This window comes from Streptomyces sp. NPDC001222 (genome assembly GCF_042896945.1).
In the GTDB taxonomy this organism is placed as follows: Bacteria; Actinomycetota; Actinomycetes; order Streptomycetales; family Streptomycetaceae; genus Streptomyces; species Streptomyces gibsoniae.
The window spans coordinates 114,312-159,611 of sequence record NZ_JBIAXT010000021.1 but is presented as its reverse complement, the minus strand read 5'-3'; the positions used below and the strand labels follow the sequence as shown (position 1 = coordinate 159,611).

General features: G+C 71.5%; 38 protein-coding genes (1 of these 38 cut by a window edge). 17 read left to right on the top strand and 21 right to left on the bottom strand.

All coding sequences use genetic code 11. From position 1 onward, the window contains the following. Nucleotides 1–385: 385 nt before the first annotated feature. Entirely contained in the window at nucleotides 386–1,393 is a 1,008-nt protein-coding gene (locus ACFY2Z_RS26250) for a stage II sporulation protein M (protein ID WP_390746546.1), read from the bottom strand. 119 nt (nucleotides 1,394–1,512) lie between these two features. On the opposite strand from ACFY2Z_RS26250, the gene ACFY2Z_RS26245 reads away from it, so the two are divergent. Beyond that, complete coding sequence (locus tag ACFY2Z_RS26245) at nucleotides 1,513–2,574, top strand: RDD family protein (RefSeq protein ID WP_390746545.1); 1,062 nt, start codon at nucleotides 1,513–1,515, stop codon at nucleotides 2,572–2,574. Between the two features lie 21 nt (nucleotides 2,575–2,595). Here the strand turns inward: ACFY2Z_RS26245 and ACFY2Z_RS26240 are convergent, their stop codons facing one another. Both ACFY2Z_RS26240 and ahcY read right to left on the bottom strand, forming a co-directional pair. Next, complete coding sequence (locus ACFY2Z_RS26240) at nucleotides 2,596–3,210, bottom strand: hypothetical protein (RefSeq protein ID WP_390746544.1); 615 nt, start codon at nucleotides 3,208–3,210, stop codon at nucleotides 2,596–2,598. A gap of 137 nt (nucleotides 3,211–3,347) precedes the next feature. Further along, nucleotides 3,348–4,805 (bottom strand): adenosylhomocysteinase, encoded by a 1,458-nt coding sequence (gene ahcY / locus ACFY2Z_RS26235; protein WP_390746543.1) that lies wholly within the window; start codon nucleotides 4,803–4,805, stop codon nucleotides 3,348–3,350. 966 nt (nucleotides 4,806–5,771) lie between these two features. On the opposite strand from ahcY, the gene lepB reads away from it, so the two are divergent. After that, entirely contained in the window at nucleotides 5,772–6,440 is a 669-nt protein-coding gene (gene lepB, locus ACFY2Z_RS26230) for a signal peptidase I (protein ID WP_390746542.1), read from the top strand. A 3-nt stretch (nucleotides 6,441–6,443) separates the two neighbouring features. Here the strand turns inward: lepB and ACFY2Z_RS26225 are convergent, their stop codons facing one another. From ACFY2Z_RS26225 to ACFY2Z_RS26200, 6 genes are all read right to left on the bottom strand, one after another. After that, nucleotides 6,444–7,421: a cation diffusion facilitator family transporter gene (locus ACFY2Z_RS26225; RefSeq protein WP_390746541.1), complete on the bottom strand. Its 978-nt coding sequence runs from the start codon at nucleotides 7,419–7,421 to the stop codon at nucleotides 6,444–6,446. A gap of 156 nt (nucleotides 7,422–7,577) precedes the next feature. Next, nucleotides 7,578–8,729 carry a mannose-6-phosphate isomerase, class I gene (gene manA, locus ACFY2Z_RS26220; RefSeq protein WP_390746540.1) on the bottom strand — a complete coding sequence of 384 codons (1,152 nt, stop codon included), beginning with the start codon at nucleotides 8,727–8,729 and terminating at the stop codon, nucleotides 7,578–7,580. A 61-nt stretch (nucleotides 8,730–8,790) separates the two neighbouring features. Continuing rightward, entirely contained in the window at nucleotides 8,791–9,918 is a 1,128-nt protein-coding gene (locus ACFY2Z_RS26215; protein ID WP_390746539.1) for an SIS domain-containing protein, read from the bottom strand. 28 nt (nucleotides 9,919–9,946) lie between these two features. Next, a complete protein-coding gene (locus ACFY2Z_RS26210; protein ID WP_390746538.1) occupies nucleotides 9,947–10,117 on the bottom strand; it encodes a Trm112 family protein in 171 nt (56 codons plus the stop codon). 181 nt (nucleotides 10,118–10,298) lie between these two features. After that, nucleotides 10,299–11,663: a phosphomannomutase/phosphoglucomutase gene (locus ACFY2Z_RS26205; protein ID WP_390746537.1), complete on the bottom strand. Its 1,365-nt coding sequence runs from the start codon at nucleotides 11,661–11,663 to the stop codon at nucleotides 10,299–10,301. A gap of 145 nt (nucleotides 11,664–11,808) precedes the next feature. After that, a complete protein-coding gene (locus ACFY2Z_RS26200; RefSeq protein ID WP_311699710.1) occupies nucleotides 11,809–12,183 on the bottom strand; it encodes a DUF3499 domain-containing protein in 375 nt (124 codons plus the stop codon). A gap of 386 nt (nucleotides 12,184–12,569) precedes the next feature. On the opposite strand from ACFY2Z_RS26200, the gene ACFY2Z_RS26195 reads away from it, so the two are divergent. Further along, entirely contained in the window at nucleotides 12,570–13,019 is a 450-nt protein-coding gene (locus ACFY2Z_RS26195) for a metallopeptidase family protein (RefSeq protein WP_390746555.1), read from the top strand. Between the two features lie 135 nt (nucleotides 13,020–13,154). Here ACFY2Z_RS26195 and ACFY2Z_RS26190 read toward each other — a convergent pair whose 3' ends face one another. From ACFY2Z_RS26190 to ACFY2Z_RS26180, 3 genes are all read right to left on the bottom strand, one after another. Then, nucleotides 13,155–14,708: a DUF5719 family protein gene (locus ACFY2Z_RS26190; RefSeq protein WP_390746536.1), complete on the bottom strand. Its 1,554-nt coding sequence runs from the start codon at nucleotides 14,706–14,708 to the stop codon at nucleotides 13,155–13,157. Continuing rightward, nucleotides 14,705–18,331, bottom strand: coding sequence for a glycosyltransferase family 2 protein (locus ACFY2Z_RS26185; protein WP_390746535.1), 3,627 nt, complete (start codon nucleotides 18,329–18,331; stop codon nucleotides 14,705–14,707). Before ACFY2Z_RS26185 ends, ACFY2Z_RS26190 begins: the two co-directional genes overlap by 4 nt. Nucleotides 18,332–18,547: 216 nt before the next feature. Then, complete coding sequence (locus ACFY2Z_RS26180) at nucleotides 18,548–18,811, bottom strand: WhiB family transcriptional regulator (RefSeq protein ID WP_003975777.1); 264 nt, start codon at nucleotides 18,809–18,811, stop codon at nucleotides 18,548–18,550. A gap of 700 nt (nucleotides 18,812–19,511) precedes the next feature. Here ACFY2Z_RS26180 and ACFY2Z_RS26175 point away from each other — a divergent pair. From ACFY2Z_RS26175 to ACFY2Z_RS26160, 4 genes are all read left to right on the top strand, one after another. Continuing rightward, nucleotides 19,512–20,129: a cysteine dioxygenase gene (locus tag ACFY2Z_RS26175; protein ID WP_390746534.1), complete on the top strand. Its 618-nt coding sequence runs from the start codon at nucleotides 19,512–19,514 to the stop codon at nucleotides 20,127–20,129. Between the two features lie 153 nt (nucleotides 20,130–20,282). Beyond that, entirely contained in the window at nucleotides 20,283–21,242 is a 960-nt protein-coding gene (gene cofD, locus ACFY2Z_RS26170; protein WP_390746533.1) for a 2-phospho-L-lactate transferase, read from the top strand. A gap of 35 nt (nucleotides 21,243–21,277) precedes the next feature. Then, the gene (locus tag ACFY2Z_RS26165; RefSeq protein WP_390746554.1) at nucleotides 21,278–22,597 is read left to right on the top strand and encodes a coenzyme F420-0:L-glutamate ligase; all 1,320 of its coding nucleotides are present in this window, start codon (nucleotides 21,278–21,280) and stop codon (nucleotides 22,595–22,597) included. Nucleotides 22,598–22,789: 192 nt separating this feature from the next. Then, nucleotides 22,790–23,791 carry a DNA-3-methyladenine glycosylase family protein gene (locus tag ACFY2Z_RS26160; RefSeq protein ID WP_390746532.1) on the top strand — a complete coding sequence of 334 codons (1,002 nt, stop codon included), beginning with the start codon at nucleotides 22,790–22,792 and terminating at the stop codon, nucleotides 23,789–23,791. Nucleotides 23,792–23,931: 140 nt separating this feature from the next. Here the strand turns inward: ACFY2Z_RS26160 and ACFY2Z_RS26155 are convergent, their stop codons facing one another. After that, the gene (locus tag ACFY2Z_RS26155) at nucleotides 23,932–25,014 is read right to left on the bottom strand and encodes an NDP-sugar synthase (RefSeq protein ID WP_311699716.1); all 1,083 of its coding nucleotides are present in this window, start codon (nucleotides 25,012–25,014) and stop codon (nucleotides 23,932–23,934) included. Nucleotides 25,015–25,293: 279 nt separating this feature from the next. Continuing rightward, the gene (locus ACFY2Z_RS26150) at nucleotides 25,294–26,703 is read right to left on the bottom strand and encodes an N-acetylmuramoyl-L-alanine amidase (RefSeq protein WP_390746531.1); all 1,410 of its coding nucleotides are present in this window, start codon (nucleotides 26,701–26,703) and stop codon (nucleotides 25,294–25,296) included. Nucleotides 26,704–26,824: 121 nt separating this feature from the next. Between ACFY2Z_RS26150 and ACFY2Z_RS26145 the strand changes: the two genes are divergently transcribed. The 4 genes from ACFY2Z_RS26145 to ACFY2Z_RS26130 all read left to right on the top strand — a co-directional run bounded on the left by ACFY2Z_RS26145 (nucleotide 26,825) and on the right by ACFY2Z_RS26130 (nucleotide 32,840). Beyond that, nucleotides 26,825–27,586 (top strand): TIGR03089 family protein, encoded by a 762-nt coding sequence (locus tag ACFY2Z_RS26145; RefSeq protein WP_390746530.1) that lies wholly within the window; start codon nucleotides 26,825–26,827, stop codon nucleotides 27,584–27,586. A 127-nt stretch (nucleotides 27,587–27,713) separates the two neighbouring features. Beyond that, nucleotides 27,714–28,982, top strand: a complete 1,269-nt coding sequence (locus tag ACFY2Z_RS26140) for an LCP family protein (RefSeq protein WP_390746529.1) — start codon at nucleotides 27,714–27,716, stop codon at nucleotides 28,980–28,982. Nucleotides 28,983–29,220: 238 nt separating this feature from the next. Next, nucleotides 29,221–30,960: an LCP family protein gene (locus ACFY2Z_RS26135; RefSeq protein ID WP_390746528.1), complete on the top strand. Its 1,740-nt coding sequence runs from the start codon at nucleotides 29,221–29,223 to the stop codon at nucleotides 30,958–30,960. Between the two features lie 206 nt (nucleotides 30,961–31,166). After that, nucleotides 31,167–32,840: an LCP family protein gene (locus ACFY2Z_RS26130; protein ID WP_390746527.1), complete on the top strand. Its 1,674-nt coding sequence runs from the start codon at nucleotides 31,167–31,169 to the stop codon at nucleotides 32,838–32,840. An 80-nt stretch (nucleotides 32,841–32,920) separates the two neighbouring features. Here the strand turns inward: ACFY2Z_RS26130 and ACFY2Z_RS26125 are convergent, their stop codons facing one another. Then, complete coding sequence (locus ACFY2Z_RS26125; protein WP_390746526.1) at nucleotides 32,921–33,949, bottom strand: glycosyltransferase family 2 protein; 1,029 nt, start codon at nucleotides 33,947–33,949, stop codon at nucleotides 32,921–32,923. A 222-nt stretch (nucleotides 33,950–34,171) separates the two neighbouring features. Here ACFY2Z_RS26125 and ACFY2Z_RS26120 point away from each other — a divergent pair, with 222 nt between their 5' ends. Continuing rightward, the gene (locus tag ACFY2Z_RS26120) at nucleotides 34,172–35,551 is read left to right on the top strand and encodes an LCP family protein (RefSeq protein WP_390746553.1); all 1,380 of its coding nucleotides are present in this window, start codon (nucleotides 34,172–34,174) and stop codon (nucleotides 35,549–35,551) included. 71 nt (nucleotides 35,552–35,622) lie between these two features. On the opposite strand, the gene ACFY2Z_RS26115 is transcribed toward ACFY2Z_RS26120, so the two are convergent. After that, complete coding sequence (locus ACFY2Z_RS26115; RefSeq protein ID WP_390746525.1) at nucleotides 35,623–36,195, bottom strand: acyl-CoA thioesterase; 573 nt, start codon at nucleotides 36,193–36,195, stop codon at nucleotides 35,623–35,625. A 120-nt stretch (nucleotides 36,196–36,315) separates the two neighbouring features. Here ACFY2Z_RS26115 and ACFY2Z_RS26110 point away from each other — a divergent pair, with 120 nt between their 5' ends. After that, on the top strand, nucleotides 36,316–37,587 hold the full coding sequence (locus ACFY2Z_RS26110) for an LCP family protein (protein ID WP_390746524.1): 1,272 nt from the start codon (nucleotides 36,316–36,318) through the stop codon (nucleotides 37,585–37,587). A gap of 88 nt (nucleotides 37,588–37,675) precedes the next feature. On the opposite strand, the gene ACFY2Z_RS26105 is transcribed toward ACFY2Z_RS26110, so the two are convergent. Further along, entirely contained in the window at nucleotides 37,676–38,035 is a 360-nt protein-coding gene (locus ACFY2Z_RS26105; protein WP_390746523.1) for a VOC family protein, read from the bottom strand. Nucleotides 38,036–38,189: 154 nt separating this feature from the next. Here ACFY2Z_RS26105 and ACFY2Z_RS26100 point away from each other — a divergent pair, with 154 nt between their 5' ends. After that, nucleotides 38,190–38,690, top strand: coding sequence for a CGNR zinc finger domain-containing protein (locus ACFY2Z_RS26100; protein ID WP_390746522.1), 501 nt, complete (start codon nucleotides 38,190–38,192; stop codon nucleotides 38,688–38,690). A 135-nt stretch (nucleotides 38,691–38,825) separates the two neighbouring features. Here ACFY2Z_RS26100 and ACFY2Z_RS26095 read toward each other — a convergent pair whose 3' ends face one another. Continuing rightward, nucleotides 38,826–40,169 (bottom strand): UDP-glucose dehydrogenase family protein, encoded by a 1,344-nt coding sequence (locus ACFY2Z_RS26095; RefSeq protein WP_390746521.1) that lies wholly within the window; start codon nucleotides 40,167–40,169, stop codon nucleotides 38,826–38,828. 175 nt (nucleotides 40,170–40,344) lie between these two features. Here ACFY2Z_RS26095 and ACFY2Z_RS26090 point away from each other — a divergent pair, with 175 nt between their 5' ends. Then, nucleotides 40,345–41,502, top strand: a complete 1,158-nt coding sequence (locus tag ACFY2Z_RS26090) for an acyl-CoA dehydrogenase (protein WP_390746520.1) — start codon at nucleotides 40,345–40,347, stop codon at nucleotides 41,500–41,502. Nucleotides 41,503–41,585: 83 nt separating this feature from the next. Then, on the top strand, nucleotides 41,586–42,101 hold the full coding sequence (locus tag ACFY2Z_RS26085; protein ID WP_390746519.1) for a CbrC family protein: 516 nt from the start codon (nucleotides 41,586–41,588) through the stop codon (nucleotides 42,099–42,101). 41 nt (nucleotides 42,102–42,142) lie between these two features. Here the strand turns inward: ACFY2Z_RS26085 and ACFY2Z_RS26080 are convergent, their stop codons facing one another. Genes ACFY2Z_RS26080 through ACFY2Z_RS26070 form a run of 3 tightly spaced genes read right to left on the bottom strand, consistent with a single transcriptional unit; the run spans nucleotide 42,143 to nucleotide 44,996 of the window. Beyond that, nucleotides 42,143–43,324: a dipeptidase gene (locus tag ACFY2Z_RS26080; RefSeq protein ID WP_390746518.1), complete on the bottom strand. Its 1,182-nt coding sequence runs from the start codon at nucleotides 43,322–43,324 to the stop codon at nucleotides 42,143–42,145. A gap of 5 nt (nucleotides 43,325–43,329) precedes the next feature. Next, entirely contained in the window at nucleotides 43,330–43,860 is a 531-nt protein-coding gene (gene purE / locus ACFY2Z_RS26075) for a 5-(carboxyamino)imidazole ribonucleotide mutase (RefSeq protein ID WP_390746517.1), read from the bottom strand. Next, nucleotides 43,857–44,996 carry a 5-(carboxyamino)imidazole ribonucleotide synthase gene (locus tag ACFY2Z_RS26070; RefSeq protein ID WP_390746516.1) on the bottom strand — a complete coding sequence of 380 codons (1,140 nt, stop codon included), beginning with the start codon at nucleotides 44,994–44,996 and terminating at the stop codon, nucleotides 43,857–43,859. The genes purE and ACFY2Z_RS26070 overlap by 4 nt, the downstream gene beginning before the upstream one ends. A 252-nt stretch (nucleotides 44,997–45,248) precedes the next feature. Here ACFY2Z_RS26070 and ACFY2Z_RS26065 point away from each other — a divergent pair, with 252 nt between their 5' ends. Continuing rightward, nucleotides 45,249–45,300, top strand: the beginning of a protein-coding gene (locus ACFY2Z_RS26065; protein ID WP_390746515.1) for a GtrA family protein. 479 nt of this gene lie beyond the right edge of the window; the window shows 52 of its 531 coding nt (coding positions 1–52); its start codon is at nucleotides 45,249–45,251; its stop codon lies off the right edge, out of view.

The window sequence follows — 45,300 nt, the reverse complement described above, 5'->3', positions numbered from 1 at the left end:
GTACTCACCCGAGAGACTCTCTCAGGCTTTCCTCCGGGCGCTTCCCTTCGGTGTTTCCGACTCTATCAGATCTTTTCTCGACCCGATTTCCTCGGTGCTTTCCAGGTTCCCGCTCCCGCGTTTCCCTTTCCGGCTTTCCCGACTTTATCAGAAGTTCCGGGGCCGATTGACCGGCGTCCATTTCTGAATCATCGGGGGTGGCTCCGCGGAATCGATGTTCCAGGAGCAAGTAGATGTTCTCGGTTGGCCCCGGGGTGGAGGTCCACCTCCAGGCAACTGTTCGAATCTACCTCCTCGCTCGACCCGTGTCAACAGGTCTTGCGCGGCGAAGAGGAGACTAGCAGGTCAACGGAGTGAGACGCACATCCGACGGGCCACCCCCGCGTCACGCCGCGCTGGGGAGGGTCGCACTGCGCTCGTGCGCTTCCAGGTCGCCCATGTCACCGGCCCGTGCCGCGCGCCCGCCCAGGACGAACACATACGTGAGAAAGGCCAGCTCAGCGAGGACGCCGATCGCTATCCGCATCCATGTGGGGAGGCCGGACGGAGTCACGAAGCCCTCGATGGCGCCCGACACGAAGAGGACGAGGGCGAGGCCGATCGCCATACCCAGGGCCGCCCGGCCCTCCTCCGCAAGAGCGCTGCGGCGGGTGCGGGGGCCCGGATCGACAAGGGTCCAGCCGAGCCGTAGCCCCGTGCCGGCGGCCACGAAGACGGCCGTCAGCTCCAGGAGACCGTGCGGAAGGACCAGCCCGAGGAAGGTGTCGAGACGGCCCGCCGAGGACATGAGGCCGAGGCCCACTCCCAGGTTCAGCATGTTCTCGAAGAGGATCCAGAGGACCGGCAGTCCCAGGAAGATGCCGAGGACCAGGCACATCGCGGTGGCTTTGGCGTTGTTCGTCCACACCTGGGCGGCGAAGGCGGCGGCCGGATGGCTCGAGTAGTACGTCTCGTACTCGCCGCCGGGGCGGGTCAGGTTGCGCAGTTCGCCGGGGGCCGCGATCGAGGACTGGACCTCCGGATGGGAGCCGATCCACCACCCCAGAAGCGCGGCGATCACCGTGGAGAGCAACGCGGTCGGTACCCACCAGTGGCGCGAGCGATAGACCGCAGCGGGAAAGCCATGAGTGAGGAAGCGGGTGACATCGCGCCACGAGGCACGGCGCGTGCCCGTCACGGCGCTGCGCGCCCGTGCCACCAGCTGATTGAGCCGGCCCGTGAGCTGGAGATCCGGTGCACTGGACCGGACCAGCGAGAGATGGGTCGCGGTGCGCTGGTAGAGAGCGACGAGTTCGTCCGTCTCGGCTCCCGTGAGGCGTCGCTGGCGGCGCAGCAGCGCCTCGAGGCGGTCCCACTCGGCGCTGTGGGCGGACACGAACACGTCGAGGTCCATGGGTCCGGCTGCTCCTCGTCCTCTCGTACTGCGTGACAGCTTGTCGCACTGGAGCGCGATGCGCCCACAGCTTGGCAGACTGTCGTATCCCGGGGTGGGTCAGGGGAAGGACGCGAGGCATGAGTGAACTGGTCACGGGCGAGGCGGTGGCGCTTGAGCTGCGCCCCGCGAAACTGCCGAGCCGGGTGCTCGCGGTGGTGCTCGACATGGTGGTGGCGGTCACCGCCTATGTCGTCGTGATGATCGCTCTGGTGGCGTCTACGTCCGGTCTGGACGACGCCGCGCAGATCGCACTGTCGATCGCGGCCTTCGTTCTGGTCCCGGTGGGCGGGCCGATCGCGGTGGAGACCCTGACCCACGGCCGTTCGCTGGGCAAGCTGGCCTGCGGGCTGCGCGTGGTGCGGGACGACGGAGGACCGATCCGGTTCCGTCACGCGCTGGTCCGGGGCGCGGTCGGGGTGGTCGAGATCCAGATGACGTTCGGGGTCGTCGCGTGCATCGCCTCGCTCGTGTCGGCCCGGGGCAGGCGCCTCGGAGACGTCTTCGCGGGCACGCTGGTCGTGCGGGAGCGGGTGCCGGTGGGGCGTACGGCCCTTGTGCCCCCGCCGCCGCCCTGGCTCGCCGGACGGTTCGCCGAGCTGGATCTCTCGGCGGTGCCGGACGGGTTGTGGCTGGCGATCCGGCAGTACCTGACGCGGATGCAGTCCCTGGATCCGCAGGTGGGCTGGGCGATGGCGGAACGTCTCGCCTCGGATCTCGCGGCACGTACGGGGACGCCAGCGCCGCATGGTGTCCCGCCGGCCGCGTATCTGGCGGCGGTGGTGCAGGAACGCCAGGCCAGGGAGGCGCGGCGGACGCTCGGGGGCCGGGGTGCCGAGGCGGCCGTGGAGGCGCAGGGGATGCCGGAGGGTCACGTCGGGCAGGCTCCTGCGCCCGTGCAGGCTCCTGCGCCGGGGCAGGCTGCCGCCCCGCGGAGCGAAGGAAGCCCGTGGGCGGCTCCAGGGTCCTCCGCGGCAGAGCAGGCGACAGGACCCGTCGGTGTGGACGTTTGGTCCGGAAGGCCCGGCCAACCGCAGACATATGGCCGTCCCCAGGCCTCGGCTGCCGAACCGCGGCCCGCGCCGCCGCAGGCGGCAGCGCCGTCGGACCGTCCAGCCACCGGGTTCGTGCCCCCGGCGTGACCGTCTGGCGCGGGCCCCGCGTCAACTGAGCGTCGACGGCGGTGATTCGAGGTCCTCCAGTTCGACGCCGGGCGCCGCGAGCACGACGTCACCGGCGATGTGGACGGTGTGCCGCTCCCCCGTGTCCAAGGCTGTGACCTGGTATTCGTCAACGATCAGCGGGTCGTTGTCAGTGGGGTGTGCTTCTCTTTCGATCAGGGCCCAGGACTGGTCCACGGTGCGGGGGGCGAGGACCGGATCGGTGAAGGCGACGAGGCGTACGCGCGTCGCCGCGGAGGAGGGGGTGAGACGCAGCAGCCGGGCAGTGGCGACGAGAAACGCGGGGGAGGTGCCGGTGAAGGCGTGGGCGCGGACATTGCCTTCGGTGGCGTGGGTGCCGGTGGGGTCGGTGCGGACCCAGGTGACGCCGTCCAGAGCGGCGCCCCGCACCTGCCAGCTCGCGGCGTGCAGTTCGAGGCGGATGGGACGGCCGAGCTCGTCGAGGGCGAGGTCGACGGAGCCGGCGTGGTCGCCGGAGGGGGTGGTCACTTGGGAGACGTAGCGCCAGCCCGAGGGGCCGGGTGCGCACTGGAAGTGTTCTTCGGCGAGGAGGGAGCCGTCGTGCGGGTCGTGAAGCGAATATCGGCCGCGGGGCATGGGGGTCCTGGGGTGTGACGGGCTGGTCCGGTCGGCCGGGCCAAAAGGGGCAGGCCCCCGACACGGGGGTGCGGGGGCCTGCCTGAGGGCCTGGTCGGTACCGGCGGTATCGGTGGCCGGTACCGGGGGTGGTCCTGTCAGTACCGGTAGTGGTCCGACTTGTACGGGCCTTCGACGTCGACGCCGATGTACGCGGCCTGCTCGGGGCGGAGCGTGGTCAGCTTCACGCCGAGCGCGTCCAGGTGGAGACGGGCGACCTTCTCGTCGAGGTGCTTGGGCAGCGTGTACACACCGGTCGGGTACGCGTCGGGCTTGGTGAACAGCTCGATCTGGGCCAGCGTCTGGTCCGCGAAGGAGTTGGACATCACGAACGACGGGTGACCGGTGGCGTTGCCCAGGTTCAGCAGACGACCCTCGGACAGGACGATGATCGTCTTGCCGTCGGGGAAGGTCCAGGTGTGGACCTGCGGCTTGACCTCGTCCTTGACGATGCCGGGGACCTTGGCGAGGCCGGCCATGTCGATCTCGTTGTCGAAGTGACCGATGTTGCCGACGATCGCCTGGTGCTTCATCTTGGCCATGTCCGCGGCCATGATGATGTCCTTGTTGCCCGTCGTGGTGACGAAGATGTCGGCCTTGTCGATGACCTCGTCGAGGGTCGTGACCTGGTAGCCGTCCATCGCCGCCTGCAGCGCGCAGATCGGGTCGATCTCGGTGACGATCACGCGGGCGCCCTGTCCGCGCAGGGACTCCGCGCAGCCCTTGCCCACGTCGCCGTAACCGCACACGACCGCGGTCTTGCCGCCGATGAGGACGTCGGTGGCGCGGTTGATGCCGTCGATCAGCGAGTGGCGGCAGCCGTACTTGTTGTCGAACTTCGACTTGGTGACGGCGTCGTTGACGTTGATCGCCGGGAACAGCAGGACGCCGTCGCGCTGCATCTCGTACAGGCGGTGGACACCGGTCGTGGTCTCCTCGGTGACACCACGGATCTCCGAGGCCAGCTGGGTCCACTTCTGGGGGTTCTCGCCCAGGGTGCGGTGCAGCAGCTGAAGGATCACGCGGTGCTCGTCGGACTCGGCGGTCTCGACGGCCGGGACCTTGCCGTCCTTCTCGTACTCGACGCCCTTGTGGACGAGGAGGGTGGCGTCACCGCCGTCGTCGAGGATCATGTTCGGGCCGCCGGTGGGGACGCCCGGCCAGGTCAGCGCCTGCTCCGTGCACCACCAGTACTCCTCCAGCGTCTCGCCCTTCCAGGCGAAGACCGGGATGCCCTGGGGGTTGTCCGGCGTGCCGTTCGGGCCGACGGCGATGGCGGCGGCCGCGTGGTCCTGGGTGGAGAAGATGTTGCAGGAGGCCCAGCGGACCTGCGCACCCAGGGCCACCAGCGTCTCGATGAGCACGGCGGTCTGGACGGTCATGTGCAGGGAACCGGTGACACGGGCGCCGGCCAGGGGCTGCGCCTCGGCGTACTCCTTGCGGATCGCCATCAGACCGGGCATCTCGTGCTCGGCGAGAGTGATCTCCTTGCGGCCGAACTCGGCCAGGGAGAGGTCGGCGACCTTGAAGTCCTGTCGGTTGTCGACAGTCGTCATTGCGAGGTGCTCCTCGGAGTCGGGGCGAGGTGGGTAGGGCTGGTCTGCGCGGCGGCGGACACAGGGGTGCCCGAAGAGGACACAGGCATGCCCGCGTGCGCGCAGCGCAGTCCGTCGGAGGCCCTCTCTCCCTCGGCCGGCCCGCCTGGGCCGCCCGACCGCCATCAGCAGCGACGTCTGGCTCCGTCCCAAGCTACACCGAGGGACCCGGCCGCCCCCAGTCCGCCTCCGGACACATCGTGGGCGCGGTGAAGCGGACCGCGCGCTTCCCCAGGTGGTGCGCCGGGACCGGGCAAAGCCGGATGAGCAGGGCGTTTCCATGGCTTTGTGCTCGGACGATCAGGGGGACGCCGGGGCGTCGGGGGTGCCGGATCGGTCGTTCGCGGCGGCGTGCCGTGTGAGGAAGGTGTCGGGCTTCGAGGCCCGGCGCTCAGCCGACGCACAGGCGGTCGCCAGTGCCCCGGCAGGCAACGTTCGCCCGTCGAGGAGCGGCGACATGGCCCCTGCTCGAGCGAAGCCGAGAGCTCGGGGGGCGCGCTCTGGGGGTACCCCTGCTCGAAGAGCTTGGGGGGGTGCCGGCCGGAAGGCCTCGTACTGGATGTACTTGGGCTTTCGGCCGGTGCGGAGAGAGGGCGTGCCGGGCGTCGCGACGGGGCGAACCGTGCCTGTTGGGGCACTAGCTGGTGCTGTGGCCGCGAAGATTCGCCGGAAGGGCTCGCGGGGTCCGGGGCTGGGGGTGCCCCGCGCCTTCCAGGCAGTGGGGGAGCCTCGCAATGCGGAGCATCGCCCGCGTACCGGATGGACTCGGGGGATGCGACAACGCGGCGAGGTGCCGTGCCGGGGGCGCACCTCCCAGCCTCCCAGCCGCCGGGCTGGGGGAGTCGCGAGCCGGCGGACCTTCTCGGTCGCAGCGCCGGCTGGCTAGCCTCTGCGCGTGCGGAGGGGCCGTGCGGGGAGGGGATGGCGATGGGTAAGGGACGGGGACTGGCGATCGCGGCGTGGTTGACGCTGCCACTGGGGCTGATCTTGTTGGTGGGCTCCCTGCTCTATGTGCGGGCGGCCTACACGGCCGTCACGGTGAGCGGCGGAAGCATGGAGCCCACCTATGGCGTCGGCAAGCAGCTCGTCGTACGGCGGCTGGACGGCGACGAGATACACAGAGGGGATGTCATCCTCTTCGCCACGCCGGACCGCTACAACGGCGCGGCCGTGCTGAAGCGGGTGATCGGTGTGGGCGGCGACCACGTGGTGTGCTGCGGCAAGAGCACGGACGAACGCATCACCGTCAACGGGCGGCCGTTGGTGGAGCCGTATGTGAAGGACGGCATCGCCGACGGTGCGCATCGGCCGTACGACGTGAAGGTGCCCGAGGGCCGGCTGTTCGTGCTGGGTGACCACCGGGTCAACTCCGTGGACTCCCGGTTCTTCGCGACCGACGGCCACCAGGGGACGGTGGCCGTCGGCGATGTGCAGGGGCGCGTCGTCGGGGGTCCGGGCCGGCTTGTGGGCTGGCTTCTGTCCGCGCTGCTCGGACTGATCCTGACCGCCACGGGCATCGGCCTGGGGATCGCCGCCGTGGCGGTGCGCCGGAGGCGGGTCGTGCCGCCCGCGCCGCCGTGGCCCGTCCAGATGTGACAGTCAGTGGCCGGCGGTCCGGTCCGGTCCCCCGGGCGTCGCCTCGGGGTCCGGACCCTTGGCCGCCTCCGCCTCGCTGTAGATGTCGGGTTCCAGGTAGATGACCCGCGCTATCGGGACGGTGGCGCGGATCCGGGCCTCGGCCGCGTCGATCGCGGCGGCGACCTGGGCGGCGGTGTCGTCGTGCCGAACGGCGATCTTGGCGGCGACCAGCAGTTCCTCGGGACCGAGGTGCAGGGTGCGCATGTGGATGATGCCGGTGACGGTCTCGCCGTCGACGGTCGCCGTCTCGATCTGCCTGATCACGTCCGGACCGGCGGCCTCGCCGAGGAGCAGGGACGAGGTCTCGGCGGCGAGGACGAGGGCGATCGAGACGAGGAGGACACCGATGCAGGCGGTGCCGATACCGTCCCAGATGCCGTCGCCGGTGAGCACTGCGAGGCCGACGCCCCCGAGTGCGAGCACCAGGCCGATCAGCGCGCCGAAGTCCTCCAGGAGGACGACGGGCAGCTCGGGCGCCTTGGCGCGGCGGATGAACTGCGCCCAGGACATCGTTCCGCGCAGCTCGTCGGACTCCTTTATGGCGGTGCGGAACGAGAAGCCCTCGGCGATCACCGCGAAGACGAGGACGCCCACCGGCCAGTACCAGTTCTCGAGTCCGTGCGGGTGCTGGATCTTCTCGTAGCCCTCGTAGATGGCGAACATGCCGCCGATCGAGAAGAGGACGATCGAGACCAGGAAGGCGTAGATGAAGCGCTCGCGGCCGTAGCCGAACGGATGCTGCGGGGTCGCCTCGCGCTGGGCCCGCTTGCCGCCGATCAGCAGCAGGAACTGGTTCCCGGAGTCGGCGAGCGAGTGGACGCCCTCGGCGAGCATCGAGGAGGAGCCGCTGAAGGCGAACGCCACGAATTTCGATGCCGCGATCGCGAGGTTGGCGCCGAGTGCCGCCACGATCGCCTTGCTGCCGCCTGACGCGCTCATGAGTTCGCGTTGTCCCTTCGTCACCGTCCGCCCTGGCTCGCCGCACTCTCGTGGCGCGTCCAGGGTTTTGCCCCGCCTTTGCCGGTGGGCCATTGTTGCAGCCGGGTCCGGCGCCGTGATGCGCCGGACCGCCGTCGGACGGAATGCGGCTGTGCGTCAGGCGACGACCGTGGCCCGGAAGAGGGTGCCGGTCCCGGAGGCCTCGGCGGTCTCGTCCGCCGCCACGAAGACGGACTGGCCCGGGGCGAGGAGATGTTCGCCGACGCGTACGGAACCCGCCGTGCACAGCAGGATCTGCGGGGTCGGGCGGGTCAGGTCGTGTGCGGCGGTGCCCTCGGGGAGGACGTAGCGGGACAGGCGGAACTCGTCGATGGGGGTCTCGTAGACCTCCTCGCCGTCGGGGGACGCCTCCGGGCGCAGCACGCCGGGGTCGGCCGCCTCGAAGCGGACGATGCGCAGCAGTTCGGGGACGTCGACGTGCTTGGGGGTCAGACCGCAGCGCAGGACGTTGTCGGAGTTGGCCATGATCTCGACGCCGAGGCCGCTCAGATAGGCGTGCGGGACGCCGGCACCGAGGAAGAGGGCCTCGCCGGGCTGCAGCTGTACGTGGTTGAGCAGCATGGCCGCGATCACGCCGGGGTCGCCGGGGTAGTGGTGGGCGAGGTCCGCGTACGGGGCGTAGGCGCCGCCGAGGCGGGCGCAGGCGGTAGCGGTCTCGGTGACCGTGTGGGCCATCTCCGCGGGGTCGGCGGTCAGGACCGCGGTGAGGACCTCGCGCAGGGCGGCGTCCTCGGGGTGCGCGTGCAGCAGGTCGACGTACGGCTTGAGGGAGTCGACGTCGAGGCCGGCGAGCAGTTCGGCGGCCTCGTCGGGGGCGCGGAAGCCGCACAGACCGTCGAACTCGGTGAGGGCGCAGATCAGTTCGGGCTTGTGGTTGGCGTCCTTGTAGTTGCGGTGGGGGGCGTCGAGGGGGATGCCGCGGCGCTCCTCGTCCTCGTAGCCCTCCTTCGCCTGCGCCAGGTCGGGGTGCACCTGGAGGGAGAGCGGGGCCCCGGCGGCGAGGATCTTCAGCAGAAAGGGCAGCCGGGGTCCGAACTTGGCGACCGTGCGGGCGCCGAGCTCCTGCTCGGGGGACTTGTCGATCACCTCGTTGAGCGGCCCGCGCGCGGTGCGCGAGGGTGCGCCCGGGTGGGCGCCCATCCACATCTCCGCCTGGGGCTCACCGGTCGGCTCCACGCCGAGGAGGCGGGGGATGGCGGTGGTCGAACCCCAGGCGTAGGGGCGGACGGTGTTGTCGAGGCGATCCATGGGTGTCTTCTTCTCCGTAGGTACGCGGGGCGCAGACGCCGTCAGACGGCGTGAGCCAAGGTCAGGCCCCCGAAGCGAGCGCCACGTAAACAGCGGCGAAATCTGTGATGGCGATCAGTTCCGCGAGGGTCTCCAGCTCACTGCCGTCCTCCGGTTCCAGTTCGCTGATCGCCGTGTCGTGGCTGAGTGCCAGCTCCCGTGCGGCGGGGGCCGCGCTCAGGCCCCCGATGGGCCGGTCGCGCAGCAGCACCACCCGTGCGTGGAGGGCCTGGGCCTCCTCGACGCGGTCGCGGAAGAAGTCCTCGGGGTCGGCGCCGGCGGCGAGCGCTCCGGAGAGCAGCACGTGGTGCGAGGCCAGCGCCTCGGGCAGCCGTGCGGTGAGCGCGGGGCGGCCGGCCAGTTCGGCGAGCGCGGCGGCGAAGCGGCGGCCGGCCGGCGCGGCGGAGACGCCCTCCGTCCAGATCACCGGCAGGGATTCGGCGAGTTCGGCGGCGAGGGTCTTGGCGGGGTTGCTGTAGGTGGCGATGACCGGGCCGCAACGCTCTGCGACCTGGTCGAGGCGGTCGGCGACCTTCTCCAGGACGTCGGCCGGGGCGGAGAGCAGCCCGGTGCGGTCCAGCAGGGCGAGCAGCGGGGTGAGCAGGGCCCACAGAACGCCGGGCGCGGAGGCCGCGAGCGGTTCCTCCTGCTCGTAGGGAGCGATCGCCATCGGGACGAACAGGCCGTGCGCGCCGTCCACCGCCTCCGTGACCGGGGCTCCGGCGGGGGCCACGGCGACGACCGTGCAGCCTCGGCGGTAGGCCTGCTCGACGAGGATCCCGAGGCCCGGTTCGGTGCCGTCGGGCGTGGCGATCAGCAGAAGGTCCACGGGGCCCGCCCAGCCGGGCAGGTCCCAGCGCAGGGCGCCGGCGGCCGGGGCGACACCGGTCGGGTGGATGCGGGTGACCGGGCAGGAGGCGCCGGCGAGAGTGCCGAGCAGTTCGGCGACCCCCACGGAGGCGGTTCCGGGGCCCGCGATGAGGACGGCGCGGGGGCGGCCGTCGGGCTTCAGATCGTTGATCCCCGCCTCGGCGGCGTGCCGTACGGCGGTGCGGACGCGGGCGCCGGCCTCGGCGGCGCCGCGCAGCAGGGCGCGGCGGTCGGCGACGGCCAGCGCATCGGGGTCGTCCAGCAGCGATTCGTCGAGCATGAGCGGCAGTCTCCGATCGCCGGTTGCGTCAGGCGGGGCGGCGGGCCTCGTCCACGAGCAGGACCGGGATGCCGTCCCGGACGGGGTAGGCGAGGCCGCAGTCCTGACCGGTGCAGACCAGCTCGCTGTCCTCCTCCGTGAGGGGGGCGTGGCACGCCGGGCAGGCGAGGATCTCCAGGAGGCCGGCTTCGAGCGGCATGAGGGGTCCCTTCGGAGCGAGTGCGCTTGACCTGGTCAGATTACCGCCGCGGGGGCGGCGCGGTGAGGGTTGGGCGTGGTGGCGCGGTCTCGGGCGGTGTGATGGGGGCCGGGCGCGGTGGCGCGGCGTCGGGCCCCCGCTCGGAGGGGGGCCCGACGCGGCCGTGCCGTGCGCGGCGGGGTCAGCCGCGGATGACGGCCAGGGCCTCGTCCCGGACCTTGGCCATGGTGGCCTCGTCCTTCGCCTCCGCGTTCAGGCGGAGCAGCGGTTCGGTGTTGGAGGGGCGGACGTTGAACCACCAGTCGGCGGTCGAGACGGTCAGGCCGTCCAGTTCGTCGAGGGTGACGCCCTCACGGCCCTCGTACGCCGCCCTGATCGCGGCCAGGCGGCCCTGCTGGTCGTCGACCGTGGAGTTGATCTCTCCGGAGCCCGCGTAGCGGTCGTACTCGGCGACCAGTTGCGACAGCGGGCCGTCCTGCTCGCCGAGGGCCGCCAGGACATGGAGTGCGGCCAGCATGCCCGTGTCCGCGTTCCAGAAGTCCTTGAAGTAGTAGTGCGCGGAGTGCTCGCCGCCGAAGATCGCGCCGGTGCGTGCCATCTCGGCCTTGATGAAAGAGTGGCCCACACGGGTGCGCACGGGCGAGCCGCCGTGCTCGCGGACGACCTCGGGCACGGACCACGAGGTGATCAGGTTGTGGATGACCGTGCCCTTCCCGCCGTGCTTGGCCAGTTCGCGTCCGGCGACCAGGGCCGTGACGGCGGACGGCGAGACGGGGTCGCCGTGCTCGTCGACGACGAAGCAACGGTCGGCGTCGCCGTCGAAGGCGATGCCGATGTCGGCGTGCTCCTCGCGGACGCGCTTCTGCAGATCGACGATGTTCTTGGGGTCGAGCGGGTTGGCCTCGTGGTTGGGGAAGGTGCCGTCCAGCTCGAAGTACATCGGGACCACGTCGATCGGCAGTCCGGCGAAGACGGTGGGCACGGTGTGGCCGCCCATGCCGTTGCCGGCGTCGACGACGACCTTCAGGGGCCGGATTGAGGTCAGGTCGACCAACGAGCGCAGGTGTGCCGCGTAGTCCTTCAGCGTGTCCTGCCGAGTGACCGTGCCGGGCGTCTGCGCGGGCTCCGGAGCGCCCTCGTCCACCCACTGCTCGACCAGGGCGCGGATCTCGGCGAGGCCGGTGTCCTGGCCGACCGGGGCGGCGCCCGCGCGGCACATCTTGATGCCGTTGTACTGGGCCGGGTTGTGCGAGGCGGTGAACATGGCGCCCGGCAGGTTCAGCGCGCCCGACGCGTAGTACAGCTGGTCCGTCGAGCACAGGCCGATCTCGGTGACGTCGGCTCCGAGAGCGGCGGCCCCGCGGGCGAACGCGCCCGAGAGTCCCGGGGAAGAGGGCCGCATGTCATGGCCGATCACGATCGCGTCCGCGCCGGTCACCTGGGCGAAGGCCGCCCCGAAGAGTTCGGCCAGAGACTCGTCCCACTGGTCGGGGACGACTCCGCGCACGTCGTACGCCTTCACGATCTGCGACAGATCAGCAGCCACGGCCAACCCTCCTGAGGTCTTGACGATGGCCCCAAACTACCTGCTGGAAGCAGCCCTCGGTGGCGGGTCCAGCGGGCCGGGAGGGCAGTTCCAACGGAGTTCATACCGGGGTTCACACCCGGACTTCACGAAGGCTGCCCCGGGCTCAGTTGTCCGGCGAGCGCAGCACCCGCAGATGACCCCGGCGCGCGACCTCCATCGGGTCCGCCGTCCGCGCGCTCCCGCCGGCCTCCGCCGCTCGCTGCTGGGGGCGGGCGGCCTCGCGGACCGCGTTGGCGAGCGCCTCCAGGTCGTCGCCGCTGGGGCGGGCGGGGGCGGAGCCGTCCAGGAGCCGGACGACCTCCCAGCCGCGCGGTGCGGTCAGGCGCTCGGAGTGCTCGGCGCACAGGTCGTAGCAGTGGGGTTCGGCGTAGGTGGCGAGCGGACCGAGGACCGCGGTCGAGTCGGCGTAGACGTACGTCAGCGTCGCTACGGCGGGTCGGCCGCAAGCGGTGCGCGAACAACGACGTACAGGGCTCACGAGGTTGGACGGTACCGCACTCTTGAGCGGGCCGCGACGACTCTCCCCCAGGTCACTCCACCGTGTCGTGTTGTGAAACACCCCACACGCCCCTCCCGGCGGACCTCGGTGACCTGCGCGGAGGCCGCGGGATCCGGCCGCGGGACTCTCTGAAATCGGTCACCACTTGGTACAAACCTTGCCAATTCCCATGAGGCCGACCGTCTGGGAGGGATATGGAATCGAGCCCAACCTTGGCTGGAATGGTCATCCTGCGACATGCCCGACAGCTTCGACCGGCCTCCGGCGGTCGGCCCGGCGAGCCGTGTGGACAAGACGGGCACAGGGGGCGCGAGACCGTGTGGGGCCGGGCGCCGGGCCCCGCCGGGGATTACGCTTCGTCAGTGATGGACAACGCCGTACCGCCCCGCTCCGCCGCACCCGGACCCCGCCGCCGTGATCGCCACGGCAGAGGCATGCGCGGCCCCGTCGCGCCGCCCCAGGTGCCCCTCGCCGCGAGCCGTGCCGAGGTGTTCGCCGACCTGGTGCAGGACTCCGTGGAGCGTCTGGAGCGGCGCTGGCCGCAGCTCGCCGACATCGACTTCGTCGTTCTCGAAGTGCCGCGCCTCGACGGCCCCGGTCAGGGGTGGAGCGACGACGCGGTGCCTCTGGGGGGCACGGTGCCGGCCGGTGACGGGCGCCGGGGGCGGGTCGTCGTCTACCGCCGCCCCGTGGAGATCCGCACCAAGGGCCGCGACGAGCGTGCCGCCCTGGTCCACGAGGTGGTCGTGGAGCAGGTGGCGGAGCTGCTGGGGCTGACTCCGGAGACCGTGGATCCGCGCTACGGCGAGGACTGACCCCCAGGGGCCCGGCAGCCCCCGGCCCCTCGGACCGTCATCTCATGAAGAACCCGGGGAGTCACCTCTTCGGTGGCCCCGGGCCGTCGCTTCACCGACGAGCCGGGGCCCGACCTCTCCCGTGGCCCCGGGCCGTCACTTCTTCAGCAGGACGGACAGGTCCTGGTCCGCCTCGGGCACCGCCACCGTGCCCCGGTCGTCGGGAAGGGTCTGCACGGTGAACGCCGGTACGCCCTCGAGGGTCGTCTGCAGCATGCGAGCGGCGTAGACGGGTCCTCCGGAGACCTGTTCGACGGTGAGCGCGTACGTGCCCTTCAGGCCGCTCGGCACGGGCGCGTCCACGTTCTGCGTCGTACCGCCCTTGATCGTGTACTCCTTGGTGGCCGTCGTGCCGCCGTCGCTGCCGGCGGAAGCGGTGACCTTGACCGTCGCCGTGCCCCCCGGCGCGGTCAGGGCGAGCGTGCTGCCCTTGGCGCTGTTGTCGGCGGCCGACGCGCGCGTGCCGACCGGCGCGGTCGCCGGGATGAACGCGGACTCCTGCTTGTCGCCCTTGCCGCGCACCACCCGCAGGGCGGCGACCACCGGGACCGGGGTGTCGCCGGGGCTCAGCACCAGGGAACCCGCCTCTCCGCGGGTGACGTCGCCGAGGTCGACGGCGGTGGTCGTACCGCCCTTCACATGGACCGTCTCGTTCCCGGCCGGGGTGATCTCCCCGGAGGGCGAGGCGAGGCGCACCTTGAGGTCGGCGTCGCTGTCGCCGGGCGCGAAGACCACCAGACGGACGTCCGTGGCGTCCTTGGGGATGCCGGGCAGCACCACGGAACCCGCGGGGTCCGTCGAGGGGGCCAGCCAGTCGCCGCCCAGCTTGTCGTCGAGGGCCTGCACGGCGGCGGCGACACGGCCGCTGCGGACGCTCACATGGACCGTGACGTCGGGCTCCTGCGCGTCGGTGAGCGTGGAGAGCAGGATCGGCTCGCCGGCGTGCGGCTGGACCGTGATGCCCTCGCCCACCGTCGACTTCAGCTTGCCGTCCTTGCCGTACAGCTCGATGTCCACGACCGCGGCGGAGTCGTCCGGGTTGGTGAGGTGCACATAGTCGGTGCGGGAGGCGGCGGTGCTGGCGCCCGCGAACCAGAACTCGGTGTCCGGGGCGCTGCAGGCGGTGCCGAGCAGCCCGCGGCCGGCGCCCGCGGCGACCTGGGTGGTCTCCTGGACCGTCCAGCCGGGGGCCAGGCGTCCCGTGGCGGTGCCGATCAGCGCGGGCGTGTCCGAGCCCGAGCTGTCCGCGGTGACCGGGGTGCCGGGGTCCTTTGGGGTCACGGTGGGCGCGCCGGACTGCGCCTTGGTCTTGCCGCCCTTGGTGCCCTTCCCGCCTTTCCCGCTCTTCGCGCCGCTGCCGCCCTTGCCGGTGTCCGTGCTGTCCGCCGACTGCGCGTCGGCGGGGGTGAGTTGGGCCTTCCCGCTGCCGCTCGTGCCCTGCGAGACGGGTGTGAACGACGTGTACGTGGTGTCGGCGATGTCGGAGATGCTCGGCTCCGGGCACAGCAGCCGGGTCTGCTCCACGGGCAGCCGCGCGGCCGTCTTCGCGGTGCTGCTGCCGGACGCGTGGGGCGCGTCGAGCGCGGCGAACCCGGTGACGGCGGCGAGCGCGGTCACGCCGGCGATCAGGGACAGGGTCGTGCGGTTCACTGCTGGCTCCCGTCGGGGCGCTCACTGTCGGTGCCGTGCGCCGGGTCGTAGGGCGCGGCGTAGCCCTGCTGGTACGTCGGGTCGTACGGCGCCGTGTTGCCGTAGGCGTACGGGTCGTACTGGGTGCCCTGGTAGGGGTCGGCCTGGTACTGCTGCTGCTGCTCGTAGGCGCCCTGCGCGTACTCCTGGGTGCCCTGGTACTGCTCGCCGCCGTAGGTGCCGTACTCGGTGCCCGCGTAGCCCGTCGTGTCCCACTCTCCGTACGCCTGCTGCTGCGGGATCGCGACGGGTTCGAACACCTCCTCCTCGGCCTGGTCCGGGGCGTCGGCGTCCTGTGCCGCCTCCTCGGCTTCGGCCTCGGCCTGGGCGCGCAGCCTGCGGGCGCGGCGGCCCTCGCCGCCGGCGTCCTGGACGGGCGCGGGCCGCTCCTCGGGGAGGTCGTCGTCGACGTCCCGGCGGCGGCCCGGCAGAGCGAGCACCACGAGGACGACCGCGAGCGCGCCCTGCGCCCACAGCCACCCGGTGTGGCCGAACGGGGTGTCGTAGGTGACGTCCAACGTGCCACCGGACGCGGGCAGTTCGAAGCCCTGGGCCCAGCCGTCGACCGTGGTGCGGGTGAGCGGCTTGCCGTCCAGGGTGGCGGTCCAGTCCGCGTCGGCGGTGTCGGCGATCCGCAGGATGCGGCCGTCGGCGCCGGACGGGATCCGGGTGTGGATCCCGACGGGTCCGGCCGCCACGGGCTGCGGTGCGGCGGAGCCGCTGACGATCGCCGCGCGGGAGACCTCGCGGTCCACCCGCCACAGGGCGCTGCCGTCCTGCTGGCTGAGCCGGCTCAGGCCGGGCGTGGCGTCCAGGACGCGGCTGACGTCGCGGGGGGCGCCCTTGCGGACGAGGACGTAGCGCACGGCGAAGCCGCCGAGTTCGTCGGCCTGGTCGGCGCCGGAGCCCGCCACGAGGTTGGCGACGACCTTGTCGAGCTGCTTGTTCTCGCCGTCCTCGGCGGCGAGTTCGGCGTCGCCGAGGCGGGCGCCGGAGCCGCGGACCAGGGTGTAGCGCACCAGCGCGGTGGACTCGCCGTCCAGGACGAGGGTGCGGGCCTGGTCGCTGGTGCCGCCCTCCTCGGCGACGAAGGCGGGCACCTGCACGGGGTCGCGCCGCTCCACGGGCCCGTCCGCGCCGCGGATCATCCACCCGCCGGCGATGAGCAGGGGACCCGCGGCGGACGCGAACGCGATGAGCGCGGCCACGGGCTGGCGCCAGCCGAAGCTCTGCTCGGCCACGCGGGCGCGGGCGCCGTCCGCGCCGACCGCGGCGGCGGCGAGCAGCGCGAGGCCGTAGACGAGGGTCGCGGGTCCGGCCCAGGTCGAGGCGTTGGACAGGACCGCGAAGACGAGCGCCACCAGGGCCGCCGTCCAGGCCGTCCAGGCGGCCTTGCGGCGCCCGGCGCGCATGAGGGCCGCGAGCGCGGCGAGGACGATGCCGATGAGCATCAGCCCGCTGACCGTGCCGGGGCCGCCGGGGCTCGCGCCCAGCAGATCGGAGGCGGAGGCCGTGCCCTTGCCGTAGGCGAGACCGGCCTCCCGGAAGAAGCCGAGGGGCAGCAGCGTGAGCGACCAGGGGGCGAGCACCAGCAGCGGGGTGCCCAACTGGGCGAGAACGCGCGGCCCGTAGCCGAGGATCTCGTTTCTGCGCACGGCGAGCAGGGCGAGGCCCAGGACCGTTGCGATGGGCCACACGATCGGGGTGAACGCGGTGGTGATCGTCAGCAGGAGGGCGTACGCCCAGGTGGCGCGCCAGCTGCCGCGCGCGCCGGAGGCATGGGCGAGACCGGACGCCGCGATGCCCGCGCGCGCGATGAGCGGCAGCAGAACGGCGAGGACAGCGGTGCCGATGCGGCCGCCGGCGAGGGCACCGGTGGCGGCGGGCAGGAAGGCGTACGCGATGGACGCCCAGGCGCGCAGCAGCCGGGACTCGACGAGCGGGCGCGAGGCGAAGTAGGCGGTGAATCCGGCCAGCGGCACCGAGAAGACGAGCAGCACCGTCACCGCGAGTCCGGTGGAGCCGAAGAGGAGGCTCGCGAGCAGGGCGACGAGCGCGAGGTAGGGCGGCGCGGAGTGCGTGCCGCCGGCGCCCACCGGATGCCAGGCGTCGAGATAGCTCGACCACAGGTCGGAGGAGGCGGCGGGCGCGGGCAGCAGCGCGCCGCCGGCGAGCGCCCCGCCGCCGAGCAGGGCGCGGCAGGCGACCAGTGAGACGAGCAGGAGGACGGCGAAGAGCAGCGGGCCCGGTTTGCGGGCGATGCGCTTGAGCCGGGCGAACTGCTCGACCTCGAGGAAGTCGGCGTCGTCGCCGCCCGGGCCGGACTCCAGGCCGCCGCCGTGCCGGCCGGCCGAGGAGACCTCGGGGTCGGAGCGGCCCACGAGGTTGCTCGCGACCTGTTCGACGGTGGCCCGGATCGTCGCTCCCGGCGGCGGGAACAGCGGGCGCAGCTCCCCCTTGTCGATCTGCGGACGGCCGCGCCGACGGCGTCCGGCGATGATCCGTTCGGGCCGCAGCAGGGTGCCCAGCAGGCCGCGGATCTCGTCGACGGCCTGTCCGGGCACCTTTCCGACGAGGTACGCGACCGTGCGCAGCAGGGTGCCGAGGACCAGGCGGAGCAGGACCCAGGGCAGCTGTGCCGTACGGGCGTTGACGAGCAGGGTGTAGACGGCGCCCGCTTTGTCCACCTTGTGCGGGGAGGCCGTGGTGCGGCCCGCGCAGTCGACGGCGCGGCGCTCGCGGGAGGCGGCCTCCGCGTGCCGTACGACCGCGTCGGGGGCGATCAGGACACGGTGGCCGGCGGCATGAGCGCGCCAGCACAGGTCGACGTCGTCGCGCATCAGCGGCAGATGCCGGTCGAAGCCGCCGAGCTCCTCGAAGACGTCGCGCCGGATCAGCATGCCCGCCGTGGACACGGACAGCACCGGGCGGATGTGGTCGTGCTGGCCCTGGTCCTGTTCGCGGCGGTCCAGACCGGTCCAGCGACGGCCGGAGTTGGCGATGGTGACGCCGACCTCCAGCAGCTGCCGGCGGTCGTACCAGCCGCGGAGCTTGGGACCGACCACGGCCACGTCGTCGCGGCCCAGCTCCAGTTCGTTCTCCACGACTCGCAGGAGCTGGGCCAGGGCGTCGGGTTCGGGGGCGCAGTCGTCGTGCAGGAGCCACAGCCACTGCACCGGCTCTCCGTACGGCAGGTCGGGCAGGTCGTACGCCTCGTCCCGCCAGGTGCGGGTGACCGGGTCCCAGCCGCTGGGGCGCTTGAGATAGGGCAGGTCGTCCGGGGTCAGCACGGCCGCGCCGCGGTTGGCCTCCTCGACGGCCTGGCCGAAGCCGGTGCGCCGGGCGAGGTGCAGGACCCGGTCGCCACCGAGGGCGTCGGTGAGCAACCGGGCGGAGTCGTCGGCGCTGCCGGTGTCGGCCGCCATGGCGTTCTGCACGGGGCGCTCCTGGCCGAGCAGCCCGGCGAGCGCGTCGGGCAGCCAGCGGGCGCCGTCGTGGGCGACGAGGACCGCGGTGACCACATGACGCGGGAACTCAGGTGTGGCAGCGGTGTCTTGGTGGGCTGCCTGGCTGTGCACGGACATCGAGGTACGGGCCCCGGTTCGATGGACTGCGGTGGACGCCTGTGCCCCGCGGGGGCAGCGGTGCGTCTCGGACGAGCGACCACACTATCGGCTGGGCAGCACAGCGGCCCGCCGCCTGTGGATAACCCACCTGCGACGGGCCGTCGTGACATCTGGGCAGAAGGCCGTGCGCCGTTGTCCCGGGCCGGGGCGCCGGAGGTCTCCGGCGGGGCCGCGTCAGACCGCGGCCTTTTTCAGGCGGCGGCGCTCGCGCTCGGACAGACCGCCCCAGATGCCGAAGCGCTCGTCGTTGGCGAGCGCGTATTCGAGGCACTCCGAGCGGACCTCACAAGCGAGGCAGACCTTCTTGGCCTCGCGGGTGGAGCCGCCCTTCTCGGGAAAAAAGGACTCGGGGTCGGTCTGGGCGCACAGCGCGCGCTCCTGCCAGCCGAGTTCCTCGTCCGCGTCGTCGACCAGCAGTTGCTGCACCAGCTCGGTCATGTGCGCCCCTCGTCAGTCCTTCGCGTCCCCGTGATGTGGCCGTTACCGATTTCGGCTGAACGACACGAGTGAAATTACAAGTGTGCCGATCCGGGCCAGTCAAGCCGAGATCTGCTATTGGGCCCCTTATTCACTCTGCGGAACCAAGGCTATGCGGAAAGTGTTCAAATCGGCATAAACCAAGACACTCGACAGGGGCCCTGATGGGCGACCACCCCGTCACAGGGGAGGACGTCCGGACGTTCGATCTCGTTCCGACCCGCACCGCGAAGCGAACCGGATCACAGTCGGATCACGAGATCGCAACGGCGTCCGTGCGCCCGGCGGTGCGCTCCATGTGTCCCGGACTCCCGGTGAACAAACCTTTCGTCTCGCAGATGAACCGGATGAGGTGAAACACCTCCCGCATCGCGGACCTCAAGTTGACAGCGGAGGTGTGAACCGGTGTCCTAGGGGGCATGCTCGCGAACCCGGCACTCACCCGGACCCGCTCCGCCGGGTCCCACGGTGCTGCCCGCGCTCGCTGTAGCTGTCGCTGTTTCGGCTGTTGAGCCTCTCCCACCGCTCCGGCCGCATCTGAGTCCACCGACTCGGCTGTTGTTCCCCGCCCGTATCAGGGCTCCCGCCACGCCCGCGACCCGGGCGGACGACTCGCGACATCCAGCCGCCCCCCACTCTCGCCGAGGAATGACCGCGCCCCATGAACAGCGACAGCGACCTGCAGATCGCCGGCGACATCCTGGAAGTACCGCATCTGCTCCAGCCGCCGCGCGAGCACCCGGCCACCGTGGCCGAGTTCGCCGGCCTCGCCCGCTCCATCGCCGCCGACCGCTCCCAGTGGGAGCACCTCGTGCGGTACGACGCGACCTCCCGCTGGTACCACCGGCTGCGCACCGTTCCCCAAGCTCTCGGCTCCGCTCGAGCAGGGGAGACCCCGATCGGCTACGAGGTGTGGCTGCTGTCCTGGGTCCCCGGACAGGGCAGTGGACTGCACGGCCACGGGGGCTCGTCCGGCGTACTGACCGTCCTGCACGGCGCACTGACCGAGCGCACGGAGCGCGGAACCCGCGCGTTGGGTGCGGGGGCGCAGAGGGTCTTCGCGCCGGGTTACGTGCACGAGGTGGTCAATGACGCGCTGGAGCCGGCGGTCAGCCTGCACATCTACTTCCCGGGCCTGACCGAGATGCCCATGCTTCCCGAGTCCCGGCTCCGTGCGGCCGGGGAGACCGGCGATATCGCCGGGGCCACTGGGGGCGCAAAGACCCGCGTCTCGGCGTGCGCGGCGGAGCGCGGCCCGGTGGACACGGTCACCGGCTGATCTCCGGCCGGGGCTCACGACACGGTCACCGGCCGAGCCCGGCGGCCGTCCACGACCGGTCGCGGGTCGTCACCACCGTTCGCAGGACCGTCCCCGTCCGTCACGCGTCGACCACCCCCGCCGAGTCGGCCCGGCGGCTGACACACTGTCTCAATGCGCATTGTGGTTCTGGCAGGCGGCATCGGCGGTGCCCGGTTTCTGCGCGGTCTGAAGCAGGCCGCTCCCGACGCCGACATCACGGTCATCGGCAACACCGGCGACGACATCCACCTCTTCGGGCTGAAGGTCTGCCCGGACCTCGACACGGTGATGTACACACTCGGCGGCGGCATCAACGAGGAACAGGGCTGGGGCCGGGCCGACGAGACCTTCCACCTCAAGGAGGAACTCGCGGCCTACGGCGTGGGCCCTGAGTGGTTCGGGCTCGGCGACCGCGACTTCGCCACGCACATCGTGCGGACGCAGATGCTGGGCGCCGGCTATCCGCTCAGCGCGGTCACCGAGGCGCTGTGCGACCGCTGGAAGCCGGGGGTCCGGCTGCTGCCCATGTCGGACGACCGCGTGGAGACCCATGTCGCCGTCGAACTGGACGGCGAGCGCAAGGCGATCCACTTCCAGGAGTACTGGGTGCGGCTGCGGGCCTCCGTCCCGGCCGAGGCGATCGTGCCGGTGGGCGCCGAGCGGGCGAAGCCGGCCCCCGGTGTCCTGGAGGCCATCGCGGAGGCGGACGTGGTGCTCTTCCCGCCGTCCAACCCGGTGGTGTCCGTCGGCACCATCCTCGCGGTGCCCGGCATCCGGGAGGCCATCGCGAACGCCGGGGTGCCGGTGGTGGGCCTCTCCCCCATCGTCGGTGACGCGCCCGTGCGCGGCATGGCCGACAAGGTGCTCGCGGCGGTCGGTGTGGAGTCGACGGCCGCGGCGGTCGCCGAGCACTACGGCTCCGGGCTGCTGGACGGCTGGCTCGTCGACTCGGTGGACGCGACCGCCGTGGAGCGCGTCGAGGCCGCGGGCATCCGCTGCCGCGCGGTGCCGCTGATGATGACCGACCTGGAGGCGACGGCCCGGATGGCCCGCGAGGCGCTGGCGCTGGCGGAGGAGGTGCGGGGCGCTTGAGCGGCGGGCTTTCCACGAACGAGGCCGGCGAGGCCCTGGGTGGCCTCGCGGCCGACGGTGCACAGGGCTACCGCGTATGGGCCGTGCCCGGACTGCCCGAGATCCGTGAGGGTGACGACCTGGCGAAGGTCATCGCCGCGGCGGAGCCCGGTCTCGCCGACGGGGACGTGCTCCTCGTCACCTCGAAGATCGTGTCCAAGGCCGAGGGCCGGGTCGTCCGGGCGGACGACCGGGAGGCCGCCATCGACGCCGAGACCGTGCGGGTCGTCGCCCGGCGCGGCCCCCTCAGGATCGTCGAGAACCGGCAGGGCCTGGTGATGGCCGCCGCCGGGGTCGACGCCTCCAACACCCCGGCGGGGACCGTGCTGTTGCTGCCGGAGGACCCCGACGCGTCCGCGCGCGCCGTCCGGGACGGGCTGCGGGACGCACTCGGCGTCGACATCGGTGTGATCGTCACGGACACCTTCGGGCGGCCGTGGCGCACCGGACTCACCGATGTCGCCATCGGGGCCGCGGGCGTACGGGTCCTGGACGACCTGCGCGGCGGCACGGACGCGCACGGCAATCCGCTGAGCGCGACCGTCGTCGCCACCGCCGACGAACTGGCCGCGGCCGGTGACCTGGTCAAGGGCAAGGCCGACGGTCTGCCCGTCGCCGTCGTGCGCGGGCTGCCGCACCTGATGGCCGGGGACGACGGCGAGGGCGCGCGGGCGATGGTGCGCGGCGCGCGCGACGACATGTTCCGGCTGGGCACCTCCGAGGCGATACGGGAGGCGGTGAACCAGCGGCGCACGGTGCGGGCGTTCACCGACGAGCCCGTCGACCCCGGTGCCGTACGGCGCGCGGTGGCCGCCGCCGTGACCGCGCCCGCCCCGCACCACACGACACCGTGGCGGTTCGTGCTGCTGGAGTCCGAGGAGTCGCGGACACGGCTGCTGGACGCGATGCGGGAGGCGTGGATCGCCGATCTGCGGCGGGACGGGAAGAGCGAGGAGTCCATCGCGAAACGGGTCCGGCGCGGAGACGTGCTGCGCAACGCGCCGTACCTCGTCGTGCCCTGCATGGTCATGGACGGCTCCCACACCTACGGCCATGCGCGGCGGGACGCGGCCGAGCGGGAGATGTTCGTGGTCGCCACCGGCGCGGGCGTGCAGAACCTGCTGGTGGCGCTCGCCGGGGAGCGGCTGGGCTCGGCCTGGGTGTCGTCGACGATGTTCTGCCGCGACGTCGTACGCGAGGTACTGGGGCTGCCGGAGACCTGGGAGCCGATGGGCGCCGTGGCGGTCGGGCATCCGGCCGAGGAGCCGAGGCCCCGGCCGGAGCGGGATCCTGGGGCGTTCATCGAGGTGCGGTGAGCGCGTGGAGCGCCGGGCGCGGGTCGCCGGGCCCGGACTCGGGACGCGAGGTGCGGACGGTCACCCCCGCGCGGCCGTCGCGCGCTCTACTCTCTTGAGACACGTAGGACACGACTCTCTCAAGACGCCCAGGACACGTAAGACACGTAAGACACGCCAGTTTCCCGGACCTGCCTCCCTAGGACCCCCTCCGTGGCCGGACGCTTCCCTCTCCGCCCCACCCCCACGACCCTGCGCGGTGGGGATGTCGTCGTACCCAGGGGCGTGCCACGGCAGGTCGCGACCCCGGGCCGACGGCGGACCTGGACCCCGACCGGCCCGCTCGATCTCGGGCTGGTGCTGGGGCCGCTCAGGCGCGGACCCGCCGATCCCACGTTCCGGGCGACCCCGGACGGCTCGGTGTGGCGGGCCAGTCACACCCCTCAGGGACCGGGCACCCTGCGCGTCGCGCTGCGGCACGGGAACGCCGAGGCGGAGGCCTGGGGGCCCGGGGCGGAGTGGCTGCTGGAGCAGCTGCCCGAGATGCTCGGCGCGTCGGACGATCCGGGCGCCTTCGAGCCGCGGCACCGGCTGCTCGCGCTGACCTGGAAGCGACGCCCCGGGCTGCGGCTGACGCGCACGGGCCTGGTGCTGGAGTCGCTGATCCCGTCGGTCCTGGAGCAGAAGGTCACCACGGACGAGGCGTACCGGGCGTGGCGGCTGCTGGTACGGAAGTTCGGGGAGCCGGCGCCTGGTCCCTCGCCGGGACGGATGCATGTGATGCCGGCCCCGCGCACCTGGGCCCTGATCCCGTCGTGGGAATGGCACCGCGCCGGTGTCGACGACAAACGGGCGTCGACGATCCTGCGGGCGGTGCGGCTGGCCGCGCGGCTGGAGCAGGCGACGGGGATGGCGCCGGCCGAGGCGCAGGCGCGGCTCGAGGTGGTGCCGGGGATCGGCCCGTGGACCTCCGCGGAGACCGTGCAGCGCAGTCATGGGGCGGCGGACTCGGTGACCGTCGGGGATCTGCATCTGCCGGGGATCGTGGGCTACGCCCTCGCGGGGGACCGGAACGCGGACGACGAGACGATGCTGTCGCTGCTGGAGCCGTACGCGGGGCAGCGGCACCGGGCGGCGCGGCTGATCCTGCTGAGCGGCTCCGTGCCACCGCGCCGGGCCCCGCGGATGCGGCGCGGGGACATCGGGCGGCTGTGACGAAGTGATACGGAGCAGCAGGCAGTAATGAGGAGTACGACGTCGGGGCGAAGGTGCGGGCCGGGGCGGTGCTCCCGGCCCGCCCCGGCCCTCACCAGGTTCTTACTTTCGGCCCCCGGCCGTGCCTCGCCCGCTCGTCCTCACTGGTCCGACGAGAAACGCACCGCGCCCGCGGGGATCCGCGCGTCACACCAGACCCGTACCCCGTCACGGAGTTCGTTGTCCGCGCCGACCACGGCGCCGTCGCCGATGACCGCGCCCGTGAGGACCGAGCGTTCGCCGATCCGGGAGCGCGCGCCGATGAGGGAGTCGGTGATGACCGCACCCGGTTCCACCACCGCGCCGGAGAGCAGCGTGCTGCCCGAGATCCGGGCGCCCTCCCCGACGAACGCGCCCTCGCCCACCACCGTGCCGCCCGTCAGCTTCGCGCCGGTGGCGACCGAAGCCGTCGGCAGGATCAGGCGGTCGCCGCAGCGGCCGGGCACCGCGGGGGACGGGGCGCGGCCCAGGACCAGGTCCGCCGAGCCGCGCACGAAGGCGGCCGGAGTGCCCAGGTCGAGCCAGTACGTCGAGTCCACCATGCCCTGGAGATGGGCTCCGGCGGCCAGCAGGTCGGGGAAGGTCTCCCGCTCCACCGAGACCGGGCGGCCCATCGGGATGGTGTCGATCACCGAGCGGCGGAAGACGTACGCCCCGGCGTTGATCTGGTCGGTGACGATCTCCTCAGGGGTCTGCGGCTTCTCCAGGAACGCCGTGACCCGGCCTGTCTCGTCGGTGGGGACCAGGCCGTACGCCCTCGGATCCGTCACCTTCGTCAGGTGGAGGGAGACGTCCGCGCCCGTCGACTCGTGGGTGTGCACCAGGGCACGGATGTCCAGGCCCGTGAGGATGTCACCGTTGAAGATGAGCACCGGTTCGTCGGGGCCCGAGTGGAGTCGGCTCGCCACGTTGCGGATGGCGCCGCCCGTACCGAGCGGCTCCTCCTCCGTCACGTACTCCAGCCGGAGGCCGAAGGCCGACCCGTCGCCGAAGTACGGCTCGAACACCTCGGCGAGGTAGGACGTGGCGAGCACGATGTGCTCGACTCCCGCCGCCCTGGCCCGCGCCAGCTGGTGCGTGAGGAACGGGACCCCGGCCGCCGGAACCATGGGCTTGGGCGTGTGCACCGTGAGGGGGCGTAGCCGGGTGCCTCTGCCGCCGACCAGGAGGATCGCTTCTGTCACCTGTCGTCTCTGCTTCCTGCCGGGACCGGCCGAACTGTCCATCGGCCGGCCAGTGTATGCAGACCGTGTTATGAGGACCGCTAAAGGCGTTATGAGGACCGTTAGAGGTGCCTTCGACGACAGTGGGGTGTCCTTCGACGGCTGTGTGGGGAAACGCCCCCGCACGCCTTCATACGGATGAACTCGTGCCGCATGTGCGAGACGTCGTGCGGTGTGGTGCCGGTCACCGTACGACGTCACGCGGGCGGTCGCGTACGACGTCCCGCGACCGCCCCCTCCTCAGCGGCCCTGGTAGCGGGCCGCCTTGAGGCGGATCAGGTCGAGTTCGCCGTAGAGCAGCCTTCCAGGGCACTCCGTGGCGAATCCGTCCCGATGGCCGGAGATCACGTTCAGTCGTACGTTCTCGCCCTTTGGGTAGAGATTGCCACCCCCGGACTCCAGATATGTCTTGGCGCGCGGATCCACGCCGAAGAGGCCGAGTTTCCATGCGGTGAGCCGGGCGATGGCGTCCACCGCGGCGGTCGTCGGGGCGGTGGACGTATAGGTGCCGATGACGGCGATCCCCGTGGTGTCGCTGTTGAAACCGAGGGTGTGGGCGCCCATCACGGGCTTCTCCACACCCCCCGCGCGGCCTTCGTAGATGTTTCCGCACCTGTCGACGAGGAAGTTGTAGCCGATGTCGCGCCAGCCGCTGCTCACCACGTGGTAGCGGTAGATACTGCGGATGACGGAAGGGGCCTGGGCGCAGGTGTAGTTGTTGCCCGTGGCGGTGTGGTGCACGAAGGCCGCCTTCACGGTGTCCGTGTAGAGGAAGTCCGGCTCGCGCAGGCTCTCGTCGGCGCCCCAGCCGCTGCGCGAGACGATGCGCGGGCGCGGTGCGACGTACGCCTGCCGGGTGTGCTCCGTGGGCGTGTCCTTCCCGGCCGCCCTCCCCGGCTTCCGCGATTCCTCCGGACCCTTCCAAGGCCCCGGGATCTCCATGTCGTTGAGGGGGGCGAGACCGGCTTCCACGGCGGACGTGATCGTTTCCGCGCCCGTGCCCGCGCCCACGGCCGGGTCCGGGGCGTCCGCGCCCGGAGCGTCCGGCACCTCGGCGGGGCCCGCGGGGCCCGCGAGATCCTCGGGGCTCGTGGGAGCGTCCTCCCCCGGCGCCCGGCCCGGGTCGACCAGTTCGACGTGCAGGCCGTCGGGGAGCCTCGGGGCGCGGGTCTCACCGGATCCGGCCTCGTCGGCGCGGACCGACACCTGCACGCCGTCCGAGGCGCCCACCCACAGCGGCGCCGTCGCTCCGCGCATCCGGCGCGAGCTGCCCTCCCCGCTGCCCGGGTCGGGGCCGTGGTCCTGGTTCCGGGCCTCCAGTTCCTGCCAGCCGGACCACCGGCCCGTGCCTTTGGCCCGGGTGCGGATCCGGACATGGCCGTGAAGTCCGGCGGCCGGGTCGTCCCAGACGACGCCGACCAGGGAGAAGGAACGCACGGTCTGCGGGGCGAGGCCCCGCTCGGTCGCGGCCTCGGGGGCGCGCGAGCCGGTGAGGGCCGCGAGAGGGAGCGACTGGGTGCTGCCGGGGACGGCCGCCCCGGCGACCGGCCCGGCCGCCGTGGCGGGGGACGCCAGAGGCAGGGTGAGTACGGCGCAGCTGACACCGATCGAGGAAGCAAGGAATCCACGCATGACCACGATCTTGGACATAGTCAGACATATATGTCCATCAAGGAACTGACGGGTCGTCGGATCCGCTCGGCCGAACCGGTGGCTCGTCCCACATCCGCCGCGCCGCCCCCGGCCACCGCCCCCGCGTACGCTTGCGCGCGTGAACGCCACCGACCGCACCCCTGCCGACCTGCTGCGTTCCGCGCTCGTCGCGGACCCCTCGCGCCCCCTGGTGACCTTCTACGACGACGCCACCGGCGAACGTGTCGAACTCTCCGTCACCACCTTCGCCAATTGGGTGGCCAAGACCGCCAACCTGCTCCAGGGCGACCTCGCCGCCGAGCCCGGCGACCGGGTCGCGCTGCTGCTGCCGGCTCACTGGCAGACGGCGGTGTGGCTGCTCGCGTGCGCGTCCGTGGGCGTCGTCGCGGACATCGGCGGCGACGCGTCGGCCGCGGACCTCGTCGTCAGCGGGCCCGACACGCTCGACGCGGCGCGCGCCTGCTCCGGGGAGCGCGTCGCCCTCGCCCTGCGCCCCCTCGGCGGACGATTCCCGCAGGTCCCGGCCGGCTTCCTGGACTACGCGGCCGAAGTGCCGGGCCAGGGCGACCGTTTCCAGCCGTACGCGCCCGTCGATCCGCAGGCGGCGGCGCTGATCGTCGCCGGGGCGGAGTACACGGGCGCGGAGGTCGTGGAGCGAGCCCGCGCCGACGCGCCCGCCCTCGGCTTGACCGGACCCGGCTCCCGGCTGCTGTCCGGGCTGCCGTACGACACCTGGGAGGGTCTGAGCGCCGGGCTGTACGCGCCCCTGTCCACCGGCGGCTCGGTGGTGCTCTGCCGACACCTGGACCGGCTCGGCGAGGACGCGCTCGCACAGCGGATCGACAGCGAACGCGTGTCGGCCACCGCCACCGCTCGCTGAGCGGTCCGCCCCGGTCCACCACGCCGCGCACGGCCCTCCCGCCCGCGCCGGAGGGCACCGCACGCCCCCGTCCGGGACGTCCCCCGTTCGGACCAGCAACACCCGCCTTCCGGCCCCGCCCCGGGCCATGGTCGTAAGAGCCCGACACGCTCGTACGCGCAAGGGGGTGCACCCGGCAGTGACGATCCACGGCACCGCGTGGCGGCCACCCCGTCGGCGCCGGCGCTGGGTGCGCCGCTCCGCGCTCGGCCTCGCCGTGCTCGTGCTCGGGACCAGCGGGCTCGCGTGGGCCGCGTACGAGAAGCTGAACTCGAACATCACCGCCGACAACGACGCGGCGTCCGAGCTGGCGCGCTACGAGAAGGAGCGGCCCACCGCCCTGGCGCACGGCGCGCAGAACATCCTGATCATCGGGTCCGACCGGCGGTCGGGTGCCGGGAACGGGCAGTACGGGCGGGACTCCGGGACCGAGCGGTCCGACACCGCGATCCTGCTGCACCTCGCGTCGAACCGGCGCAGCGCCACCTCGGTGTCCCTGCCCCGGGACCTCATGGTGGACGTGCCTGACTGCCGGCGGCCGGACGGCAGCCGTACCCGGCCCGTTTTCACGATGTTCAACCACGCCTTCGCCGCGGGCGGTTCCGCGTGCACGGTGCGCACCGTGGAGAAGCTGACGAACATCCGGATCGACCACTTCATGGTCGTCGACTTCAACGGCTTCAAGGAGATGGTCGACGCCCTCCACGGTGTCACGGTGTGCCTGAAGAGGCCGATCGACGACAAGGACGCCCGGCTGAAGCTGCCCGCGGGCAGGGTGACGCTCGACGGTGAACAGGCACTCGGTTATGTGCGGGCCCGCAAGAGCCTCGGCAACGGCAGTGACACCGAGCGGATGGAACGCCAGCAGCTCTTCCTCGGCGCGCTGGTCGGCAAGGTGCGCCGCAACGACGTCCTGCTGAATCCGGTGACGTTGTATCCCGTGCTGGACGCGGCCACCTCGGCCCTGACCACGGATCCGTCCCTGGCGAGTCTGCGCGGGCTCTACCAGCTTGTGAGAGGGCTGCGAAACCTCGGCGCCGAGCACGTGCAGTTCCTGACCGTCCCGCGCACCCCGTACCCGGGCGATGCCAATCGCGACCAACTCGTGCAGCCCCAGGCGCGGAATCTCTTCGCACGGTTGCGCGCCGACCAGCCCGTCGAGGTCACCAAGGAAGTTCCGGCCGATTCGCCCGGAGAAACGAGCGACAAGGCAGGCGGTTTCGGTGACGGCCCGGAGTCGTACGACAACGGAATGTCCGGCGGAAAGGCCCCTGTTGGGCCCGGTGTTCCGCGACGGAGTCCCGAACCCCCGCCCACTTTCCGCGGGAACACGGCCGCACAGGACGCGTGCGGGTAAAGTGCGGCCCAAGGCGGGGAACGTGTGAGCTAAGAACTCTCTGGGAATTGGGGCGGATTGCCCGGTTGTAGGGGAGTGGAATTTGTCACCGCCGTCGCTGGACGCTGAACTGGGCGGATAGTGTGAGCGAGCTGGTGCCATACCCGTGAGGTCCGTCCTGGGTCACGCACCGACTCAAGAGACCCGTGCGCCTCGAGGGGAAGGCGCCGCGTGGCCCCGACGGAGGATTCGGACAACCGTGGACGCGCAAGGCCGTGGGCGGGCGGACAACATCGACCCCGCAGATCAGTGGGTACTCAACCCGAACACCGGCGAATACGAACTGCGACTGGCCCCTTCCGCACCGCAGTCGGCCGTGCCGAGACCCCGCCGGGGCAACCCCCCGCCGGGCGCCCAGGGGGGCACCCGTACCGCGCCCGGATCCCGGGGGCCGGTTCCGAGCACAGCGCCCCCGGACACCGTCCCGGGGCCCCGCCGGCGCCGAGGTGCACCCGAGGAGCCGCCGCCGGGCCGGCGCCGTGGGCGGACCAAGCCCAAGAAGGGCAGGGCGAAGAAGGTGCTGCTGTGGACCGGCGGCAGCATGGCCTTCGTGCTGGTCGCGGTCTCCGCGGCGGGTTACCTCTACATCAAGCACCTCAACGACAACATCACCTCTGTGTCGGACGACGGCGCGAGCACCGGCGGCTTCCAGAAGGACAAGGCGATCAACATCCTGTTGATCGGCACCGACAAGCGCACCGGCCAGGGCAACACGGGATACGGCGACGCCGGCAGCGTCGGGCACGCCGACACCAACATCCTTCTGCACGTCTCCAAGGACCGCTCGAACGCGACCGCTCTGAGCATCCCGCGTGACCTGATCGTCGACGTCCCCAACTGCCCGACGAAGCAGGCGGACGGCACCACGAAGGTCATCCCCGGCACGAAGGGCGTGCGCTTCAACACGAGCCTCGGCCAGGACGACCGCACACCGAGCTGCACCATGCGCACGGTCACCGAACTGACCGGCATCACCCCGGACGACTTCATGGTCGCCGACTTCAACGCGGTCAAGACGCTGACGTCGGCCGTCGGCGGTGTCGACGTGTGTCTGGGCAAGGACATACACGACAGGGACTCGCACCTCAATCTGAAGAAGGGCATGCGCCACATCGAGGGCGAGACGGCGCTGGCCTTCGTACGGACCCGGCACGCCGTGGGCTTCGGCGGCGACCTGAGCCGCATCCAGTTGCAGCAGCAGTTCCTCAGCGCGCTGATGCGCAAGCTGAAGTCCAACTCCACGCTCAGCGATCCGACGAAGATGCTGGACGTGGCGGAGGCCGCCACCAAGGCGCTGACGGTCGACTCGAAGATCGACAGCATCGGCAAGCTGAAGGACCTGGGTCTGGAGCTGGGCAAGCTCAATCCCAAGAACCTGACGTTCACGACGGTTCCGGTCCTCGACAACCCCGCCGACGGCGCGGTCAAGAAGACGGTCATCCTGAACCCCAGCAAGGCGCCCCAGGTCTTCGAGGCGGTCAAGGCGGACGTCTCCTTCACCGCGGTCAAGAAGAAGGAGAAGGCCGCCGTGGACGCCCGGCTCAAAGGCTCCCGCTCGGCCGCCGCCGACATCCGCGTCGACATCTACAACGGCGGCGCCCTGGGCGGCAGCGCGCAGAAGACGCTCGACTGGCTGCAGAACACCGAGGGCGTGACCAAGTCCAGCCAGCTCGGCAACGCGGGCGTCAACCTCGACAAGACGACCCTCGAGTACGCCCCCGACCAGGCCGACCAGGCCCGCAAGCTGGCGGATCTCATGGGCCTGCCCGCGTCGGCGCTCAAGCCGGGCAAGAGCGAGAAGAACGACCAGGGACTGCCCGCGATCGTGCTGACCCTCGGCAAGGACTTCAAGGGCGCCGGGGTACCGCTGACGGCCCCGACCAAGGCACCGGCCGTCGACACCAAGTCCACGGCCGACGAGGTTCAGTGCGCCAAGTGACCTGAGCGGCCCGCGGCGCGTCTAACACGGCGCAAGACCTGCCCCAAGGAGTACATCCTGCGGGGCGGGTCAAGCGTCCTACTGGACGCGGGAACATCTGCGGGGCGCGACGGGCGTCCCGCCCACGACGAAGGTCCCGGGAGCGGCGCGATCAGCCTGCTCCGGGACGGACCCGCTTGCCGGGCGCAGGGTGGGGAGGCAGGGACTTGGTGCAGAGCAAGGTGCGGGGAAAGGGGGCGCGACCACGTGTCCACGACGCCGGTGAACTGGGCTGGGACGAGAGCCTGTACGACGCGAAAGGCGACGGCGCCCAGGACGGCGAGGACACTCCGCCGACCGAACCGCGCGGCGGGGGCCCGGCCGACGGCTCGGGCGGGCACGACAAGACCGACGGGCAGCGCCCACGCCGCAGACGCCGCGCCCTGCGCTGGTCGGCGACGATCCTGGCGGTCCTCATACTCGGCACCGCCGGGGCGGGATACCTCTACTACCAGCACCTGAACGACAACCTGAAGAAGGACGACCTCAACATCGGGGACGCCAAGGACCGGGCGGCCGCACCGAAGCCGAACGCGGCGGGCCAGACCCCGCTGAACATCCTTCTTCTCGGGTCGGACGCCCGTGACACCAAGGAGAACCAGCAGCTCGGCGGCGCCAAGGACACCTTCGGGACGCCGCCCCGCGCGGACGTCCAGATCCTGCTGCACGTCTCCGCCGACCGCACCAACATGTCGGTGGTCAGCATGCCGCGCGACACCCTGCTGTCCATCCCCAAGTGCACCGACTCCAAAGGGCATGTCTACCCGGCGTCGCAGCAGTGGATCACGAACGACTCACTGGGCCGCGGCGGTCCCGGCTGCTCCGTCGCCACCTGGGAGAAGCTCACCGGCATCCATATCGACCACTTCATCATGGTCGACTTCTCGGGTGTGGTCTCGATGGCCGACGCGGTCGGCGGCGTCCCCGTCTGCGTCGACAAGAACATCTACTCGCACACCTCCTCCGGCCATGGCTCGGGCCTGAAGCTCAAGGCGGGCACCACCTACGTCAAGGGCACGCAGGCCCTCCAGTGGCTGCGCACCCGCTACGGGTTCGAGGACGGCAGCGACATCGCCCGCACCAAGGCCCAGCACCAGTACATGAGCGCGATGGTCCGCGAGCTGCGCGCCAACGCCACGCTGAACAACCCTGACAAACTGCGCAAACTCGCCGAGACCGCCACCCAGTCGCTCACCGTCGACAAGGGCCTCGGTACGGTCGCGAAACTCTACGACCTGAGCACCGAGTTGAAGAAGGTGCCCACCGACCGCATCACCATGACCACGATGCCGTACGACTACGTCGGGGAACGCGTGGTGCCCAAGCCGGGGGACGCGGACAAGCTGTTCCGTCTGGTGCGCGAGGACATCGCGCTCGACGGCAAGGGCACGAAGAAGAAGCCCACGCCCCAGGCGGCCACGGCCCCCACGGACAGCGACGACAAGATCGCGGTCCAGGTGCAGAACGGCACCGGCACCTCCACGCTCGCCCCGGCCCGCGGGCGGGCGAGCGCCGTGGCCCAGTTGCTCGTCGGCAAGGGCTTCGGCGAGGCCAGCGCGGACGCCTCGACGGTGCTCTCCGAGGACAAGACGGTGATCCGCTACCCGAGCGCGGATCTGAAGGGCGACGCCGAGCGAGTCGCCAAGGTCCTGGGCATCCCCGCGAGTTCGGTGGTGAAGTCCACGGACGTCTCCGGGGTCACCCTGGTCGTGGGCGCCGACTGGCGGTCGGACGCCGCGTACAAGGCGCCGAAGGAGGACGACAAGACCCCGACGACGGCGAACGTTCTCAACGGGGCGACGAAGCAGTGCATGACGGTGGATCCCCACTACACCTGGTGACCGCCGCCCCTGTCCGGTGACCGCGACGCGTAGGGCCCCTCTCCATTGCGGAGAGGGGCCCTACGCGGTTGCCGACGCGCTCAGCGGGAGGCGACGACCGCCGGCCGCCGGGACGCGATGACCTTCTTCGCCAGCGACTTCGGGCTGGTCAGAAAGCCCCAGCCCCAGGACATGTGCATGGTCGCGAGGGCGACGGGGATCCGCAGCCGCGCCGGCAGCGGCAGGCCCCTGCCCGCGGGGACGGAGCCCAGGACGATCGCCGCGAGATAGCCGCCCGGGATCACGAAGGCCCAGGGGGTCAGCGCGGCGCCCGCCACGACACCGGCCGCTATCGCGCACACCGCGGTCGGCGGGGCGAGGTAGCGCAGGTTGATGGAGCCCTCGTGGTACCGGGCGACCACGTGCCGCCAGCGGCCGTAGTCCTTGTACTGCTTGGCCAGCGCCCGCACGCTCGGCCGGGGCCGGTAGGACACCTTCAGCTCGGGCGAGAACCAGATGAGGCCGCCCGCCTCGCGGATGCGGAAGTTGAGCTCCCAGTCCTGGGCGCGGATGAACTCCTCGTTGTAGCCGCCCTGCTGCTCCAGCGCCTCGCGCCGGAAGACACCGAGGTAGACCGTCTCCGCCGGAGCGGCCTGGCCACCGGTGTGGAACGCGGCGTTGCCGACCCCGATCTTCGAGGTCATGGCCGCGGCGACCGCGTGCTCCCAGGCGTTCTCGCCCTCGGCGTGCATGATCCCGCCGACGTTCTGCGCCCCGGTCTCCTCCAGGAGGCGGACGGCGGTCGCGATGTAGTTCGGCGAGAGCATGCCGTGGCCGTCCACGCGCACCACGATCGGGTGGCGGGAGGCCTTGATCGCGGCGTTGAGCGCGGCGGGCGTCCGTCCGGTCGGGTTCGGGACCGTGTGCACCCGCGGGTCCTCGCGGACCAGCTCGGCCGCGATCTCGTCCGTGCGGTCCGCGGAGGGACCGAGGGCGATCACGACCTCCATCTCGCCGGCGTACTCCTGGGCGAGGATCGCTTGGACGGCTCCGCGCAGATGCCGTTCCTCGTTGAGCACGGGCATGATCACGGAAACGGCGGGGAGTCGCACGTCGGGATTGGCGTTCATAGGAGGCTCACGTTACCGCGAACGGGGGACACCGGTGCGCGCCGCCCGGGCGCTGCCCGGGGCCCCGGAACCTGTCGGCTTACGGTGCCCAGGGATGCCCCATCCAGCTCCGCGGAGGTCTCCCCCGTGCCCACCCCGACCCGCTCGCCCGCGCGCCCTCGGCCGGCCCGCAGCTCACCCGCCCGGCGGCCGCCCGTACGGCGGAGGAAGACCCGCTGGACCATGCGGGCGGTCACCGCGCTCTCCGTGGTGGTGCTCGCGTCGGCCGGCATCGGGCATGCGGTGATCACCGGCCTCGACGAGGGCATCGGCCGGATCGACCCCTTCAAGGACATGAAGGACCGTCCCGAGGCGGGCCACGGGATGAACGTCCTGCTGGTGGGCACCGACGGCCGCGACAGGATCACGGAGAAGGAGCGGCACAGATTCCGGCTCGGCGGCGCGCCCTGCCACTGCACCGACACGATCATGATCGTGCACCTCTCGGCGGACGGGAACCGGGCGACCGTGGTCAGCCTGCCGCGTGACTCCTACGCGGAGGTGCCGACGCGCACCGCGCACCCCGGGCGGCGGCGGGAGACCCACCCGATCCGGCTGAACGCGGCCTACGCGGAGGGCGGCCCGAACCTGACCGTGCGCACCGTCGAGCACATGACCCATCTGAAGATCGACCACTATCTGGAGGTCGACTTCATCAGCTTCATGAAGACCGTGGACGTGCTCGGCGGGGTCCGGGTGTGCACCCCGCAACGGCTGAAGGACCCCTACACCGGGCTGGACCTGTCCCCCGGCACCCATGTTCTGAGCGGCGGCCAGGCCCTGCAGTACGTGCGCTCACGCCATGTCGACGGCGCCTCCGACCTGGGCCGGATGCAGCGGCAGCAGAAGTTCCTTGCGGCGCTGATCGACCGGGCGACCTCCTCCGGCCTGCTGCTGAACCCGCTGAGGCTCCGGGAGGTGGCCCGGGCGGCACTCGGCTCGGTGCGGGCGGACCCGGGCTTCGGCACCGGCCAGCTGCTCGACCTGGGCCGGGTGATGCGGAACTTCTCACCCCGCTCGTCGGAGTTCACGACCGTGCCGATCGGGCAGATGACCTACGAGGTCAAGGGCCTCGGCTCGACCGTGAAGTGGGACGACGCGAAGGCGCGGGCGCTGTTCACGTCACTGCGCGACGACAGGCCGCTCGCCCCGTCCAGGCCGCCGCGCAAGAAGGGCCCCGCCGCGGTCGAGGTGGAGGTGGACCCCCGGCAGATCCAGGTCCAGGTGGAGAACGGGACGGCCACCGAGGGGCTCGGCAAGCGGGTGGACGACGGCCTCGCGGCCACCGGGTTCCGCACCACGCACCGGCCGGCGAGCGCGGCGGGCAAGGCCGCACAGCGCACGGCCGTCGTCTACGACCCGCGCTGGGACCGCTCGGCGAAGGCCCTCGCGGCGGCCCTGCCGGGCAGCGAGCTGCGCCCCACACCCGGGCAGGGGCCGACGCTGAAAGTGATCGCGGGGGCCGACTTCAAGGAGGTGCAGCCGGTGCGGACGCCCCCTCCCCCGCCCGCGCCCGGGGCGGCACCGGCGGTGGTGACCGGGGACGAGGTGGTGTGCCCGTAGGAGCCCGGCCGGCCGGACGCGGGGAGCCGTGGTCACTAAGTCACACCGCGCAGCCGTCGACCCCCGGGCCGTCACTCCTCGTAGCCCTGTGCCGTCCTCTTCTCCCGCAGTTCCTTGATCGCGCGGCGGCGCGCCAGCCGGTGGGTGCGGCGGATCTGCGCCTCCTGGTGGCGGCGCCGGTCCCGGTCCGTCTCCGGGACCACCGGCGGCACCGGCCGCGGCTTGCCGTCGGAGTCGACGCCGGCGAAGACCAGATATGCGGAGCCCACGTGGGTGGCCGGCGTGGACTCGTTCCAGCGCTCGGCCAGCACCCGCACCCCGACCTCCATGGAGGTGCGGCCGGTCCAGTTGACCTGGGCCTTCACATGAACCAGATCACCGACCCTGACCGGCTCCAGGAAGACCATCTCGTCCATCGACGCGGTGACGGCCGGGCCACCGGAGTGCCGGCCGGCCACGGCGCCCGCCGCGTCGTCGACGAGTTTCATGATCACGCCGCCGTGCACCGTGCCCAGGAGATTGGTGTCGTTGTGGGTCATGATGTGGCTGAGGGTGGTGCGGGACGCGGAAGTGGGCTTCCCGGGTATGTCACCCGCTTTTTCGCCCGGAACTTCTGATTCCGGGGTGGTGGCCAGGTCTGTCATGCGGTCCACCATATGCCGGGCGGCCGCTGCGGAGACTTTGTGTCAGCTTCGCAACAGCCCTGACCCCGTTCTCCTCGGCCCCTTGTCGGGCCCATACCGGGACCCTGCACACTGGGGCGCATGAACGATTGGCCCGAGGCATGGTCCGACGACAACCGCGGCAACCGCTACGGACGCGGCAGCGGCAGCGCGCAGCCTGAGAGCGCCCGCGTGATGCGCCAGGTCCGGCGCCAGCCGGGTGGCCCGGGCGGTCCTCAGGCCGCACCGCCGTACGGCGGGATTCCGCAGCAGCCGACGTACGACCAGGGCTACGGCGGCTACGACAGCGACTACAACACCGGCCAGGTCTACGGCACCCCGGGCGGCGGCCCCCAGGGGCCGGGCGGCTACGGCCCGGGACCCGGGCGCCCGGCGCCGAACTGGGGCCGTCGGATCAAGTGGACCGCGATCACCCTGGTCACCCTGCTGGTGGTGACGTCGGTGGCCACGTACTTCTGGGCCGACTCCAAGCTCCACCGGGACGTCGACCTCTCCAAGGTCATCGACCGTCCGGCCGCCGGCAAGGGCACGAACTACCTGATCGTCGGCTCCGACAGCCGCGCGGGCATGTCGGACGACGAGAAGAAGAAGCTCCACACGGGGTCCGCCGAGGGCAAGCGGACGGACTCGATGATGATCCTGCACGTCGGCGACAACGGCGACACCCTGGTGTCGCTGCCCCGTGACTCGGATGTGGAGATACCCACATACAAGGGCTCGACGTCCGGCAAGGTCTACCAGGGCAAGGGCCGCCACACGAAGCTGAACGCGGCCTACGCGGAGGACGGCCCCGAGCTGCTGGTCCGCACCGTCGAGTACAACACCGGCCTGCACATCGACCACTACGTGGAGATCGGCTTCGCGGGCTTCGCGAACATCGTGGACGCGGTCGGCGGTGTCGAGATGACCATCGACAAGGGCTTCAAGGACAAGTACTCGGGCGCCGACTTCAAGGCGGGCAAGCAGACGCTGAACGGCGAGCAGGCCCTCGCCTTCGTCCGTACCCGGCACGCCTTCGCCACCAGCGACCTGCAGCGCACGAAGAACCAGCAGAAGTTCCTCTCCGCGCTGGCGCACCAGGTCGCCACCCCGTCCACGATCCTCAACCCCTTCGCCCTCTACCCGACGATGAGCGCGGGCCTGGACTCCCTGACGGTCGACAAGGACATGAGTCTGTGGGACCTGGGGTCCATGTTCTGGGCGATGAAGGGCGTCAGCGGCGGCGACGGCACATCGATGAACATGCCGGTCTCCGGCTCCACCGGCGGCAATCTGGTGTGGGACAAGTCCAAGGTCAAGACGCTGGTGGACGAACTGAAGAACGACGAGAAGGTGACGGTCACGGGCAACTGAGCCGTCCGTCCACCGGGCAGGGGCCCCGCCGAGAGGTTCGGCGGGGCCCTTCACGTTCCGGCGGGGCCGCCGGCCGCCGTGCCGGGGGTCAGGAGGCGCAGAGGCAGAACGGGTGCCCGGCGGGGTCCGCGTACACCCGGAAGGTGCGCGCGCGGTCCTCCACGTCCAGCGGCCGGGCGCCCAGCGCGAGCACACCCCGCTCCGCGGCGTCCAGGTCGTCGACCACCAGGTCCAGATGGAACTGCTGCGAGTCGTCGGGGGACGGCCACTTCGGCGGTACGTGGCCGGGCGCCTCCTGGAACGCCAGCGACTGGCCACCGGGCACCTTCAGGTCCACCCACTCGCCGTTGTCCTCCACCGTGCCGCCCAGCACCTCGGCGTAGAAACCGGCGAGGGCGCGCGGGTCGGGGCAGTCCAGGACGACGACGTCCAGCTTGGCGAGCGCCATGACTTCCTCCTCGGAGTCCTGATCGTCAGTGTTACCTGTAGAGCCGGTCAACCGGTAACGGCGCCGGTTACCCCATACTGGCGGACAGGAGGTAACGTCGCAAGCGAAATGAGAGAGGTGGCGTCGCAGGCATGAGGGCACAGAGGTCGCGGAGATGACGGACAGAGCCCCCGCTCCCGGCGGCCTCGCCCTGGTGGAGGCCCTGGTCAACACCCTGGACCTGGAGTCGGGCGAGGACCGCCTGGACACGCCGGAAGGGCGCGCCGAGCTCGGCGTCACGGAAGCCGGACTGGCGGACGTACGCGCACTGCGGGAGTCGTTGCGCGCCGTCTGCCTGGCCCACGCGGGACATCCCCCGCACCGCGAGGTGACGCCCCTGGGCGCGCTGCTGGCGCGGGCACCGCTACTGGTGGCCGTCAACGAGCGGGACGGCTCGGCAGCCCTCGCCCCCGCCGACACGGGCGATCTGCCGTCCCGGGTGGCGGCCGCCGTCGCGGAGGCGCTCACGGCGGGCACCTGGCTGCGCCTCAAGGCCTGTGAACTGCCCGACTGCCACTGGGCGTACTACGACCGCAGCCCGGCCGGCAAGGGCCGCTGGTGCTCGATGTCGGTGTGCGGGGCGCGCGCGAAAATGCGACGATACCGGGCGAAATAGACGCACGGTTCACAGGGTTGGGCACTCGCCGCTCACACGCCCGGACCGTGGTGCAGAATGCACAGGACGCCGGTCCGGCCGACTGAGCCTCGGCCGGACCGGTGTCACCCTCTTCTCGTACCTTCTCGGCCCCTCTTACGCGGTCGGGCGGCCCATCGCGCGGTACGTCCATCCGGCCCGGCGCCACAGCTCGGGGTCGAGCGCGTTACGGCCGTCGAGGATCACCCGGGAGGTCGCGACCGCGCCGAGCTCGGCCGGATCCAGCTCGCGGAACTCCCGCCACTCCGTCAGGTGCAGCACGACATCGGCGCCCCCGACCGCCGCCAGGGCCGAGTCCGCGTACCCGAGCGTGGGGAAGATCCGCCGCGCGTTCTCCATGCCCTTGGGGTCGTAGACCGTGACCTGGCCGCCCTGGAGGTGTATCTGCCCGGCGACGTTCAGCGCCGGCGAGTCGCGGACGTCGTCGGAGTCCGGCTTGAAGGTGGCGCCGAGCACCGCGACCCGCTTGCCGAGGAAGGAGCCGCCGCCCACCGCCTCGCGCGCCATCTCGACCATCTGGCCGCGGCGGCGCATGTTGATGGAGTCGATCTCGCGCAGGAAGGTCAGCGCCTGGTCGGCGCCCAGCTCGCCCGCGCGCGCCATGAACGCCCGGATGTCCTTCGGCAGACAGCCGCCGCCGAAGCCGATGCCGGCCCGCAGGAACTTCTTGCCGATCCGGTCGTCGTGCCCGATGGCCTCCGCGAGCTTGGCCACATCGCCGCCCGCGGCCTCGCACACCTCCGCCATCGCGTTGATGAAGGAGATCTTGGTGGCGAGGAAGGAGTTCGCGGAGGTCTTCACCAGCTCCGCGGTCGGGAAGTCGGTCACCACGAAGGGCGAGCCCCCGGCGACCGGGGTCGCGTACACCTCGCGCAGCAGCTTCTCCGCCCGCTCGCTGCGCACGCCGACCACGATCCGGTCGGGGTGCAGCGTGTCCTGGACGGCGAAGCCCTCCCGCAGGAACTCCGGGTTCCAGGCCAGCTCGGCGTCCCGGCCCGCGGGCGCGTGCTCGGCGAGACAGGCGGCCAGCCGGTCCGCGGAGCCGACCGGCACGGTCGACTTGCCGACGACGAGGGCGGGGCTCGTCAGATGCGGCGCGAGGGAGGCGACCGCGGCGTCCACGTAGGACATGTCGCAGGCGTACTCGCCGTGCTTCTGCGGGGTGTTCACACAGATGAAGTGGATGTCGCCGAACGCGGCCACCTCGGCCCAGTCCATGGTGAACCGCAGCCGCCCGGTGGCGCCCTCGATGCCCGCGACATGCTTGCGGAGCAGTTCCTCCAGCCCCGGCTCGTACATGGGGACCTCGCCCCGCTGGAGCATCTCGATCTTCTCGGGAACGACATCGAGACCCAGCACCTCGAACCCCAGCTCGGCCATGGCCGCGGCGTGTGTGGCGCCGAGATAGCCGGTACCGATCACGGTGATCTTCAGGCTCATGCGGTGCTCCAGGAAAAGCGGCGGTGAATCGGTGCCCGAGCATAGCCGGGCACCTCGGCGGGCAGGTTTCCCGCTGTCGCCAAGCTCACGTATCCCTCGCGTGGGCGTACCCCTAAAATTTGGGTTACTTAACGGTAATTAGCGTCAGCACAGCCTCTTTGGAGCGTGAGAGACCTTGGCCGGATCGGCTGACTTCGACCTGTACCGCCCGTCCGAGGAGCACGACATGCTCCGCGACGCCATCCGCTCGCTGGCCGAGGCCAAGATAGCGCCGCACGCCGCCGCGGTGGACGAGGAGGCCCGCTTCCCGCAGGAGGCGCTGGAGGCCCTCGTCGCCAATGACCTGCACGCGGTGCACGTGCCCGAGGAGTACGGCGGCGCGGGCGCGGACGCGCTCGCCACGGTCATCGTGATCGAGGAGGTGGCCCGCGCGTGCGTGTCCTCCTCCCTCATCCCGGCCGTGAACAAGCTCGGTTCGCTGCCCGTGATCCTCTCCGGCTCCGAGGAGCTGAAGAAGAAGTACCTGGGCCCGCTGGCCAAGGGCGACGCGATGTTCTCGTACTGCCTGTCCGAGCCGGAGGCGGGCTCCGACGCGGCCGGTATGAAGACGCGGGCCGTGCGCGACGGCGACCACTGGGTGCTCAACGGCGTGAAGCGCTGGATCACCAACGCGGGCGTCTCCGAGTACTACACGGTCATGGCGGTGACCGACCCCGAGAAGCGCTCCAAGGGCATCTCCGCGTTCGTCGTCGAGAAGTCGGACGAGGGTGTCTCCTTCGGTGCCCCGGAGAAGAAGCTCGGCATCAAGGGCTCCCCCACCCGCGAGGTCTACTTCGACAACGTCCGCATCCCGGCGGACCGGATGATCGGCGAGGAGGGCACGGGCTTCGCCACGGCGATGCGCACGCTCGACCACACCCGCATCACCATCGCCGCTCAGGCCCTCGGTGTCGCTCAGGGCGCCCTCGACTACGCCAAGGGCTATGTCAAGGAGCGCAAGCAGTTCGGCAAGCCGATCGCCGACTTCCAGGGCATCCAGTTCATGCTCGCCGACATGGCCATGAAGGTCGCCGCCGCCCGCGCCCTGACCTACCAGGCCGCGGCCGCCTCGGAGCGCGGCGACGGCGACCTCACCTTCCAGGGCGCCGCCGCCAAGTGCTTCGCCTCGGACGTGGCGATGGAGGTCACCACGGACGCCGTCCAGCTTCTCGGCGGTTACGGCTACACCCGTGACTACCCGGTCGAGCGCATGATGCGCGACGCCAAGATCACGCAGATCTACGAGGGCACGAACCAGGTCCAGCGGATCGTGATGGCGCGCAACCTGCCGTAGCGCGCGCCCCGTCGCGGCAATGCGCGGTGGGTTCCGGGGCACCCTGCGGGGTGCCCCTTTTCCTCGTACGGCAGGGTGGGGACATGAGTGATCCGGCGACGGCGGAGCTGCCGTCCTTTCCGTACCACCCGGACCCCCTGGCCACCGGTGCGGTGGTCGCCGGGGACACGGAGTGTCTGTGCTGCGGGCTGCGGCGCGGATATGTGTACGTGGGGCCCGTGTACGCGGTGGCGGACATCCGCGCCGAGCTGTGCCCCTGGTGCATCGCCGACGGCAGCGCGGCGGAGCGGTTCGGGGCGCAGTTCACGGAGGTGACGGGCGAGGCGCCGAAGTCGGTGGTGCGTACCGTGGAACGGCGTACGCCGGGGTTCGCCGGCTGGCAGCAGGAGCGCTGGCTGACGCACTGCGGGGACGCGGCGGCGTATCTGGGCCGCGCGGGCGCCCAGGAGCTGGCGGACCATCCGGAGGCCGCGCAGAGCCTGCGCGAGACGCTGGGCGAGTCGTTCTTCGCGTCGCTGGACGCCGACGGCCAGCCCACCGCGTATCTGTTCCGCTGCCGCAGCTGCGCTCAGCACCTGGCCTACGCGGATTTCACCTGACGGACGAACAGGGGCGCCGGCAGTCGCGGCGCCCCCTCGTCTCAGCCGTCCAGTTCCTCCAGCGTCGCGTTCGACGGACCCCGGCGCTCCTTCAGGTCGCGGGCCACGTCCTCGGCCGCGCCCAGCACCCGTACGGAGTTCTGCCAGGTCAGCTTGGCCAGGTCGGAGGTCGACCAGCCGCGGTCCAGCAGTTCCGCGATCAGGTTCGGGTAGCCGGAGACATCGTTCAGGCCGTCCGGCGTGAACGCGGTGCCGTCGTAGTCGCCGCCGATGCCGAGATGGTCGACGCCCGCCACCTCGCGCATGTGGTCCAGGTGATCGGCGACCGTCGCGGCCGTGGCGATCGGGCGCGGGTTGCGCTCCTCGAAGGCGTGGTGCACCTTCATCGCCTCGGCGGTGGTGTCGAGGTGGTGGAAGCCGTGCGCCCGCATGTTCTCGTCCGCCGCGGCCGTCCAGTCGACGGCCGCCTGGAGGACGAACTTCGGCACGAACGTCACCATCGCCACACCGCCGTTGGCGGGGAGGCGTTCCAGGACGTCGTCGGGGATGTTGCGCGGGTGGTCGCACACCGCCCGGGCGGAGGAGTGCGAGAAGATCACCGGGGCGTCCGTCGCGTCCAGCGCGTCCCGCATGGTCGTCGCGGCGACGTGCGAGAGGTCGACGAGCATGCCGAGGCGGTTCATCTCGCGCACGACCTCGCGGCCGAACCGGGTGAGACCGCCGGCCACCGGCGCGTCGGTCGCCGAGTCCGCCCACGCGACGTTGTCGTTGTGCGTGAGCGTCATATAGCGCACGCCCAGCTCGTACAGCCCGCGCAGGGTGCCGAGGGAGTTCGCGATGGAGTGGCCGCCCTCCGCACCCATCAGGGAGGCGATACGGCCCTCCGCGCGCGCCGCCTCCATGTCGGCGGCGGTCGAGGCCGCACGCAGGTCCGCCGGGTGACGGTCTATCAACTGACGTACGCAGTCGATCTGTTCGAGGGTCGCGGGGACCGCGTCGGGAAGGTCGGCGCGCACGTACACCGACCAGTACTGCGCACCGACGCCGCCCTCGCGCAACCGCGGGATGTCGGTGTGCAGATGGGCGTTCTGGTGGGTGGCGATGTCACGGGCGTCGAGGTCGTAGCGGACCTGTTCGCGCAGCGCCCAGGGCAGGTCGTTGTGCCCGTCGACGACCGGGAACCCGCGCAGGAGTTCGCGCGCCGCTTCGAGTGAGCTGCTCATGGCGGTCACTTCCCCGTGCCGAAGCCGAAACCGGCGGCCGCGCCGTCGACCTTGGCGCGCAGCCGCTTGCCCTTCTCGGTGGCCTGGTCGTTCAGGTCGTGCTGGAAGTCCCGCATCCTGCCGAGGAGTTCCTCGTCGTGCGCGGCGAGGATGCGGGCCGCGAGCAGACCGGCGTTGCGGGCACCGCCCACCGAGACCGTGGCGACGGGCACGCCGGCCGGCATCTGCACGATCGACAGCAGCGAGTCCATGCCGTCCAGGTACTTCAGCGGGACGGGGACGCCGATGACCGGCAGCGGGGTGACGGAGGCCAGCATGCCGGGGAGATGGGCGGCACCGCCGGCACCGGCGATGATCACCTTCAGACCGCGGTCCGCGGCGTGCTCACCATAGGTGATCATCTCGCGCGGCATGCGGTGCGCGGAGACGACGTCGACCTCGTAGGCGATCTCGAACTCGTCGAGGGCCTTGGCGGCGCCCTCCATGACGGGCCAGTCGGAGTCCGACCCCATGACAATGCCTACGACCGGGCTCATTCCGTGATCGTCCCTCTCAGATAGCCGGCAGCGTGACGGGCGCGCTCCAGCACGTCGTCGAGGTCGTCGCCGTAGGTGTTGACGTGGCCCACCTTACGGCCCGGCTTCACGTCCTTGCCGTACATGTGGATCTTCAGCTGAGGGTCGCGGGCCATGCAGTGCAGGTACGCGGAGTACATGTCGGGGTAGTCGCCGCCGAGGACGTTGACCATGACGGTCCACCTGGCACGGGGGCGGGGGTCGCCGAGCGGGAGGTCGAGGACCGCCCGTACATGGTTGGCGAACTGCGAGGTGATCGCGCCGTCCTGGCTCCAGTGGCCGGAGTTGTGCGGGCGCATCGCCAGCTCGTTGACCAGGATGCGGCCGTCGCGGGTCTGGAACAGCTCGACGGCGAGGTGCCCGACGACCCCGAGCTCCTTGGCGATCCTCAGGGCCAGCTCCTCGGCCTTGAGCGCCAGTTCCTCGGCGAGACCGGGGGCGGGGGCGATCACGGTGTCGCAGACCCCGTTGACCTGCTGCGACTCCACCACGGGGTAGGCCACGGCCTGACCGTGCGGCGAGCGTACGACATTGGCGGCCAGCTCCCGGACGAAGTCGACCTTCTCCTCGGCGAGGACGGGCACACCGGCGCGGAACGGCGCGGCGGCCTCCTCGGCCGACCGTACGACCCACACGCCCTTGCCGTCGTAACCGCCGCGGACGGTCTTCAGGACGACCGGGAAGCCGTCGCCCTCCGCGGCGAACGCGGCCACGTCCGCCGGGTCGCTCACGATCCGGTGGCGTGGGCACGGCACTCCGATCGCGTCGAGCTTCGCCCGCATCACGCCCTTGTCCTGCGCGTGCTCGAGCGCGTCCGGGCCGGGGCGCACGGGGATGCCGTCCGCCTCCAGGGCCCGCAGATGCTCGGTGGGCACATGTTCGTGATCGAAGGTGATCACGTCGCAGCCCCGCGCGAAGGCACGCAGCGTGTCCAGATCGCGGTAGTCGCCGACGACCACGTCATGGACGACCTGCGCCGCGGAGTCCTGGGGGGTGTCACTGAGGAGCTTGAACCTGATGCCGAGCGGGATGCCCGCCTCGTGTGTCATACGAGCGAGCTGGCCACCGCCGACCATGCCGACTACCGGGAAAGTCACGCCCCTAGGGTATCGGCCGCGCCAAAGAGGCCGGATTCCGTCCCTCGCCGGGCTTTCTTTCCGTCCTCATGTACTCGTCCACGGGCGTCGTCCACGGCCGCTGGTTAGCATGGCGGGGTTGACGGTACCGCTCGGCGCGCCGTGCCGACCGGCCGATACGACGGAGCGATGCATCCGATCGGCCCATCCGACGGATGCGTCAGGCCGCTGTCAACGACCGATACGACCGACCCGACGGGGGCTGGCAACACCATGGGCAGTGGTTCCACGGGCCTGCAGGACAAACCCCGAGGCGCGGTGCGCC

What these genes read in the sequence shown, in the direction of transcription:
- ACFY2Z_RS26250 (WP_390746546.1), bottom strand. Translation starts at nt 1,393, where the DNA reads ATGGACCTCGACGTGTTCGTGTCCGCCCACAGCGCCGAGTGGGACCGC.
- ACFY2Z_RS26245 (WP_390746545.1), top strand. Translation starts at nt 1,513, where the DNA reads ATGAGTGAACTGGTCACGGGCGAGGCGGTGGCGCTTGAGCTGCGCCCC.
- ACFY2Z_RS26240 (WP_390746544.1), bottom strand. Translation starts at nt 3,210, where the DNA reads ATGCCCCGCGGCCGATATTCGCTTCACGACCCGCACGACGGCTCCCTC.
- ahcY (WP_390746543.1), bottom strand. Translation starts at nt 4,805, where the DNA reads ATGACGACTGTCGACAACCGACAGGACTTCAAGGTCGCCGACCTCTCC.
- lepB (WP_390746542.1), top strand. Translation starts at nt 5,772, where the DNA reads ATGGGTAAGGGACGGGGACTGGCGATCGCGGCGTGGTTGACGCTGCCA.
- ACFY2Z_RS26225 (WP_390746541.1), bottom strand. Translation starts at nt 7,421, where the DNA reads ATGAGCGCGTCAGGCGGCAGCAAGGCGATCGTGGCGGCACTCGGCGCC.
- manA (WP_390746540.1), bottom strand. Translation starts at nt 8,729, where the DNA reads ATGGATCGCCTCGACAACACCGTCCGCCCCTACGCCTGGGGTTCGACC.
- ACFY2Z_RS26215 (WP_390746539.1), bottom strand. Translation starts at nt 9,918, where the DNA reads ATGCTCGACGAATCGCTGCTGGACGACCCCGATGCGCTGGCCGTCGCC.
- ACFY2Z_RS26210 (WP_390746538.1), bottom strand. Translation starts at nt 10,117, where the DNA reads ATGCCGCTCGAAGCCGGCCTCCTGGAGATCCTCGCCTGCCCGGCGTGC.
- ACFY2Z_RS26195 (WP_390746555.1), top strand. Translation starts at nt 12,570, where the DNA reads ATGGACAACGCCGTACCGCCCCGCTCCGCCGCACCCGGACCCCGCCGC.
- ACFY2Z_RS26185 (WP_390746535.1), bottom strand. Translation starts at nt 18,331, where the DNA reads ATGTCCGTGCACAGCCAGGCAGCCCACCAAGACACCGCTGCCACACCT.
- ACFY2Z_RS26180 (WP_003975777.1), bottom strand. Translation starts at nt 18,811, where the DNA reads ATGACCGAGCTGGTGCAGCAACTGCTGGTCGACGACGCGGACGAGGAA.
- ACFY2Z_RS26175 (WP_390746534.1), top strand. Translation starts at nt 19,512, where the DNA reads ATGAACAGCGACAGCGACCTGCAGATCGCCGGCGACATCCTGGAAGTA.
- cofD (WP_390746533.1), top strand. Translation starts at nt 20,283, where the DNA reads ATGCGCATTGTGGTTCTGGCAGGCGGCATCGGCGGTGCCCGGTTTCTG.
- ACFY2Z_RS26150 (WP_390746531.1), bottom strand. Translation starts at nt 26,703, where the DNA reads ATGTCCAAGATCGTGGTCATGCGTGGATTCCTTGCTTCCTCGATCGGT.
- ACFY2Z_RS26140 (WP_390746529.1), top strand. Translation starts at nt 27,714, where the DNA reads ATGGTCGTAAGAGCCCGACACGCTCGTACGCGCAAGGGGGTGCACCCG.
- ACFY2Z_RS26125 (WP_390746526.1), bottom strand. Translation starts at nt 33,949, where the DNA reads ATGAACGCCAATCCCGACGTGCGACTCCCCGCCGTTTCCGTGATCATG.
- ACFY2Z_RS26120 (WP_390746553.1), top strand. Translation starts at nt 34,172, where the DNA reads ATGCGGGCGGTCACCGCGCTCTCCGTGGTGGTGCTCGCGTCGGCCGGC.
- ACFY2Z_RS26115 (WP_390746525.1), bottom strand. Translation starts at nt 36,195, where the DNA reads ATGACAGACCTGGCCACCACCCCGGAATCAGAAGTTCCGGGCGAAAAA.
- ACFY2Z_RS26110 (WP_390746524.1), top strand. Translation starts at nt 36,316, where the DNA reads ATGAACGATTGGCCCGAGGCATGGTCCGACGACAACCGCGGCAACCGC.
- ACFY2Z_RS26105 (WP_390746523.1), bottom strand. Translation starts at nt 38,035, where the DNA reads ATGGCGCTCGCCAAGCTGGACGTCGTCGTCCTGGACTGCCCCGACCCG.
- ACFY2Z_RS26100 (WP_390746522.1), top strand. Translation starts at nt 38,190, where the DNA reads ATGACGGACAGAGCCCCCGCTCCCGGCGGCCTCGCCCTGGTGGAGGCC.
- ACFY2Z_RS26095 (WP_390746521.1), bottom strand. Translation starts at nt 40,169, where the DNA reads ATGAGCCTGAAGATCACCGTGATCGGTACCGGCTATCTCGGCGCCACA.
- ACFY2Z_RS26085 (WP_390746519.1), top strand. Translation starts at nt 41,586, where the DNA reads ATGAGTGATCCGGCGACGGCGGAGCTGCCGTCCTTTCCGTACCACCCG.
- ACFY2Z_RS26080 (WP_390746518.1), bottom strand. Translation starts at nt 43,324, where the DNA reads ATGAGCAGCTCACTCGAAGCGGCGCGCGAACTCCTGCGCGGGTTCCCG.
- purE (WP_390746517.1), bottom strand. Translation starts at nt 43,860, where the DNA reads ATGAGCCCGGTCGTAGGCATTGTCATGGGGTCGGACTCCGACTGGCCC.